This window comes from Elusimicrobiaceae bacterium, from assembly GCA_028700325.1.
In the GTDB taxonomy this organism is placed as follows: Bacteria; Elusimicrobiota; Elusimicrobia; order Elusimicrobiales; family Elusimicrobiaceae; genus JAQVSV01.
The window spans coordinates 1-54,417 of the sequence record JAQVSV010000007.1 but is presented as its reverse complement, the minus strand read 5'-3'; the positions used below and the strand labels follow the sequence as shown (position 1 = coordinate 54,417).

Genomic DNA, 54,417 nt, shown 5'->3' with positions numbered 1-54,417 from the left:
CCGTCTGCATCCATAACACGTATCTGGTCATACAGATCTCTGGTTCTGAGAAAATGAGGAAATAATTGTGCAAGAGGGGAAAAATCGTACCCGTCAGACCGTTTATGCCGTGCAAGTTCACGAAAAGAGGCCGCCCGACTCGATCAGATAAATATACAGCCCGCTCGCCACATTCTGCCCGTCGTCGTTGCGGACATCCCAGGCGATATTGTCAACGCTGCTTGATTTCCTGATCGTTTTCACCAGCTCGCCGGAAACCGTATAAATTTTTATCACCGCGTCATAGGTCAGTTTGGTGAAGGTTACGACCGTATGCCCCAGCCGCTTTTTAAAGGGATTGGGATACGCGTATGAGAAATCAAGCGTGGCCGTAGCCGGGCGCAGCGAATTGATAATGCCGGAATTAACCGAATATTTTGCACCACCGGCGGACTGCACGCCCAGTTGCCCCACGCTCAGCAAAAGAGTCAGCCGGCCGCTTGAGTCGGTATACAGCACGCCGCCCCCGCCGGCATTGGAATTCAACATGCTCACGGAGTATTTGGTACCCGCCATATCGGCATAAACCGGCTCCGCGCACAACAGCCCCGCGCACAGCCATGCCAGAGTGAAGGCATACTTAGACATAATTGCATTATATATAGATAGAATATGGAAAGTCAACTGCATTGCGCGCGTGGATATATTTGATTAGGGATATTATGCTATCATTGTATAATATGCGAAAGAATGTCCGCGCCAGATTGGCCCGCTCAGCCGCCATATTCATGGCGGCAAACCTGTTTGCCGGCCCCGCGGTGGCAGGCGGAGCAGGCACTACAGCCGGCAACTTTTTAAAAATCCCCACGGCGGCCATTCCCGCCGCGCTCGGCAGCGCATATACGGGCGCGGGCACGGTGGACAGCATTCTGTACAACCCCGCAGGCATCGGGCTGGTCAATTACAATTCCATATCTTTTTCGCACAATGAATATATCGAGGGCCTCAAACAGGAATATTTCGCCGGCGCGATGCCTTTCGAATGGGGCAGGATCGGAGCGGCTTTCAGCACGCTTTCGAGCGACGATTTTGACGCGTATGACGAACACGGCTCGCGCATAGGCCAGACCAGTTCGTCGCACATGCTGTTCGCGCTCAATTACGCCAACTCCTATCCTTATTTTCACGAGGACAAGAATACCCATGACCGGATGCTGCTGGTGCCTGACTGGAGCAAACTGCCGGATATCGAGCGTTACCGGCCCCAGACTTTCAGGATAGCTTACGGCGCCACGATCAGATACATAAAAGAACGGCTCGACGACGCGTCCTCCTCCTCCATGGCCGCAGATCTGGGCGTGATTTTCGTGCCGGCTTCGCATGTCCAGCTGGGTGCGGCTCTCCAGAATATCGGCGGCAAACAGAATTTCGACACTGAAACATACAGTCTTCCGCTCACTTACCGGTTCGGAATCGCGACGGATTTTCTGGCACGCAAACGTGTCCTGATCCTCAAGGCGCTGGGCGACGCGGTAAAAGAAAGTGACCGCGATCTGTATTTCAATTTCGGGCTTGAAAGCAATATCCGGCAGATGTTCCAGCTCCGGGCCGGCTACCGCACCGGCCAGGATACAGGCAACGGGCTGACGTTCGGCGCGGGCCTCTGCCTTGACCGCTTCACCGAGGAAGGTTATTTCTTCCGCGGCATAAGGCTTGACTACGCCTATATCCATCAGGGCGCGTTCGGAGCCTCGCACAGACTGGGGTTCCAGATACTGTTTCCTTAACGGCGGCGAAAAATGATGACGCAAACCTGCAATCTTGAGAAATACCTGTCCGGCAAAGCCTCCTATATCGAGAAACGGCTGGCGCGGCGCATCCTTTCCGTGCCGGACACCCCGGCAGCGCTGCTTGACGCCATGAACTATTCATTATCCGCCGGCGGCAAACGGCTGCGCCCCGCGCTGGTGCTGGCCGCTGCGGAAGCGTTCGGGCTCAAGGCGTCCGACGCCGAGCCGGCCGCCTGCGCCATCGAAATGGTGCATACCTATTCGCTCATACACGACGATCTGCCCGCTCTCGACAACGACACGCTCCGCCGGGGCAAACCGACCAGCCATACCGTTTTCGGAGAAGCGACCGCCATTCTGGCGGGCGACGCGCTGCTCACGCTCGCTTTTGAAACCTGCGCGGCCTGCGCCGGGAAGTCCTCCGTCGGGCCGGCGCGCACTCTCAAAGCGCTGGCGCTTCTGGCGCGAGCGGCGGGCGCGAGCGGCATGGTGGGCGGACAATCGTCGGATATTTTCGCCGAGGGCCTGCTTAACGGCGACACGCGCCGCAGTTGCGCGGTGAAAACGGGCGTGAAGAAAGGCATTTCCTATTTCACGCTTCCGCCCGGACGGAAAACTCCCGGCAAGGCGGATATTCTCCGCTACATTCACCTGCATAAAACCGGCGCGCTGCTGCGCTGCGCCGTTGAAATGGGCGCCACGCTCGGCGGCGCGGGCGCGGGCGATCTGGCCCGGATGCGCGCTTATGGCGACAGCGCGGGCCTTGCCTTCCAGATAACCGACGATATTTTAGACGTAACCGCCGACAAGAAGAAACTCGGCAAACTCGGCAGCGACGCCGCCAACGGCAAGCTGACCTATGTAACCCTTTACGGCCTTGACGCGGCACGCTCACACGCGCGCCGCCAAACCAGCAAAGCCGCCGCCGCGCTTAACGGCATACGCGGAGCTGACCGCAGGAAACTGGCTCCGCTTTACGCGCTGGCCGAGTTCATGCTCGGCCGAACGCATTAGGCGGAAAGGAAAACGACCAGATGAAAATATTACCGCGAATAAGCACACCGCAGGACGTCCGCCACCTTCGGCAGGAGTTATTGCCGGAGCTGTGCGGTGAGATCCGTGAAACGATTGTTTCCACCATAAGCCACACTGGCGGGCACCTCGGTTCCAGCCTGGGCACCGTGGAAATCATCACGGCTCTCCATTATGTATTCGACACTCCGGCCGACAAACTGGTGTTTGACACCGGCCATCAGGCCTACACGCACAAACTGCTGACCGGGCGGTACGAAAAATTCGGCACCATACGCCAGCTGGGCGGGCTGTCGGGCTTTTTAAAACGCCACGAGAGCGAATGCGACTCTTTCGGCGCGGGCCACGCCTCCACCGCGCTGTCGGCGGCACTGGGCATGGCGGCCGCGCGCGACCAGCGCGGCGGAACGAACAAGGTGGTGGCGATCGTGTCGGACGGGTGCATGACGGGCGGCATGGCTTACGAGGCCCTGCAGAACGCCGGCCAGCTCGGCAAGGACATCCTGGTTCTGGTAAACGATAACCAGATGTTCATTTCCAACCGCGTGGGCTCGCTGGGCACTTTTCTCACCAAACTGCTGACCAAGGAAAGCGTGCAGAAAGTCGAGCAGCGGATGGAGGATTTTCTCAAACGGAAATTTGAAACTTTCGGCGACGGGCTCGTGAAAGTGGCGCGGCGCGCGCGCGTCATGCTGTTTCCGGGCATGCTGTTTGAAGAAATGGGCTTCACCTATTACGGCCCGGTGGACGGCCATAACGTAAACCAGCTTATCGAAACCCTGAGAACGGTGAAAAACATAAAAGGGCCGGTAATTCTGCATGTGGTCACGCAGAAAGGCAAAGGCTACCAACCGGCCGAGGAAAAACCGATCGCCTATCACGGAGTCGGCATTTTCGACAAGGAGGCCGGGGTGCAGAATAAAAGCGAAGCCAGGAGCGCGCCCTCCTACACCAAGGTATTTTCAAACACCATGCTAAAACTTGCCGCCGCCGATGAAAAACTGACCGCGATAACCGCCGCCATGCCCGAAGGCACCGGGCTCGATGCGTTCCGCGACAGATATCCCGGCCGTTACTACGACGTGGGAATAGCCGAGGAACACGCGGTGACGTTCGCGGCCGGCCTGGCAGCCGACGGGGCGAAACCGGTGGTGGCGTTATACTCGTCGTTCATGCAGCGCGCTTACGATCAGGCGATGCACGATGTCTGCCTGCAGGATCTGCCGGTGGTGCTTGCGCTCGACCGGGCGGGCGTTGTGGGCGAGGACGGGCCGACGCATCACGGCGTATTCGACTACAGTTTTCTCCGGAACATTCCCGGCATGAGCATCATCGCGCCGAAAGACGAGAACGAGCTTCAGCATGCGCTGAAAACCGCCGTGGACTGCGGCAAACCGGTAACGGTCCGCTATCCGCGCGGCGCAGGCGAGGGCGTCGCGCTCGATTCCGACCTGAAAGATCTGCCGTTCGGGAAAGGCGAATGGCTGCGCCGGGGCAGGGACTGCACGATAATCGCCGCCGGGAACAGGGTCTGTCCGGCACTGCGCGCGGCGGAAAGCCTGGCCGGCAAAGGGCTGGACTGCGGAGTCATAAACATCCGCTTCATCAAACCGCTCGACACCGCGATAATAGAGGAAGCCCTGACGGACAGCAGCTTTGTGGTCACCGTGGAGGATAACGTGCTGGCCGGCGGGTTCGGCTCCTCCGTCGCCGAATATCTGACGGCGGCGGGCAGGGACTTCCGGCTCAAAATGCTTGGTATCGGCGATGAGTATGTGACACAGGGCAAACCCGCCCAGTTATACAGCCTGCTCGGGCTGGATGACCAGGGGATAGCCGCCGCCACGGAAAAGTTTTTGAAAAACGGGCACACCGCCCATACACGCACTTCAGCAAAGGAGAAATCGAAATGCTTTCAAAAAAAGTGAAAAACCAGCTCAGGAAAAGCCGGGTGTTTCAGCCGGAAAAACATATAGACAAGGAGAAAATGGTGGCCGCGCTGCATGCCGCTCCGTCATACCGCAAAGCGTACCACGACCAGGACTTCATGAGCATGGAAGAACTGCGCCCCATGCGTTTTCAGCTGGAACTGCTCAAGCCCGAAATGACGCTTTCGGAATACGGAGTGGATTCCACCATCGTAGTGTTCGGCAGCGCGCGCATCTGCTCGAAGGAAACCGCTCTTGCCCGGATTCGCGAACTGACAAAAGCCTGCCAGCTTCAGCCGGACAATAAAATTCTCTGCAACAAGCTGCTGGGCGCGAAAAACCTGCTGAAGATGGCGAAATATTATGAGGTTGCGCGCGAGTTCGGTCATCTGGTGGCTCAGAACACCAAAGGCAAATTCATGATAGTTACCGGCGGCGGGCCCGGCATAATGGAAGCCGCCAACCGCGGATCCTACGAAGCGGGCGTCAAGAGCATCGGGCTTAACATAACACTGCCGCACGAGCAGGGCCCGAACCCTTATGTGTCGCCGGATTTCGCGTTCCGGTTCCATTATTTCGCGATCCGCAAGATGCATTTCATGATGCGGTCAAAAGCGCTGGTGGTATTCCCCGGCGGGTTCGGCACGTTTGACGAACTGTTCGAGGCGATGACACTGGTACAGACCGAAAAGAAACGCCGGTTCCCGATCATTCTGGTCGGAAAGAAATACTGGACCGATGTGATCAATTTCAAGAAACTGGTTGACTACGGCGTTATCAACGCCGAAGACGTCAATCTGTTCCGGTTTGCGGAAACGGGCAAGGAAGCGTGGAACATAATCGCCGAACATCACGATCTGTGACTTCCGCTCCCGCGCGCGGGGCTGGCGGCGCGGCCCGGCTGGCGGCGTTCGTACCGCTAACGGCGATCATCATGCTGGCCGCGCTGTTCGCTTTTTCGCGCGCGGGGCTGCTGCGCCCGGCGAGCAGGATCGCCGTCACGGAAACCGCGCAGCGAAAAACCTGCCTTGGCGCGCAATGCCTGCGCTGCCGCTGCCGCTGCTTCCTGCCGGAAGCAGCGGCGGGTGTTTGCCGCCAGCGCATCAATAACGGCGGCAGCGTGCGGCGCGCCGCCGGCGGACGGCTGGACAGTCCGGCCGCAACAGCCCCCCGGTAAAAAACGATGCCTTTAAAACCGGCTTTAAAAATCGCCGTGCTGACCGCCGCTCTGGCACTGCCTGCATGGCAGGTTCCGGCGCGCGCCGAAGCGCGCGCATGTTATGCCTGCGGGCAATTCTATCCGGCGGACAGGCAGGAACTGCGGGACCTGATGAATCGGTTTCTTGCGCCGGAAAAAGGCGAACCCGCAGTGCACGCCGAGGCGGCGCTGGTTCCGCACGCCGGCTATACCTTTTCCGGCGAAGCGGCCGGGAAAGTTTACCGCCGCCTGGCTGACAGCTATAAAACGGTTATCATACTGGGCACGGCGCATGCGTCGGCCGGGCAGGGTGCGCTTTTGACCTCGGAAGATTTCGAAACTCCGCTCGGCACGGTTGCAGCGGACACCGAAACAATAGCCGGACTGCTAAAGAACCGGCTGTTTAAGAACCTGCCCAGGGCGCACGAAAAGGAACATTCAATAGAAGTGCAGCTGCCTTTTCTGCAGACAATACTGAAAGATTTCAGGATCATCCCGGTAGCGCTGGGCGATCTCGACACGGATGCCGCCGTAAAAACGGGCCGCGCGCTGGCGGAAGCGGTGGACACAGAAACAACGCTGTGCGTAATATCGGCGGATCTGTCGCATTACCCCGACAAGAATACGGCGGAACTGTCGGACCTGACGATCCTGAAAGCGCTGGAATTCATGGATCCCCATTATTTCGCGCTGACCGACCGGATCATCATGGCGAAAGAGCTTAAAGGCCTTTCCTGCACAACCTGCGGCAAAGCCGCGCTTGAAGCGGGGCTGGCATATGCGGCAGCCGCCGGCGCGAACCGGGCTCAGCAAGTGGCATACGCCAATTCCGCACAGTCGCAATACGGTTCGGCTTCGAGCGTTGTGGGTTACGGCGGAATGCTTTTTTTAAAAACCCCGAATGCGCCCGCCGCCGCAATCAGCCTCACAAAACAGCAAAAACGGCATCTTCTGAAACTCGCGCGCGAGGCGCTGCATTCCGGGATAACCGGCGCCCGGTTCCAGATTCCGCACACGAGCGACCCCGTCCTCAACCTGCCGGCGGCGGTATTTGTAACTCTTACAAAAAAAGGCACGCTGCGCGGCTGCCTGGGCACGGTGGAACTGCACGGCGCGCTTAACGACGCGGTGGCTTATTACGCGCGCGCGGCGGCAACGTCGGACTACCGGTTCGCGCCGCTTGCGCCGAAAGAGGAAAACGACGTCACGATCGAGATTTCAATCCTGTCAAAGCCGGCGGTTGCCGCCGGCTGGCGCGCCATCAAACCGGCAGTACACGGCGTGATTGTCGTATCCGGCGGGAAAAGCGGAGTGTTTCTGCCGCAGGTATGGGAGAAGTTAAAAACCAGGGAGGAATTTTTAAGCGAGCTCTGCACCCAGAAAGCGGGGCTTGCGGCGAACTGCTATACCGCCAAAGACACAACCCTGCTGACATTCACCGCCTCGCATTTCAGCGAAAATGATTCTTTTAATTCCGAAGGCCGGTTCCTGCACCCGGATTGAACGCAATGATCACTTTCACCCGCCCTCCGCATCCGGCGTATCCCGCGCTGCTCGTATTTTCCATACTGGTTCCGCTGGGCTGGTATACTGCTCCGCGCGGCGGCGCGGAATTTTTCTGGCCGGTCTGGTGCGCGCTTGTAGCCTGCGCGGCATATTATATTTTCAAAACCGGAAAAATGGCTTTCTGGCGCAGCGCGCTGTTCATAACGCTGGCGGCCGGCGCGTTTGTGAAACTGAAAGCGGCGGGCGGCGGTTTTCCGCCCGCGTGGCTTGCGGGCCATAACGCGGAGCGGATCCCCTGCCATATCGCGCAATCCTGCGATCTGCTGTTTATGCTGAGGACAAACATCACGGCCCTTGTAAACGGGCACGGAACCGCATGGCTGACGCTCAGCGGCGGAATGATTCTGCTTGCGCTCGCGGCTTTCCTGGGCCGGAGCTGGTGCGGCTGGATGTGCCTTTACGGCGGGCTGGATGAAGCCTCCTCAGGACTGCTGCCCGCCAGCTGGCGTATCCTGGCGCGGCGGATACCCGCAAAAACGCGATATGTATCGGCAGTGATACTGTTGATTTTCCTTTTATTGAGTTTCCTTACATTTACGCCCGCGTTCTGCGTGTGGCTGTGCCCGTTGAAAATGAACTGGAGTTTTTTAAAGCTGGACACGGGCGCGGGCATCACGGCGGCCATGCTTATGACCGCTGCGGGCCTGCTGTTCCTGTTTATACTGCCGCTGTTGAGCGGCAGGCGGATTTTTTGCGGCTGCATTTGCCCGTTTGCGGCCTGGCAGTCTTTTGCCGGACGGCTTAACCCATACCGGCTGACCATCGGTTCCGCCTGCACGGATTGCGGCAAATGCGCGGCGGTTTGCCCGGTGCTGGCCATAGACAGGACGAAAGACGGACACTTTGAAATCTCCCCGTTCTGCGTGCATTGCGGCAAATGCGCGGAGATCTGCCCGGCAGGCGCAATAACAACCACCGTCAAGGGGGCGCGCCTCATAATGACTGTCGCGGGCTATGACATCACCGCGCAGAATCTTTTCCGGCTGACCGCCCTGCTTGGGCTTGGCGTAGCCGGTCTTGCCTTTCTGCCATAGCGGCGCCCTGCCCGAACGGCCCCGCGAACAACCGAGGCCAAAGACTTTTAGACATTTGCCTTCCATAATAATATAATTTATACGGGTAGGATTCCGGCAACCAGACCGGCTTTGCAACTTCGCTCAAAGGAAACTCACCATGCTCGGCAAGAAAATACTTTCAAGTCTGCTTCTGGGGCTGTGCACCCCGGGAATTTTCACAATCAGCGGATACGGCGCGGCGCCAGCTTACCAGCCTGTTCCGCTTGTCCTTGACACTACCGACATAGCCAACTGCGACGCGGTCGTACTGTCCGTGCGCGGGCTGGACTTTACCGAATTCGGCCGGGGCGTGGAATTAAAAAACATTCTGGGCATCTACAATTTCCTGTCGGGCCACACACGCAAAGAGCTCAAGGCAAAAGTAGCCCGCCAGTATGCGCAAATGCTGGAAACAGACAGCCATTACTATGGCGACCCGCTATATATCCCCAGAACCTATTTAAATGACTTCCTTGTTAAAAGGCTGCCGGAAACCGGGAAAAAATATGCCGTGGTATCGCTCGACTGGAACGGCGACGCCGGACAAAGCGCCCGGCATTTCAAACAAGTGGCGTTCTGGATAGAACAGGCCTGCGCAGAAGCCGCAAAAACCGGGAAACCGGTTCATCTTGTGGCGCACAGCTGGGGCACGGTTTTATCACACGCCGCGCTGCACCTGCTGGAAAACAGCAAATCGCCCGTGCGGATTGATAAATTCATCACACTCGGTTCCCCGCTTTCGCCAAGCGCGCCCGTGCTGAAAACCGCTATCGGCATAGACCTGGCGATGTATGGCATTGAAGCGAAAGTCGCAAAACCGGGCAACGTCGGATACTGGATCAACCTGTGGGCACAAAAGGATCTCTTTTCAAACGCCATTGAAGCGGCCGATGTAAACATACAGGTAGACCAGTCCGCGGAACCGTACCGCCTGGCTCTGTCTGCGTATCTGCACGGCAAAGCGGCCCGATCCGGCGCCAAAGCGGTTGACTACAGCAACGATTTGAGCGATCCGGAAAAAACCGTTAAGAAGATACCGGCGGATTCAAAACAGGCCTATGCGGATTTGCGAAAGCTCAATTCGACCGTAATCTGGCACGGCTCCTATTTCACCGGAGTGGCAATAAAGCTGAAATCGCTCAACGAAGAATATCATCTCGACTCGGTGCGCCGGTATTTCCTGCCGATATTGCAGTAGCCTGAATTTATTTTTGTTTGCCTGTGGCCGGCGCTGATGGATCACAAAAACCCGGCCTGGGCCTATAGGCCCAGGCCGGACACAGGCACAAAGCACCTCCAAAACCGCTCAAAATACCCTATAATACAGATATAGTGTTGCAAAACAAGGAGAAACCGATGATCAGACTTTTTCTGGCGCTCGCTTTTTTCGCGCCGCAGGCTTATTGCGGACAAAAAGCGGCGGATTCACTGTCGTCCCTTTCGCAGCTTAATGCTGCCGCTTCCGTAAAAATTGACAAGATCGGGCTTCCGCACGCTAGGCCAGCGCTTGCCGGACCGGACAAGACCGACAGTCCTCTTAACGGCCGGTTCTGGGTAACCGTGGAGGCGCCGACGCGGGAAGACCGCGGAATGCTGGAAAAAAACGGTCTGGCATTTGAATCGTTCAACGGCAAATACGTCAGCGGAACCATAGATTCGGAAAGCCTGGCGCAGATCAGGAAACTGGGGTTCAAAATCACTTATCAGGCCACACTGGCGGATTTCAATCTGAATTTCATTAAAGATTTCCCGCCTCAGGACGCCCGCTATCACAACTACAGCGAAATGTACGGCGTGCTCAAGGAAATCAACGAAAAGCTGCCGGATCTGACTACTTTGATGTCCATCGGCAAGACATTCGAAGGCCGCGAGATCTGGGCGCTGCGGTTTAACAGCACCGAGAAAACGGGAGTCAGCAAAAAACCCGGCGTCGCCTATCTGGGTGCGCATCACGCGCGCGAACATCTGAGCGTGGAACTGCCGCTGGCTTTCGCGCAGTGGCTCGCCGACAACAGCGCAAAGCCGGAAGTTAAAAAACTCATGCAAGAACGCGACGTGTTCATCATTCCCATGGTAAACGCCGACGGCGCGGAGTACGACATTGCCAAAGGCCAGTACGCCTGGTGGCGCAAGAACAGAGCGAAACTGCCGAATTCTTCCAGCATCGGGGTTGATCTTAACCGCAATTACGGCTGGCACTGGGGCGGCGATTCCACCAACCCCGGCTCGGAAACCTATCAGGGGCCGGAAGCGTTTTCCGAACCGGAAAGCTCCGCCGTCAAGAATTTTTTTGACACCTACACCAACATGAAAATCATGATTTCATACCACACCTACGGCCAGATGGTGCTCTATCCGTGGGGCGACGTGTATGATCAGCTGGAGGATAAAAAAGATCTTCAGGCGCACATCACCATCGCCAGGAAAATAGCCGCGATAACCGGCTACAGGGCGATGCAGTCCAGCGAACTTTATCCCGCGACAGGCGACTCCTGCGACTGGTCGTACGGCGCGCATAAAGTGCTTTCCTTCACGATCGAAGCCGATCCCGGCCGCTCCGGCTACGGCGGTTTCTATCCCGGTTCAGCGATAGTGGACACCGCTTCCAAATACAACAACGAAGCCTCCTACTATGTATTGCAGAAAGCGGGTGACCCGTACTCGGACCAGTAGCAGAAACCCGATATAAAAAAAGCCGGGGCTTTTGGCCCCGGCTTTTTTTGCATGACAAACGATTCAGCGCAGGTCAAGCGCCCAGCTTTGCTCGATATGCGCGGGATGATAGGAAAGTTTGGCCTGCCGCAGGCCCTCGTCGCCCATATCGTTTTCCTTGCTGATATAGTCATAACCCTCGAAAATACGGCGCGCCGCCTCGCGGTCGAGGAACTGATAGAGTCCCTTGAAATCGCCGGCGGCCTTCTCGAAATTAAGAACGCCGGTATCGGCGGTCAGCCCTGTCCCGATCGCCAAGGCGCGAACCCTGCCGTCAATCCGCACCGCAATGCCCCGCACGCCTATAACCGAAAAATTGGCCAGCGTCTGGAAAAACGCTTTCCGCTCACACCCCATATCCTGCGGCCAGAGCGAAAATTTTTCCGACTTGGCGCGATACCATTCCCCGGCGAATTCCCGGCAGTCGCCCAGCGCGGGTTCGGTGATCGGCTCGACAGACACACGCCCGGCGGCAAGATATTCCCGCTCAAACTGCCTGATCAGATTGCGTTTTTTTGAATAACGGTGACCGGAGAGATCGGCGAGATCGGCGCGGCGGTAGATATAATCGTCGCAGTTGCGCTCGCGGGTTGCAATGAAAAATTTTTCCAGCTCGGCCGCCGGGACCCGTTCCAGATATCCGCCCGGCACGAAGCGGTACCTGCCGATCCCCGCGGAACGGGCCAGCGCGGCGAGTGCCGGCGGAGCGGGTTCCGCTCCGCCGACCGGCAATAACAGCCACCGCGCGTCCGGTTCCGTGACGCTTTGCTCCGAAATCAGCAGGCCGTGCGGGGTTTCCGCGAAAAAATTGCTGTAAGCGCAGTTGTTCCATACGGAAACCACGCCCGGCGAATACGAACTGAGCCTGTATTTCTGCCCGGCGAAATACCCGGAAAGAAGCGTTCCGTCAGAAGGAGAAAGCGGCACGAAGGAAAATGACATAAGCGTTCAGTAAACGGCGCTGCCGTGAATCATGGGAGTGCAGTCCCTCATTTTTTCAAACCCGCAGCGGCGGTACAGCGAGTCCGTGCCGCCGGACGCCACAAGCGCGATCCAGCTCAGCCCGCGCGTCTTCAGTTCAGCCACCAGCCTTCTCACCAGTTCGGCGGCAATTCCCCTGCGGCGGCAGGCCGGCGCCACAAACACATCCTGAATATAGGCGTCGTTAACGCCGTCGCCTATGGCGCGCGCCATACCGACGGTTTCCCCGCCATACCGCGCGATCAGAAAACATACCGACCCGCCGATCATGCGGCGGTAAAATTCAGCCGGCTCACCCTCGGCCCAGCCGCTTTCTTCGAAAAGCGACATTATTTCATGCAGTGTTTTATCGTCCGGCCCGGCAATGAAATCATACCGCAGCTTCATATTCCCCCTTTTTTGCTTTCAGGCCGGATAATTGAAACAAAACCGTCAAGCCCGGCCAGCATGTCCGGATAAGGCGAAGCCATCAGTCTTTTGTAGCAAAAAACGGCGCCCATTGCATAAACAGCGCCGTAGGCCAGCCCGGCCCAGGAAATTGCCGAAAACGACGAATACAACCGGTAAGCCGAGAAAAACGCGTCAAATACGGAAAGAATCACCAGCGCAATAAACAGACTGTTTATCCATTGCGCCGCCACAATAACATTTTTCAGCAGCCGTATTTTAAAAAACCGCACGGCCAGAGGCGCCGCAACCGGCTGTAAAGCCAGAAACACGCCGCCGAAAAAAACGGCCTTGCCGTAATCGCCGTTATAGATCTGCCCGGCGCCGGGCGCACAAAGCGCAAGCAGCACAACAATCACAAGTCCCATGCACACTCCAGACACGCAAATCGCTAATCCGACAGCTTTTTTTATGATATCATTTATGCATATTCGTTTGCGCATACCGTAATTTGTAACAGGAGAGGCTTTTAAATGGCGAATACCGATATCAATTTTAAAATGGACCAGAACCTTTTTTCTTTGGTAAATTCCGTTATGGCCCAGTCAAAAGGCGCCAATCCCAACGAATTAGCGACAAGGGTGTCAGGGCTGATCCTGTCTTACTGCGTTAAAGAAGGCGCCAGCGATATCCATATCGAGCCGCTGGCCAACGACGTGACGATCAGAATGCGGGTTGACGGCATGCTGCGCGATCTTATCAAATACCCGAAAACCAATCTGCCGATCACAGCCAGAATAAGGGTATTATCCGGTTTTCCCCCGCAGGCGGCGACAGCCTATTCGCCGGAAGACGGCCGCTTTCAGGCTATGGTTGACGGGCGGGCGGTTCAGTTCCGCGTGTCGTCGTTTCCCACCATGCACGGCGAGAAACTCGTTGTGCGCGTACTCGATATCGGGAAAGGCAAGGTAAGTCTGGAATCTCTGGGTTTTACCGTGCAGACGCTGAAAAAACTGCGCAGCATGATCAAGACGCCCAGCGGAATGTTCATTGTGGCGGGTCTGACCGGGTCGGGCAAAACCACCACTTTATGCAGTATTTTGCAGGAATTAAGCTCGCCGGAACTCAATATCATGACAGTTGAAGACCCCGTGGAGTATGAAATAGAACGGGTCACCCATTCCCAGATCAACGGGAAAGCCGGCTTCAGCTTTGCGGAAGCGCTGCGCTGTATTCTCCGGCAGGATCCGAACATAATCATGCTGGGCGAAATCCGCGACAAGGAAACCGCCGAAATCGCGCTGCGCGCGGCGACCAGCGGCCACATGATTTTCAGCACCGTGCACGCCGCCACCACAATAGGAGTGGTGCACCGGTTTCTGAGCATGGATATTGAACCTTATATGGTCGGCTCCACTCTTACCGGCGTACTGGCACAGCGGCTGGTTCGCAGAGTATGCTCAAAATGCGCCGAGCCGACCGCGCCGGACGCCAACTTTTTCGCCGAACTGATCAAAGAACTTGGCCCGGCTCAGACAAACGCCGTTTCCGAACTGATAAAAAGCACGGGCGGACGGTTTCTCAAAGCCAAAGGCTGCCCCGAATGCGCGTTCACGGGCTACCGCGGCCGGATAGGCATTTTCGAACTGCTGCCGGTAACTGCGAAAACCCGTGAATTGATAATGACCGGCGGAAAAACCAATTTCGCGGAAATACACGCCAATGCGCTGGCGTCCGGCATGAAACCGATGATCATTGACGCCATTGAAAAACTCTGGATGGGCGTAACCACGCAGGAAGAAATAGCCCGAACCTTAAGCGGCAAAATGTAAGTTGTCTGCGCAGCAGGATAATGCACCTCTGGGGAGGAGTGTTATGAACTCGCGTAAGCAGGTTTTCCGGGCCGGGATAGATCTCGGCGGCACCAAAATCACGGTTTCAGTTCTTGATCGCAACTACAAACCTCTGGCGACGGCGCAGGCCCGCAATGTGTCAGAGGAAGGCCGTGCCTATCTGCTGGAAACAACCACCGGCCTGCTCGACCGCGCGCTCGCCGAATGCGGGCTTGAAACTAAAGATCTGGCTTCGACAGGCATCGCCTGTCCGGGTGTGGTGAACGAAGATCTGACTACCGTGATCGGCTCGCCCACGCTGCCGTTTCTTTCCGGCTACGCGCTCGCCTCGCAGATTGGAAAACGGACCGGCGTGCCCACCATTGTCGCCAACGACGTGAACATGGGCCTGTACGGGGAACACCAGTTCGGCGCGGCGAGAGGCCTGCGCCACGCGGTCGGAATTTTTCTTGAAACAGGGATCGGCGGCGCGCTTATTCTGGACGGAAAACTTTATTGCGGCGCGTTCGGCGCGGCGGGCGAATTCGGTCATATTTTCATGAACGACATGAGCCCCAGATGCGGCTGCGGAAATTACGGGTGCCTGGAGGCTCTGGCCAGCCGCACCGCTATTTCCGCCGAAGCCGCCACTCTGGCTGCGCGCGGCGAAGCTCCCGCGCTCTTAAACCTTTCAGGCGGCGACGTGCGCCGCATAACCAGCAAGGTGCTCAAACTGGCGATTGACCAGGGTGACGCGGCTATAGCCGCGCTTATCCGCCGTAAAACCGACCTGATCGGAATCGCGCTCGGCAGCGTCATAAACATTATTGATCCGCAGGCGGTTATTGTCGGCGGCAAGATGGTTGAAGTCATGCCGGAGCTGGTGCTTGAACCCATCACCGCCAGCATTAACAGATTCACCTACTGCGCCACTTTCAAACGGAAAGTGAAACTGCTAAAAGCAAGCCTGGGCACCAGCGCGACGATGCTGGGCGCGGCAAAAATGTCCGAAGAAAAGTTCCGATAAGCCCCCCCCCCGCTCGCGAATAAAACCGCCGCCCGGCCCACAGGTTGGAGCCGGCGCGCGGTTTTCAACGTTCATTGCAGGATCCGTTTTGTTGCCTGACGATTCCTAAAATGTTAAATTAAAATATTGCATTTTCAAATCAAGGGATCACATGCTCAAACAACTGTTCCGCACAAAATCCGTAGACAGCATTCTGGCAGACTCGCACGAACGCGGCCATGAACTTAAAAAAGTGCTGGGCGCGTTTGACGTTACGATGATGGGGATCGGCGCTATTATAGGCGCGGGCATTTTCGCGATGATAGGGGAAGCTGCGCTAGGCGCGTCACGCGGCTATCCGGCCGGGCCGGCCCTGATGATCTCGTTCCTCATCACCTCTGTAGCCTGCGGGTTCACCGCGCTGTGTTACGCGGAATTCGCAGCTATGGTGCCTATCTCCGGCAGCGCCTACACCTATTCCTACGCTACAATGGGCGAGCTGGTGGCCTGGCTGATCGGCTGGGACCTGATTTTGGAATACGCGATCGGCAACGTGGCCGTGGCGATCAGCTGGGCCGGTTATTTCAACAGCCTGCTGGAAAGCACGATCGGGATGTCGGTGCCGCTGTGGCTGCGGTGCGACTACATGTCGTTTGTAAAAGCCGGCAGCGATCTTACGGCGGTTCCGCACCTTTTCGGCATACCCATAGTGTTTAACCTGCTGGCGATGCTGATAGTGCTCGCGATCACCTGGCTGCTGGTTATCGGCATAAAGGAAAGCGCCCGCTTTAACCATGCGGTGGTGATTTTCAAGCTGGCGATTCTGGCGATTTTCGTAGGCGCGGGTTTTTATTATTTCGACGTAAAAAACTGGACCCCTTTCGCGCCGGGCGGACTCAAAGGCATACAGATCGGCGCAGCCACGATTTTCTTCGCCTATATCGGGTTCGACGCGGTTTCAACGGTAGCAGAGGAAACAAAAAATCCGAAACGCGATATGCCGATCGGCATAATCGGCTCCTTGCTGGCCTGCACCGTGATTTATGTGCTGGTTACCGCCGCGCTTACCGGCATGATGCCGCTTGACGCGCTCAGAAACGGTGTTGCCGAACCGCTTGCGACCGCGCTGGAATATAACCACGCCAGCCGCTGGCTGATTTCATTAATAAGCATAGGGGCGGTGGTGGCAACTTCAGCCGTGCTGCTGGTGTTTCAGATCGGGCAGCCGCGCATACTGTTCGCGATGAGCCGAGACGGCCTGCTGCCGGGCGGGCTGTCCAAGGTGCACCCGAAATACATGACCCCCCATGTAACCACAATCTGGACTGGCGTGGTTGTCGCGGTGGGTTCCAGCGTGACCACTCTTTCGGAAATGGCCAACCTCTGCAACATCGGCACGCTGTTCGCGTTTGTGCTTGTCTGCGTCGGCATTATGATACTGAGGGTGAAAGATCCCGACCGGCCCCGTCCGTTCCGTGTACCGGGCGGGCACATTATACCGGTGCTGGGGATCGCGTTCTGTATCTATCTGATGGCCGGGCTGGACACGATGACGTGGCTGTGCGTGGATCGGGGCCGGGCTGATAATTTACACCGTGTACGGCCGGCATCACAGCCGCCTGAACGCGCTGCACAAAACGAAAGAACTCCGAACCGGCGAACCACTGGTTTGAGTCAACGCTCTAAAAACGGATCCCGGCGCGCATGCGCCGGGATCCGTTTTTAGAGCCAGCGGAACTCAACCGCCGAAAACCGAGAGCGCGGCCCGGGCAGTGGCCACTTTTGACATCCGGCACGGCAACAGCCCCGCCGAGCCCGTTATCACAGCCGCAAGCCGTTTGAAATCAGCCAGTTTACCCCCGCTAAATTCCAGTTCGATTTCTTTCATGCGCACGGCTTTCTGCGCCAGATAAATGGTTACATCATCCAGGCTCAACACAGCCGAACAGGTTTTATACTTAATCCGGTAATCGGTGCGGCGGTTGTGAATTTTAAACAGAACAGCCAGCTCGGAAGGAGCAATCCGCAAAATATTCCGGGCCGCGGCTTCGCGCAAGGCGGCGGCATCGGAACGGGCGGCTAACGGAACGCTGGTTTCCGTTCGGCGCGCCAGTCCGTTTTCAAGTCTGGTGGCGGATTTTACGGTCAATTCGTATCTGCCGGACGACCGGCGCAGGCGCATCGCCATGCCCATGCCGGCTATCTTTTGGGCGGGAGTGTCGAAATAGTAATCAAGATTTGCGATATGCCCGGCGGGTCCGGCATGGCCTGCGCAGGCAAGCGCGCGCGCCGCAAACTGGCGCATGCCTGCTTCAACCGGAACCGACCACTTGAATTCCAGCTCGGCCCGGCGCTTACAGCTCGTCGAATTTTGCATACCGGTCGCTAAAGTAATCGGCGAGCAGGCGCTTATCGGTGTCGTCCAGCTCGTTGAAACAGACAGCCACTTCATAAAACCCGTCGGAATGTTTAAGCGCGCGCACTACGGTTGCAAGCACCGAATGCACGTCTTCCGGCAAGCCTTCGTCCTCTGCGGCTTTGCCGCCGCGGAACAACTCCCAGCCGGGAAGCGTCATCTCTATATGCAGAATATCGCCCGGCTCGTACGCAGAAGGCGCCTCAAACAATATGCCCGCCGCGCTGATATCCTTCGTGATAGCGTCGACACCGCAGGTGTTTTCTTCAATTTTGCGGCAATTAAGTATATACCGCGATTCAACACGTTTAAACTGTCTCTTTTCCTTTTTTTTCACACTGGCACCGCCTTGATATCAATTAATATACCTAAATCAAAGATTCTTTTCCACTGAAAAGGCTCATCCGACATTGCGCCTTGTAAGACTCGGCCATTTTCGCTAGAATTTCTACAGTAACCCGACAGTCAGCTGGCGCGATACAGCGTCATATTCGCAGGAGTTTATGAAACTGCACAAAACGGCTCTACTGGCTATGCTATTTGCGTGCGTCCCGCTTTACGGCGCGGAAATCGTGCGTGGACCGTATATGGATTCCGTCAGGTCAGACGCGGCAGCCATAAGGTTCACTTCCGACGTTTCCACCGTGGCCTGGATAAACTACGGGCCCGCGCCTAACTGTGAAGTCTACATGACACTGTCCGAAGGGCTGCGCCATAACGTGAAGATCTACGGACTGCCCGCCGACAAAGACTACTGCTACAACGTTTATCTGACCGTTCCCGACAGCACCAACACGTACAAGGCCGCGGAGGGGTCTTTCAAAACCCTGTCCGAACCGACCAAAAACAGGATGGATTTCATAGTGTTCGGAAATTCCGGCTCCGGTTCCGGCGAACAGTTCGAACTGGCTTCGCAAATGGAAACTTTCACGCCGGATTTTCTGATCCATACCGGCAACCTGACCGCCACCGGCAACCTGCGCGAGGCGGATGATGAATTTTTCACCCCCTACAAACGCATGCTCCTGCACATGCCGCTCTACGCCGCGCTGGGCCCCAATGATTACGGCGCGCAGCAAGACAGTGTCAGAAATGCGCTCAGCAACTATTTCCAGGTTTTCGAAACCCCCAGACCGCGCTATTATTTCATTGATACCGCCAGCGCGCGGTTCATTTTTCTCGACACCTCCGGCATAGACAAAGCAAAAAACGCCCCGGCAATTTCAGCAGGCAGCACGCAGATCGAATGGCTTAACAAAGTGCTTTCAAAAACGCGGGTGCCCTGGAAATTCGTGGTCTTGAACCATCCGGTTTATTCCAGCGGCCCGGGCGGCGACAACAATGCCGCACTGCGGCGGGTTCTCGTCCCGATTTTTGAAAAATACCGCGTGCAGGCCGTTTTCCAGGGCTTTGACCATGCGTATGAGCGAACCGCTCCCATCCGCACCGACCGCAAGGTCATCACTGACGGAGTGCGGTATTTTACGTTCGGCGCGGGCGGCATACCGCCGCTAAGCGAACAGCTGGAAGAAAATGCGCTGAGTGAAAAATATATTCCCCAGTTCAGTTTCGGGCATATTATTGTGAACGGCCGGGATTTCAGCCTCACCGTTTACAACAAAGAAGGCGAGATAATAGACCAGACGGATTTCAAGCGCTAGCGCGACTTCACGGTTTCATGGCCCGTTTTACCACCGGCGGCCTTTCCCAAAACCGTGCGCCCGGTATTGCGGCCGCAATGCCGCTCAGACTTCCTTGCCATGCAAACCGCGTCCGCGACCTAATACGAACAGATGAACCGCCCCCGTCTTGCGCCGGGGGTTTTCTTCTTCCGCAACCTTCGTTTACCCAGCCAGCGGAGTTACACACTCACCCTGTCAACGCACCGTGTTTTGTAAGCGGAATTTAATAACCCCCCGGATAGAAACCGGGGGGTTCTCTCTTGCCTTGAATTCGCAAAAAACGACGCTAATGCTGACCGATCTGAATCATTTGAGATGAGTCCATATCCTTCAGTTCTTTCTCGCGCAGAGTTTTTTCTTTTGCAGCCCGGACTTCTTTCTCGGCTTCTGTTTTCGCGCGTTTCGCCTCATCGGCCCGCACGTCAAACGCCGTAGACTCCTCGTGCATTTTTTGGGCCGTTTCAAGCTCTTCCGCCGCTTCAGCCTTCAGCCGCCTGGCGGAATCAACGGCGTCGGAAGCGTTGCGGGTAAACACCCGGAACAGATCCACCCGGCCGCGCCGCCTGCTTATAAAAGACTTCCTTTCATATTCCAGCGCCTGCGCCAGATACTGTTCGGCCGTGTTTTCCTTTTCTTTTGCTTCGGCGATTTTAACCAGCGCCTCCCGGCATTTATCGGTGTCAAACTGATTGGAACAGGTATTCTTGCTGTCCTGGATTTTCTGTTCCTGAGCCAGTCTGCCCTGTTCCAGCAAATACTTTTTTTCCGCGCGCCGGTTGTCGGCCTCGGTTTCCGGATCGCTCGAAATGACAAATACCGCCGCGCGGGCCGCGCCGCCGCACAGGCAAAAAGCGCCCAGAAACAAAATCATGCCCAGCTTCTTCATAACAACCGCCCGACTCAAAAGATTTACTCCACTCATTCTACAAAAAAAACGCGCCGGAACGGGAAACTCCGTTCCGGCGCGAGAACTGTACCGCAGCGATTACATGTCGGTCATGTAAGCGATATCTTCGTACGGCGTGCGATAGAGGCCCTGCTTCAGCCGCTTCTGGTCGAAGATATGGCCGAAAAGACCTATGGACCGGCCCACCACGAACAGCGCGTTAAGACAGCCGAGCCCGATCATTTCGTCAATCTCTTCTTTCTTGAACAGACCGCTGCTGGTCAGAAAATCCACAAACGTGATGCCTATGCAGCCGTCAACGTTAAGTATGAGGTTGCCTTTCTTGGCGGTGGTCAGCTTCTCGACTTCCAGCGCATAGTCGAGCAGCGGCGTGGTTTTGAAGTTTTTCTTCACATACGCCTTGAGCATCGTCACGCGCATATCGGGGTTGGTCACGCTTTTCACCTTGTGGCCGATTCCGGGAATGGCAATGTTTTTCTTTTTCATGTCGCGCACAAACTGCTCGGGCGTGAGCCCGGCTTCGCGGGCGCGCTTGAAGTTCTGGGCCGCACCGTCAATCGCGCCGCCGAAGCGGGGACCGATCGTGAGCAGGCCCGACGCCAGCGACGAAATAATGTCTTTGCCCGCGCGCGACGCCACAATCGCGTTATGCGCGCCGGAAACCGCCGGGCCATGGTCCGCGGTAAGCATTAACACGATATCAAGGTATTTGCGCGCGTACGCCGGCAGCTTGCGCTTGAACCACAAAAGCCCGATAACGCCGCCCACGCCCATATCCTCGCCGATAACCTTGGAAATGGGCATATTGTTATACTCAAGTTCGCTCTTCTTGTCGTTGGAAATGGTGCTGATAAACGCCGTCGGCTTGCGGATCTTGCCTTCTTTAAGCGCGTCGGCGAAATCCATCGGAACGACCGGGGGAATAATCTCTTCCGCCGGCTTGATTACGCCTTTTCTGACAAGCTTTTTATAGGTGGCGTTGATTTTTTCACCGTAATCATCGAACGAGTCCGGCACCACCGCGCCCGCTTTGCGCAGGGCCTCGTTCTTGGCGTCGGCCGTTTCAAGCGACGAGTTCGCTTTCGCGCCCGCGTGCCCGAACTGCACCCCGGCGGGAAACAGTTTGGCGCAGGTGCCGGAAACCCAGATCACGAGCGGCTTTTTGATCTTGCCGGCCTTTAACGCTTCCACGATCTTGAGTTCTTCCGTGCCGCCGATTTCGCCCAGCGCGGCGATCATCTTGACTTCCGGGATCGCCTCGTAGCGCATAATGTGGGTCAGCAGGGTCGAGCCGGGATAGGCGTCCCCGCCGATCGCAATGCCCTCGTACAGACCGTCGGTGTTGCGGGCGATGATGTTATAGCATTCATTTGACAGGCCGCCCGATTTGGAAACAAACCCGACCGAACCGGGCCGGTGCAGCTTCGATTCGATGATGTTATCGAGCGTGCCGGCGGTGTTGGCGATTTTAAAGCAGCCGGCCTTGATACCGCCCACCGTAGCGGGCCCGATAACCATCTTGTCGAGCTTCTGTGCCAGCGCGGCGATTTCGCGGGCGCGCCGCTCCGGCACACCCTCGGCGATTACCGTCACCGACCTGATCGTCTTGATATTGAGAGCCTCAATCGTCGTTTCATACGAGCTGCGGAACGACGCGAAGTTGATGAACGCGTCAGCCCCGGGATGCGCTTCCGCCGCCGACCGGGTGTCCGGGTAATTGGGAATGATGATTTCCTTTTTCCCGAAAAACAGCTTCGAAAAACCTTTCTTGCCGGGGTTGACTATAGCGGCGACCGACGGGGTTTCCCGCCGGCACACATAATCGAAATCCAGCATGCGCTGAATGGCTTTCTGCTGGTTGCCGTAAACAATGGCTGTAGTGTCTCTGCTGAAAATTTCAGGCTTCATTATTTGCCTCCCTTAAGCGCCATAGACACGATTTTCGTCATATGGGTTTCGGGCCCGTAAACGTGGATCGGCACGCCGAGCGTTTCCCCCACCTTGCGCATCCGCGCCAGCCCTTCCTGATAGTTCGGGCCGCCGCGGCGGACATAAATCTCCGCCTTGTGCGCGATCAGCCTGGGCTTGAACTCCTCAAGAGCGCGGATGATGCCGGTAAAAGTTTTGGCCACGTCGGTAAAGTTTGCGATGCCGCCGCCAATGAGCAGCACCTTGCCGTCGGCGCGTTTTTTGCCGCGCGTCATGAGGTCAAGCACTGTTTTGGCGTACTGGTAGGTTTCCTCCTCGGTGGGCGCGCCGGAATACTCGCCGTAGTTGGCGAGCTCTTTGGCAAAACCGAGGTCGCCCACGGTGTCGGCATAGATCACGGACGCGCCGCCTCCGGCCACCATCGCCCAGATCCGGCCTTCGGAATTGAGCACGGTGAGCTTTAGCGACGAGCCGCTCTTTTCGTCAAGCTCGGAAATAAACTGCTCTTCAGGAGTCTTGCGCATGCCGAACGCCGGCGGAAATTCCAGCTCGCCCCAGAGCTTGCCGGTTTCGAACATGGACGTATCGTCCACCCGGGCCACAAAGTCAAGCGGAATGATATCGTCGCCGTTGAACGCGAACGGGTTGATTTCCAGATAGGTGAACCCGGCCGCCCGGTAGAACCCGAACAGGCTGCGGATGAATTTCTCGACCTGCTCCTGCCGTTTGCCCAGCGCGGGAAGGTTGAGCTTCACGTCTTCGACAGCGGCAAGCGTGGGAACCTTGATCTCGATCACCTTATCCCAGTTCTCCTCTACATAGATGCCGCCTTTGGTCGAGAAATAGATCACGTCCTCGTCCCGGAAAGTGCGCATCGCTATATAAAACTCGTCATCCTCTGCGTGCGGCGTGAACGGCTCGACAAGGAAATGGGTCAGTTCGCCGGTGGTTTCGCCCACTTTCGCGGACTTGTTCATCCGGTCGGAAACCCAGCCCCACGCCTTCTTCCAGTCGGCGTTGATGCACAGCAGGCCATGCTTGCCGCGCTTGCCGAACAACTGGTCGGGCTTGGCGACCAGCTTTTCCTTTTTGAGCCACGGATTTTGTTTCAGAACATCTTTTTCCCTGCTTTCCGGGGTAATCAGAACCAGCTTCCCGTCCCGGCCCTTGAGCTGTGGAAAATCCTTCGACAGCCACTGAAACAACACCCTCTTGCCGTCATATTCGCGAATTCCGCGTTGTGCCATTTTTATAATCTCCGTTAATTACGCTGCTTTGCATTTTTTGGTCTTTAGCTTCCTGGAAAGCCGCTGTGCCACACTGTCAATAAACTCGCCTGTGTTCTGGAAAGTTTTGGGGGCTTTCTTCATTAAAGGAATGAGGTCTTTCGTCACGATGCCTTTTTCGATGCACTCGATCACGGATTCCTCAAGTTTGTGCGCGAAAGCAACCACTTCCGGCGTGTTATCAAGCTCGCCGCGCTTGGCGATCGCGCCCGTCCACGCGAAAATCGAAGCGACCGAGTTGGTGCTCGTGGTTTCGCCGGCCAGATGCTTGTAGTAATGGCGTTTGACGGTGCCGTGGGCAGCCTCAAACTCGAACTTGCCGTCGGGCGAAACAAGCACCGACGTCATCATGCCCAGCGAGCCGAACCCCGCGGCCACCATGTCGGAAAATACGTCGCCGTCATAGTTCTTCATCGCCCACAGAATGCCGCCTTCATGTTTCATGACCTGGGCTACAGCGTCGTCTATAAGCAGGTACCGGTAATTGATGCCGGCCGCCGCAAAGTCGGCTTTCCGTTTTTCCACTTCCTCTGTGAAAATGGATTTGAACCGGGCATGGTATTTTTTGCTGATGGTGTCTTTCGCGGCGAACCACACATCCACTTTTTCGCTCAGCGCGTAGTTGATGCAGGCGCGGGCAAAGGACGCTATGGATTTGTCGGTGTTATGAATGCCCATCAGGATTCCGGGCCCCTTGAATTCATGCACCAGCACGCGGGATTCGGGCTTGCCGCTGGCGGGCGTGAAAATCATCTCGGCCCTGCCGGCTTCGGCCGCCACAATTTCAGCCGACCGGTACAGATCGCCGTAAGCGTGGCGGCCTACGGTAATAGGTTTCTTCCAGCTGCGCACCGCGGGTGTGATGTTTTTTACCATGATCGGCTTTCGGAATACCGTGCCGTCAAGAATGCTTCTGATGGTGCCGTTGGGGGATTTCCACGCCTGCTTGAGCTTGTATTCTTTCACGCGGTCGGCGTCGGGCGTGATGGTGGCGCATTTCACGCCCACGCCGTATTCCTTGATGGCGTTGGCCGCGTCAACGGTAATCTGATCGTCGGTATCGTCGCGATGCTTGACGCCAAGATCGTAATATTTCAAATCAACGTCAAGATACGGCAGAACAAGCTTTTCCTTGATCATGGCCCATATGATACGGGTCATTTCATCTCCGTCCATCTCGACTATGGGGGTATGCACCTTGATTTTTTCCATTATATTCTCTCCTGGGTTATTTGGAAGTCGTGTAATTGAGTGTGCCGCCGGCGGTCACGATCGCTTTTTCCCGCTCGGACAGCTTGTAATTGCACTCGAAAGTCTTTCCGGTGCGTTCGTTCTTGACAGTCACGGGTCTGCCCGCTTTCACCGCGTCGCACCAGCCGGCGGCGGTAAACCTGTCGCCCTGCTCGATGCCGTCGTAATCAGCCAGATCGGCGAAAGTCAGCGGCAGAATGCCGAAGTTGACCAGGTTGGCCGAATGGATCCGCTCGAAGTTCTTGGCGATAACGGTTTTCACGCCCAGATACATCGGGCACATGGCTGCGTGCTCGCGGCTGGAACCCTGCCCGTAGGACTCGCCCGCCACTATGATGTTGTGCACGCCCCTGTCGCGGTTGGCGATACAGCGTTTGTGGAACTCGGGATCTATCGCCTCGAACACATATTCCGCGTACTTCGGCACGTTGGAGCGGTATTTAAGCCGCGAACCGGCGGGCATGATATGGTCGGTGGTGATTTTGTCGCCCACTTTCAGCATCACCTCGCCCTTCAGCTCAACCGGCAGCCGGGTGTTTTTGGGCGGCGCGCCTACGTTGGGGCCGCGCAGGATTTCGGCGTTTTTGCCGTCTTTGGACGGGAAAATAAACATCGAATCGTCAATGCTGAACGCCCGGGGCTCTTTGATTGACGGATAGTCAATGCCGAAATTGCGGGGGTCGGTCAGTTTTCCGGTCAGCGCGGCGATAACCGCCACTTCCGGGCTGGCGAGATAAACCTGCCCGTCCCTGGTGCCGCTTCTGCCCTCGAAATTGCGGTTGGAGGTGCGGATCGAAACGCCCTTGCTGTTAGGCGAATAATGGTTGCCGATGCAGAACCCGCACGCGCTTTCCATGATCCGCGCGCCGGCGGCGACGAGGTTTTTGAACGCGCCCTTTTCGTTAAGCATCAGAATCACCTGCCGGGAACCGGGGGCAATGCCGACGCTGACATCCCGCGCGATCTTGCGGCCCTTGAAAACCGAAGCCACTGTCATCATATCGCGGTACGACGAGTTCGTGCACGAGCCGATGCACACCTGATCCACCTTCATGCCTTCGAGCTCGCGCACTGTTTTTACGTTGCCGGGGCTGTGCGGCGCGGCGACCAACGGTTCCACTTCGGCAAGATTGAGCTCGATGACGCGGTCATACCGCGCGCCCCGGTCGGCTTTCAGTTCAACCCAGTCCTGCGCGCGGCCCTGCCCGGCGAGGAATTTCCTTGTCACGCTGTCGGATGGAAAAATAGAGGTTGTCACTCCCATTTCGGCGCCCATATTGGTAATCGTGGCGCGCTCGGGTACGGTCAGCGTTTTCACGCCCGGCCCGCCATATTCGAGCATCACGCCCACGTTGCCCTTCGTGGTGAGAATGGAAAGCATTTTAAGCACAACATCTTTGGCGGACACCCACGGCTGAAGTCTGCCCGTAAGGTTTACCTTATACACTTTCGGGGCGGTGAGGTAGAACGAGCCGCCGCCCATGGCGACCGCCACATCGAGCCCGCCCGCGCCGATCGCGATCTGCCCGATCCCGCCGCCGGTGGGAGTATGGCTGTCGCTGCCCAGCAACGTGGTGCCGGGCTTGCCGAACCGTTCCAGATGCACCTGATGGCAGATGCCGTTGCCCGCGCGGGAATAGACGATCCCGTATTTCTCCGCCACGGACTGAAGATAGCGGTGATCATCCGCGTTTTCAAATCCTACCTGTACGGTGTTATGGTCCACATAGGAAACCGACAGATCCGTCTTGATTTCAGAAAGGCCCAGCGCCTCGAACTGCAGATACGCCATCGTGCCTGTGGCGTCCTGGGTAAGCGTCTGGTCTATTCTGATGCCGATTTCATTTCCTTTTATATATTCGCCTTCACGCAGATGCGCTGAAAGAACCTTCTCAACTATGTTTTGTCCCATTTTGTGCTTTTGCCCGATCAGCAGTTTGCTGCAATGCTGACCGGGCAACTCCTTTTTATTTTATAAATCGTCCGGCCGATTAACGGTTCTTGCCATGAAAACTGCCACGTTCCGGTCCGGCTATATAAAATTTAATGAATAATCCGCGGGCATAGCATTGATCTAAATCAATGCTTCAGGCCGGCCTGCCTCCATTCGACTCCGCTTCACCTCAAACACGGGCGGGCCGTTCATAACGGCCCGCCCGTACGGAACGCAAACTCGGAGCTAAAGGTCAAGTGCGATATGCGCCGCGGGAGTCAAAGTAGTGATATTGTACTGCTGGCGGAATATGCGGTGCACGCGGATATCCAGCCCCACCGACCACACGCCGAAATGCCGGGACGCGCCGATTCCGCCCATAAGTCCGAAATACCGCTTTGTGGAATCGTCTATATCGGGAGTGGCGGCGTCATCGTCATAATTCACAAAATAAATACCGCCGCCAAGCAACGCGTAAACATTGTGTTTTGCGTCAGGTTTCCAGATACGCTTCAGATAGGGCGTTATGTGCAGGTTCTTGAATTCGCGTTTTAGAGCCTGTCCGTCACTGTGATTGAAGAAATAACCGAGCGCGCCGCCTGTGGCGAACCGCTCTGTCCAGTAGGTTTCGATCTCTGACCCGAGATAATAACTTGTTCCGTAATGCCCGCTCCAATACCCGCCGACCGGCACGCCCGGGCCCGAGATAATGGCCATTTCAACCGGGATAGCCGCCCGCACCGGTCCGCCATAACCTGACAGAATAACGGCACCCAGTAAAACCACGCGAAAGTTGGTCCGCATACCTGCCTCCGTGAAATCACACCGATGGTTGCCCTTAGACCAAGGCTCAGTTATCAGCGGATACAGCCGAAATCGCTATCTCAAACGCGGTTCTGGCCGCGAAATACCCGGCGGTTTCCTCGCTCAGTCTATCCCGGCTTTGCTGCTGCAAAGCCATCGCCTCCAGCAGATCGGACAGCTTTTCAGTGCCGTTCTTATAGCCGTCCTCGATTTCGGATTTATTTGCGTCAGCCTCTTCCACACCCAGCCGGGCGACGGCAACACGCTGATAAGCCTGCTCATAATCTTTCAGCCGGCTTTCCATGTCAAGCACCAGATAGTCAGCCACGGATTCCAGCCTGACCTGCGCGGCATTTTCCTTAAGCCGTTTTTCCTTCACGTCATGCGAGCCGCCCCACCAGTCGCTCAAAGGAACGCTGACCACGGCAAAGCCAAGACTGTTCTGAAACGTTCCGCCGCTTGACAGCGCGTCCAGCCGGTTAATCGCCGCGCCCACGCTCACAAGCGGAAGATTCGCGCCGGTTTTCATTTTGCGCTGCAGTTTCGCGGCATCCGCGTTCGCCTGCAAAAGCCGGTATTCCGGGCGCAGGCTCAGGCGCGACGCCAGATACTGCCGGTTATAAACCGGCTCGGTTATCACGTCCGGCCCGGCGGAGGGGATTATCGGATCGCCTTCCGGCAGTCCGGCGTAAAGCCTTAAATCGCGCTGGGCCAGCGCAATCCCCTTTTCCAGTTCGGTTCTGGACGCGCCGAGCTCCGCTCTCTTCAGCCCCACCCGCAGCACATCCGTGCGCGTGACAAGACCCAGCCCCGCCGCCTGGTTCACCTGCTTGTATAACGATTCGAGCATTTCGGCGTAAGCAAGCAGGGTTTTGCGTTTTTCCTCCAGCACCAGAAGGCGCCGGTATTTTTTTTCCGACTCCAGCAGCACCTCGTCACGCTTGAGCTGAAACTGCTCGTGCGCCGCCGCCGCGCCGACCCGCGCGAGCCGGTTGCCGTTGACTATCCGTCCGCCGACAAAAACCGGCTGCTGGGCCACCAGCATGGACAAGGCGTAGCCGTCCGCCCTGCTCAACGGCGACAAAACAGACGGCATCCCCGACATCACCGCCAGCCCCGGAATGATATTGGCCGTCCCCATCGCGCCCACAGCCGACACTTTCGGGAAATAGCTGGTGAAAGCGGACCGCACGGCCTGCTGCGCCGCCTCGTCTTCCAGCGCCGACTGCTTGAGTTCGTTATTATGCGCCAGAGCCTGTTTTTTATAATCAGCGAGAGTCATGCCCGCGGATGCCTGCGCACAAAAAACCGGACACGCCAGCAGCGCCAGCATGAATAGGGATTTATTTGTTCTCATAACCGCCCCCCCCCGCGCCGTTTCTTCCTCATCGCCGCTGTACTTCCAGTACGCAACCGGCAGCACATAAAGAGTAAGTATTGTGGAACCGATAAGCCCGAAACAGATCACCGCGCCCATCGGCCCCCACAGGCTGGAACCGGAGGTCATCAGCGGTATTACGCCCACAGCCGCCGCCGCGGCGGTAAGAAAAATCGGCCGCATCCTGCGCTTGCCGGCGGCAAACGCCGCTTCTTTCAGCGGCATGCCGCCGTGTTCCAGTTCGCGGGCGTAGCTTATTAAAATAACACCGTTGCGCACTACCGTGCCGAACAGCGCGGTGAGGCCCAGCAGCGCCGTCATGCTGAAAGGCATGCCGACCAGACTCAGACCCGCCATGCCGCCGATAATGCTAAGCGGCATGGTAATCATCACAAGCAGGGCAAGTCGTATGCTCTGAAACTGGAACAACAGCACAACGAATATCACGATAATGCTGACAATCAGCGACTCGACCATGGGCACATACGTTTCACCCGACAGCTGGTGTTCCCCGCCATAGCTAACGGCTATGGATTCAGGCTTGTCAAGCGCCGCAAGCTTTTCGCTTATGCGGTTCTGAACCGGAGTGAACAGCTTGCCCGCCGCGACATCGGCGCGCAGTGTCATGGTAAGCCGGCCGTTGCGCCGGACTATCTGGCCCTCGCTAAACGACGGTTTCAGACCCGCCAGCTGGCGCAGCGGCAGGGCTTTGGGCGACAACGGCACAGTTACATACTGGTTTTCCAGTTCTTCCGGCGAAGAGGTTTTTGACTCGTCGTATTTTAGCACCACGTCTTTGGCGTAATCCCCCTCCCACACTTTGGTTATGGGAATACCGTTACGGTTGAGCGCACAAGACAGGCCCAGAATGGCACGGTTTACGCCAAGCCGGTTGGCGAGCTCGCGGTTCACGTCAAGATCCACCGCGATGCGGGGGTTGCGGTAATCGTCACGCAGCCAGGTTATATCCCCGTCCTGCGCCATGACAGCGCGCACCTTGTCGGCAAAAGCCCTGATTTCCGGGATGCTGTCTCCGGAAATGCGCACTTCAACAGGCGCCTCGGCTGACAGAAAACTTATCTGTTTGAAACGCGCATGAGCACCGGGAAATGCGTCGCGATATTTCCGGTCATACTCCCGCACAACGTCTTCGGTGGCCTTTACGGACTCGGTCATCACGATCAGCTGGGAATAGTTTTTGGCCGGCATCTGCGGCGCGTACAGGGTATGGAACCGGGGCGAACTGGTGCCGATAAAGGAAACTACTGTTTTTATTCGTTTATCCGCCTTGAGAATCTTCACCATCTGCCCGGTAATCTGCGCGTTTCTTGCCAGGCTGGTCCCTTCAGGGAAATACATTTCCACGGCGAACTGGTCACGCTCCAGCGCCGGCATCAGCTGCTGGGGCAGCAAAGTGAACATCAAGATCCCCAGCACAATGGCGGCAATTCCTATCCATACTGTCCGGACGGGATGCGCCATTGATATTTCCAGATGGCGGTTATAGAACTCCTGCAATCTGTCCAGCAGGGAAGGCTTTCCCTTTTTCTCCGGCCCCTTGCCATGTTCATGCAGACCGGTTTTTATGAAGTTACAGCTCAGCGCCGGCACCAGCAGCATGGCGATAAACATGGAAACGAAAAGCGTTACCGCTATGGTGACCGGCATCGGCCCGATGAAATCGCGCGCCATGCCGGTCATGAAGATCGGCTGCATGGCAAACACCGCCACAATGGCGAGAGTAGCCGTAAACACCGGAATCAGCAGTTCGCGCGCGCTGGACCAGGCGGCGGTTCGCACGTCAATACCGTGATCCAGCTTTTCCACATGGTTGTCAATGACGACTATGGCATTATCCACCACCATGCCCAGGACGACAACCAGCGCGGCCAGCGAAATGGTGTTAAGTTCAACCCCCAGCCCCTGCATGATGCCCAGCGACTGCAAAATGCAAATGGGAATAGTGACCGCCGCCACCATGGCTATTCTGCGCGGCAGCAGCAGAATAACCACCAGAATGACCGCGAGAATCGCCATACCGAAATCCCTGAAGAAGTGATGCAGCGAAGCGCTCACCACTTTAGGCATGTCGGCTACTTTGGCTATTTCCAGATCGGCCGGACTGTCAGCCTTGAAATCGGCTATGATCCTGTCTATATCCTTGCCGAACGAAACTATGTTATTGCCAAATCGCATTTCCATCGAAAGCACCAGCGCGCGCCGGCCTTCGCATTCCACATAGGAGTCTTCCACGTCATATTCTCGCACAACGCGGGCCACATCGCGCACGCGCACGATAGCGCCGTCGGGCGAGGAGAAAACGATCTGTTCGGCCACATCGGCTTCGGAATTATAACGGGGAGGCAGGTGGATCGGCAGTTCCAGATCACTGTCCTTGATATAGCCGCCGTAACCCAGCATTCCTTCCATCTGCAGAGCGCCCATTAAAAGCGCGGGTTTGACACCATAATGAGCCAGCCGGTTGGGATCGGCGTAGACAATTATCTTCTCTTTCTGAAGCCCGAATTTTTTTACATTCGAAACCGCCGGGTGCTGACGGATCTTATCTTCAAGTTTTGCGAGGTAATCCTCCAGCTCCCGGTAAGTGCGCTGTTTGGATGTGACGGTAAGCAGAATGGCGGAAGCGTCGCCGAATTCATTGTTCCCGACCAGCATCACCACCTGCGACGGGAGTTCCGATTTGAACTCCTGCAGCCCCAGCCGCAGTTTAGCCCAGAATATTTCCGGCTCTTTGACATTCTCTTTCACTTCAACAAAAACTATGGTCTGGTTTTCCTTGGAAACGGAATAAGTCTTTTCCCGGTCAATTTCTTTGTACCGGAACAGATAATTCTGCAAAGGCTTGGCAAGCTGTTCGTCAACCTGGTTGGAAGACGCACCCGGGAACGCCGCTATCACCAGCCCCTGCCGCACCTTGAATTCCGGGAATTCCTGCCGGGGCATTGTCATAAGCGAATAAATGCCCAGCACACATAAAATGGCGCAAACCGTCACCACCACGGTCTGGTGTTTTAGCGCCACTTCTATAAAACTCCTGCGTAGTTTTTCCATAAACGTTTACCCGATTCTACAGTTCCACCCGCATATTTTCGTCGAGTTTCTGCACCCCTTCCACGACGATGGTTTCGCCCGCGGTCAGTCCGCTGCCGATAAGCACTCCGCCCTTGCGGAAGCCCGATGACGCGACCACCCGTGCATGAACACGACGGTCCGGGTCAACAACATAAACTATCTGGTTGCCGTTGGCGTCGAGCCTGAGCGCGGCGGCGGGTATTACAATTCCGGAATGTCCCGCCGCGGCGGAACCTGCGCCGGACAGATAAACATTGCACAGCATCCCCGGCAGCACCGCGTTGGACGCATTGTCAATCAGCACCCTTGCCGTATAAGTGCGCGCCAGCGGATTGGCGGTAACCCCCACATCGGCAATTTTCCCGCGCAGATGACGTTTATTCGCGCTTAGCTCCACCACCGCGCCCGCGCCCCTGTGTATGTACGAAATCTCCTGTTCCGGAACAGATACGGTGGCGTAGACCTTATCCACGGAAACCATGCGAATCACGGTTTTGCCGGGCACGGCGTTATCGCCGGGTTCAACATCCCTCTGGCTTACGATCCCGGCTTCAGGCGCGATTATCGAACAGTCCGCTACGCTTTTTTCCGCCAGTTTTACCGCCAGTTCCGCCTGAGTCCTGCCCGTGCGGATTTCCACCATCTTTATTTCCGGCAGATTGCCGTTTTTGTACATCGGTTCGAAACGGCGGAATGCGTCTTCGGCCTGCTGGGCCTTGGCCTGGGCTATCCGCAGCGAGTTCTCGCTGGACTGGCAGTCCAGTTTCGCCAGCAGCCGCCCTTTTTCAATCCGGTCGCCCTCGCGCACGGACACGGTTTCAACCGTTCCCATGCCCAGAAAACTCAGGCCGATGTTCTGGGACGCCTCAATCGTCCCGCTGTAATAAAAACTGCCGGAACCGCCGCCAGCCGCAACTTTCACGGCTTTGACTTTAACCGGCGGTTCCGGTGTAGGAGGGCGCTGGTGGCAGCCGCACAGCGCCGCCACCACCACCATTGACAGACTAAAGTTTCCAAAAATAACGATCGGTTTCATAACTTTCCTCTCAAATTTCCCGTATATTTGACCAAAATAGTTTTTTAGTCCAAAAAAGTTAAAAAAAAGGGACCCTCCGTTACGCCAGCCCCCGTACAAAAACTTCCACGGCCGCCTCCAGCCGGATAGATTCTGGCGGCAGCTCCCCGCTTATAAGGATATTGGCATCCAGGCCGCGCGACACCATCATTGCCACCACCGCCAGAGAAGCGCACTCATCCTCTTTTATGCTTTTAAATTCACCGCACTTTATGCCGTCAAGCAGGATCTGCTTTAAAATGTCAACCTGTTCGTTGTTCGTTTCACGCTGGATCCGCTGATACAGATTGATATGCTTCGAACTGTCCTGCAACAATGCCGAATACAGAACGATTTTTGATTTTGTCGCGTGATACCGTGTGATAAGCAGCGACTTCAGCCGTTCCGTTGGCGCTTTGCAACCCGCCAGTGCCAGACGGACTGTTTCGGCTATTTTGTCCATTTCGATTTTGGCCACCGCATAAAAAACATCTTCCTTGCTCTTGAAATAGTAATACAGCGAGCTTTTACCCTTGCCTGCCGCTGTGGCGATATCATCCATTGTGGTCTTGTCCAGCCCATAGGTTTTGAACAATTTCTGCGCGGCGGCTATTATGTCCGCGCGCGTTTGTTCTTCCTTTTTTATATCTGGCATTCTCATAATTTAGCCTGGTTGAAATTTTCGCATTTCTGCCAAATCACCGGATTTCCCTGTGCAACAGCAAGTCAAATCCGTTTCTAGACTGCTCGACCAATTTGGTTTGTTAGTCTATTATAGCCCGTTAACAAATTTTTTGCAAGACCTTATTTTGCACTATTCCAATCATTAAAATGGGCGAGCCATGCTATAATATAATCAACGCGCCGCCCGGCGTGCTGACTATGAACGGCTGACATATTTTCCCATTCGCTCCTCCGCGGCTCAGACTGCGGCAGAACATGTTTGTTTGCGGGAGAAAAATATGTCTTCAAAACCAGTTTCATTTATCAGAGCCTGTGATGTTTCCTATTCTTTCGAGGATGGCAATTCCCTGTTCAACCGGCTGCGTTTCTCGATACCCGGCGGCATAACCGGCCTGGTCGGGCCGAACGGAGCTGGGAAAAGCACGCTGCTAAGGCTAATCAGTGGCGAACTCAAACCGTCTGCCGGGAAAATGGAGATAAAAGGCGGAACGGCGTTTCTGCGGCAGACGGCACCCTTTTCGGGAGCGGAACCCGTAGGAGAAGCGCTTGGCGTGGCGCAACAGCTCGCCGCATATGCCCGCATGAAAACCGGCGACAGCTCGCCCGAACTGCTTGACAGGCTCGCCGGCGCGTGGGATATAGAAAACGCCGTTTCGTCAGCCCTTGCGGCAACCGGCGCCGCGCATATCGCGCTTGACCGGAAATTCGGCACTCTAAGCGGAGGCGAAGCCATGAAAATACGGCTCGCCGGGCTGCTGCTTTCCAACGCCGATATTCTGCTGCTCGACGAACCCACCAACAATCTCGACCTCAGCGGCAGGCAAGCCGTAACCGCTTTTCTGCGCGGCCTGAACAAATGCGCGGTGGTTGCAAGCCATGACCGGCAACTGCTTGGAGCGGCGGACAGGATTCTGGAACTCTCCAGCCGCGGGCTTGCCGTTTACGGCGGGAACTACGAGTTTTACGCCGCGGCCCGCCGCACCGAAGACGAAGCATTGGACCGCCGCATCGCCGCCGCACGGGAAACCGCACGGCGCGAAAAACGGGAACTGCGCGAAAACAGGGAAAGACAGGTTCACCGCATGGCAAACGGACGCAAAAAAGCCGACCGGGGCGGCCTGCCTAAAATACTCGCCGGCAAACGCAAACGCCGCGCGCAGGAAACTCTCGGCCGCAATACCGGGCGGGACAGCGAAATTCTGGCCCGCGCCGAAGCGGAGTTAAGCGCGGTTCGCGCGCAGACGCGCGCGCGTAATGCGATCAGCGTTGACCTGCCGCTTACCGAAGTGCCGAACGGAAAACCGCTCGTCCGCGCGGAAAACCTGAATTTCCGTTACCCGCAAAGCGGCCGGTTCGTATTCGAAAAGGGCTTGACCTTTGAAATCTCCGGCCCGGCGCGGATCGCGCTTGCCGGGCCCAACGGATCGGGCAAAAGCACCCTGCTTGACCTGATAGTTGCGGCGGCGGCCGGACGGGCGTTCCCGGGCGCCGTAACGGGCGCGCTGACTGTATATACCAGCCGGATCGCCTGCCTGGACCAGAAAACCGGATTATTAAGGAATGATCTCACGCTGCTTGAAAACATAACCCGGTTCGCGCCCGGGCTGAAGGAATGCGACCGCCGGCTGAGGCTTGCCCGGTTTCTGTTTCAGAAACGCGAGATTGCGCGCAAAGCGGAAACTTTAAGCGGAGGCGAGCGCATCAGGGCGGCGCTGGCCTGCGCGTTTTCCGCGGCCGAGCCGCCGCAGCTGCTGATACTGGATGAACCGGCGAACAATCTCGATCTCGACAGCATGCAACGCCTTGAGAGCGCGCTTTCCAATTTCAAAGGCGCGCTGCTGGCGGTTTCGCATGATGAAAAATTCCTTGAAAACATCGGAGCAGACGGACGAATCGAAACACGGGAGCGGGCCTAACGCGTCAGTTAATCAACCTCCTTGACAGAACCGCCCGGCTAGTTTAAGATTTCTAATTAGATAGAAGCTGTCTTATAAATGGCCGGGCACGGTTTCAGCCGCGCCGCGATTTACAAAATGGCTTTTAACCAACACCATCCGGAGGACCATATGCCTGAAATAAGGGTTGACGAAACCCGCTGTAAGGAATGCAGACTTTGCGTGGAAACATGCCCGAAAAAGTGCATAGAAATTTCCGACACTTTCTGTGTGACCGGCTACCACCCCGCGACGCTGGCTAAAAAAGACTGCTGCATCGGCTGCGGAATGTGCGCCCAGATATGCCCCGACATGGCGATTACGGTTTATCGCTGATCCGGCGGCATCGTTCCACTTAAATTTCCAGGAGGAAATACCCCATGGGTGAAAAGACACTGATGAAAGGCAACGAAGCGCTCGCGGAAGGCGCGATACGCGCGGGCTGCCGGTTCTTCGCGGGCTATCCCATTACCCCGCAAAACGAAATACCCGAATATTTTGCCTGGCGGCAGCCCGAAGTTAACGGAGTGTTCGTGCAGGCCGAAAGCGAAACCGCCGCCATAAACATGCTCTACGGCGCGGCGGCGACAGGAGTGCGGACGATGACCTCCTCCTCCAGCCCCGGCATCAGCCTCAAGGCGGAAGGCATCTCCTACTGCGCCGGCGCGGATCTGCCGATCTTCTTCGCCAATATCGTGCGGGGAGGCCCGGGCCTGGGCAACATCGCGGGCGCGCAGGGCGATTACTTTCAGGCGGTGAAGGGCGGCGGGCACGGTGACTACCGCGTGATCACGCTTGCTCCGAACACGGTGCAGGAAATGGGAAATTTCCCGATGCTGGCCTATGAACTGGCGGAGAAATACCGGGTGCCCGCGATGATTCTGGCCGACGGCATTCTGGGGCAGATGATGGAACCGGTGTCTTTTGAAAAAGAACCGGTGGACGCGGCCAAACTGCCCGTGCCGGACTGGGCGCTCGGCAATTGCGCAGGCCGCGCGAAACGACTGGTCAACTCCTACGATCTGCGCGAAGGGGAACTGGAAAAACTGATCAACGCTCGGGCCAGACGCTACGCGGAAATAGAAAAGAACGAAGCGCGCTGGGAAGAGCGCGACACCGGCGACGCGGATATTATTTTAGTGGCTTACGGCACTTCATCGCGCGCCTGCCTCGAAGCGCTGCACTGCGCGCGCGAAAAGCGGCTGAAAGTGGGGCTGTTCCGCCCGATCACGCTGTGGCCGTTCCCGTCGGGCCAGCTGGCCAGGGCCGCCAAAAAGGCGAAAGCCGTGCTGACGGTGGAAATGAGCCTGGGACAGATGGTGGAAGATGTGCGCCTCGCCGTCAACGGCGCGGTGCCCGTGCATCTGCACGCCCGGCCGGGCGGCGGCGTGCCGACCGGTGCGGAAATCATCGAGCAGGCCGGGAAAATCCTCGCGGGCAAGCAATGCGATTGCGGCTGCGGCTGCGGAGGCGACAAATGAACCCGATCAACAGCAGGCCCAAAAGCCTTACTGAAAAACATATGCACTACTGCCCCGGCTGCGGGCACGGGATCGTGCACCGGCTGGTAGGCGAAAGCATTGACGAGCTGGCGATAAAGGACCGGTGTATCGGAGTAGCTCCGGTCGGCTGCGCGGTATTCTGCGACAGCTACTTCGACTTCGACATGATCCAGGGCCCGCACGGCAGAGGCCCCGCCATAGCGACGGGCCTTAAGCGTGCGAAACCGGAAAACATCGTGTTTTCGTATCAGGGTGACGGCGATCTGGCGTCAATAGGCATGGCGGAAACGATCCACTCCGCCGCGCGCAGCGAAAACATCACGATCATCTTCATAAACAACACGATCTACGGCATGACCGGCGGCCAGATGGCGCCCACCACGCTCATCGGGCAGAAAGCCACAACAGCCCCGTTCGGCCGCGATCCGAAAGTGAACGGCTACCCGATCCGGGTCTGCGAACTGCTGGCTACTCTTACCGGCGCGCGCTATCTCGAGCGTGTTTCCATTGACACACCCGCCAATATCATCAAGGCGAAAAAAGCGGTCAGGAAAGCCTTTGAGAACCAGGTTAACGGAAAAGGCTTTTCGCTGGTCGAGGTGCTTTCCACCTGCCCGACCAACTGGGGCATGAACGCGGTTGATTCAATGAAACGCCTGCGCGCGGACATGCTGCCGTTTTATCCGCTCGGCGTGTTCCGCGACGATAACGGAGGTGCAAACTAATGTATCACGGAATAAGAATTTCAGGTTTCGGCGGGCAGGGCGTGGTTTCGGCCGGAGTATTGCTGGCCTACGCGGGCATGATCGAAGGCAGGAACGTCAGCTGGTTCCCGGCCTACGGCGCGGAGATGCGCGGCGGCACGGCAAACTGCTCGGTGGTGATTTCCGACAAGGAAGTGTCATCCCCGGTCGTTTCGAACCCGACGGTGGCGATCGTGATGAACGAGCCGTCGCTTTCCAAATTCGAGCCGCTCGTGCGGGAAGGCGGTATTCTTATCATCAACAGCTCGCTCGTGCGCACCGCGCCCAAGCGCACGGACATAAAGATCATTTCGGTGCCGTTCAACGAGCTGGCCGAAGAAGCGGGCTCGCCCAAAGTGGGCAACCTGCTGATGCTGGGCGTGTTCGCCGCGGCGACGGGCGCGGTTTCAACCGACGCCATCGCCAAAGCCATGCCGAAAGTATTCAAGCGGGCCAAACCGGAAGCGCTGGAACTTAATAAAAAAGCGCTGGAAAAAGGGTTCTCGTTCGTAAAATCGCAAAACTGAAGCATTTGTCCTGCTCAAAAAAACCCCGCCCGCAAGGCGGGGTTTTTACTGCCCCGGCAACACCGGAACCTCCCCCCGGCTGTGCCATTGGCCTGCCGGTTGTTATTACGCTTTACCGGCAAGCCGTGGGTTTCTTTTGATCCAAAATTCGTTTACCCGGCTTGCGCAGGGTTACACGCTCCATCCCCCTGCTTGAGCTGTGCCATGCCGGCAATCATTATGCCGTGCCGGCCAGCGCGTATTTTTGTGAGCGGAATTTATAAATGCCGCGGCGGCGTACAGGGTTGTTACAACCTGCCTTAAAAAACGAAGCCCGGCGGATCAGCCCGCCGCGCCGGGAAAATCCCGGGCTAGACCAGCCTTTGTATTGCCGTGCCGGTCAGAACTTGCTATAGTACCATTATGTTTGAACAGGCTGGAAAGTTTTTTGAACTGGAAAAACACGGCTCGTCTTTCAGAACCGAAATTTCCGCGGGGATAACCATTTTTCTGGCGATGTCGTACATCCTGTTCGTCCAGCCGCAGGTACTGGGCGCGGCCGGACTTGACAAAGGCGCAGTGTTCACCTCCACCTGCATTGCAAGCGCGCTGGCCTGCCTGATGATGGGGCTGGTCGCCAGACTGCCCATCGCGCAGGCCCCGCTGATGGGCGAGAATTTCTTTTTCGCATATACAGTGGTGCTGGGCATGGGGTACAGCTGGCGGCAGGGCCTGTCAATGGTGCTGGTGTCGGGCATACTGTTTTTCGCGCTTAACCTGACGAAAATACGGCAGCGCCTCATTGCGGTGATTCCCGCTTCGCTGAAATTCGGCATCTCCGCCGGAATCGGGCTGTTCATAACCTTTATCGGGCTGAAAGAAATGGGGCTGGTGACGGCGAATCAGGCTACGCTCGTGCAGCTTGGCCCCATACATCAGCCGGAAGTGCTCGCCGGAATCTGCGGATTTTTCCTTACGGCGGGATTGTTCGGGCGGAAAGTCCCGGGCGCGATTTTATGGGGCATGACCGCTACCGCCGCCGCGCTTTGGATTATGGGCACGATCGAGTTCGGCGGGATAATAAGCATGCCGCCTTCCATAACGCCGACGCTGTTTCAGTTTGATTTTTCCGGTTTATGGCGCTGGCAGACGCTGTCAGTGGTGCTGATCCTGCTGTTTATGATGATTTTCGACACTATGGGCACGCTTATCGGCCTGGGCGTGCAGGCCGGGCTGGTGGACAGGGAAGGCACTCTCAAAAACATTCCGCGCGCGCTGATGACCGACGCGCTGGCAACCACGGCGGGCGCTATGCTCGGCAATTCAACCGTTTCCAGCTATATCGAAAGCTCCACCGGCATCGCGCAGGGCGGACGAACCGGCCTGACCGCGGTAACGGCGGGACTCTGCTTCCTGCTGGCGCTGTTCATCTCGCCGCTGCTGACAATGTTCGGCGGCACGGTAACCTTGCCGGGCAAGCTCGTCATCCAGCCGGTAACCGCGCCGGCTCTGGTTATGGTGGGCGCGCTTATGATGAGCGGAGTTCGGCATATCAACTGGGCTGAATTTTCCGAATTCGTGCCGGCCTTTCTTATCATCGCGCTGATCCCGCTCACCTATAATATCGCCGACGGCATTGCAATCGGCTTTATCAGCTATCCGGTTTTAAAACTGCTGACCGGCGGCCGCAAAGAAGTGTCCTGGGAAGCGTGGGCGCTGGCGCTGGTTTTTGTTGTGCGGTACATATTCTTTACCGAGGGGTAACGGCAATGATGATAACCGAAGAAAACAATCGGACGGCGCATCTGCTCTCTGTCGCGGATAAACTTATGACGGCTGCCCGCACCGCTCCAAAAGCGCACGGCATAGACAATCTGCTGATCGCGAAACTTGACGGCGACGATCTCGCCGCTCTGGCCGCGAAAATGCGCGAACTGGCCGCGCGGCATGGAATTCCTTTTTTCAGCCGCGACGCAGATAACGTGGCCGCCAGTTCCTGCGTGGTGCTTGTCGGTGCGTCAACCGGGCCGCGCGGCCTTAAAAAATGCGGGATGTGCGGGTTTGCCTCGTGCGCCGAGAAACCGCAGGCAGCGCCGTGCGTGTTCGGCGTCGTCAACCTCGGCATAGCGCTCGGGTCAGCCGCGGCGGCCGCCGCGGACGAGCGCGTTGACACCAGAGTAATGTATACTATAGGGCAGGCTGCGATGGAACTGGGGTTATTGGGGCCGGACGCCAAAATCGTGTTCGGATTTCCGCTTTCGGCTACCGGGAAAAACCCGTTTTTCGACAGGAAGTGACGTGGTGAGAATCAGATTGTTTTTCATAACGCTGGCTGCTCTGCCCGGCGCGGTATGCGCCCAGCCGGTGCAGGACGCCGTGCAGTCAACCGCGGCGGTAACCGTCAGTTCCGTGCCGCCTGCGGGAACGGACGCCTCCGCAGGCGCTCCGGCCGCCGCAATGCAGACTGTGTCGGGCATTAACGCCGTCAGCACCGCGCCCGCCAGCGCCGCGCCGGCGGGGCCGTCGGCACGGGCTCTGCGAAAAATACGGGCGGAGCAGGAAGCGGAATTCCGGGAAGACCGGGAGAGAACCAGTTACGAAAAACTGCTTCTGCAGGGCGATCTGGAACCTTCTGAAGAAGGGAAACTGCCGTTCTACACCCAGGCACTGGGCAGATGGCGGCCCGGATACGGCAAAAAGCTCAAAGGCCAGCTTTTTGAAAAACGCGGAGCGGTTTATGCGCACATGAAAGACTGGAACAGAGCCGCGTCGGACCTGCGCTGGGCCATCGCCGCAAACCCCAAAGCGCTTGATGCGGCAAAACTGCTTTCCCGCATTTATCAGCTGCAGGGGAAATGCGCCAAGTCAGAGCACGAAATTTCCCGCGCGCTCAAACTTTGCGGCAAAAGCGAACGCGCGGAACTGTACTACCAGCGCGCGCTTCTGTACGGATTATGTTTTCATAATAACGACAAAGCGTTCGCCGATTTTGATCAGGCCATAAAAACCGCCTACCCCGCGCGGCACGCCTCCATCATGCGAAAGAGTTTTCTAAACCGGGGCGTGCTTTACTGCCTGCGCGGCAATTCCGCCGAGGGGCTGGCCGACATTGACGAGGCTAAAATCATGGGCGGCGCGGATAACCGGGATTATATGGCGGCGCAGGGCTCGTGCCAGTTTATGCAGAAAGCGTTTACGGCCGCGCTGGCGGACTACGCCGGCTATCTTGATCCCGAAGACGCCTCCCACACCCCGCCCGCCACCAATATCACCGCCGAAGTGTACGGCCGGCGCGGGCAGATCGAATTAAATAACGGGCAAACCGACGCCGCGCTGGCGGATTTCAATAAATGCATATCAATCAGGCAGGCAAAGCCGGACATAAACCGTCCGTCCAATGAAAATCTTTTTGACCCGTCCGACTGCTATTTTTACCGCGCTATGCTTTATGAACTGCTTGATGACGCCGCAGCGGCCCTGCAGGATTACGACGACGCCTGCGATATGGGCAACCGCGCAGCCTGTGAAAAACGGAAGCTCGTCAAAACCCCTATCTAAATTAAATCTTCAAGGAGAAAAACCCATGAAAAAAGCACTTGTACTGACCGCCGCCGCGTTTTTCGCCGCCCCCTGCCAGGCGGTCGAAAAAGTGAGCGGTGTCACAGGAGCCGACGTTATCGCCAAAACGCCCGCCGCCTATCACGGCAAACAGGTCTGCGCAAGCGGCCGGCTGGGCGGCGGCATAACAACGCTCGCGGGCAAAGCGCCGGGCTACACAACCACGCTCGACAATAACGGAGCCTCGATCAATATTGTTTATTTCCGCAAACTTGCGGCGGACACAAGCCGGGAAGTGATCGCCTGCGGAATATTCAAGGAAAAACTGACACTGAATGAAACTCCGTTCACGAACGTTCTGCGCGCCTCAAGCATAACCATGACCGGCGCGGCGGAAACCGCCGCTGTCAAGGCCAGCACCACGACAACCGCCAAATAACCGCGGGAACGAACCGTCACCAGCAATCGGGGGGAGCATATAGCTATGGCCGGACTCAATACCGCCGGGCTTCATAAAACAAGAATTCTGTTTTTAGCCACGGCAATGGCTGTTTGCGTTTATTTTGTGGCGCGGTGAATATTCATACAGCTCGGTATAATACGGCCAGGCAAACTTGACCCCGGCATCACACCGCGCCGGGGTACCCGGCAGGCGAATAAGCGAAGGCGGAAACTCCCGCAAACAAACCTATGCTTGTCGCGACAATAAATCCAAATGCTGGTTTCATTTCCTTCCCCCATTCCACAACACATAGAGATTATACCTATTTCGACAGCCATTAGCCGCACTGCGCATTGTGCAGGCTGAAATCCCGCCACATGGCATATTTGACGCCCGGATCGCATCAAGGAAGGCGTTTTCATATTTTTGTATACTTTTCACAGCCGAGATAATACCGCAGCACACAACCGAGCGCGCTTTATCCGGGAAATTACACGCGGAGAGGAACCAATGAAAATTCATTCCTTCAATGTCACGCCCAAACTGCCGGACAATCTGCAGGCGCTGGGCGAACTGACCCAGAATATGTGGTTCACCTGGAACTGGGACGCGATACTCATGTTCGTAAGCATGAACGATCCGCTATGGAAACGCTCGCACCGCAATCCGAAATGGGTGCTGGGCAGTCTGGGCGAGGAACGCATCGCGGAACTCAGCCGGGATAACGAATTTTTAGCCAAACTGCAAAACATCAAACGGGTGTTTGACGACTACAAGAACCGGAAAACCTGGTTCACCGACAACCATGCTCCGCAGGAAAATGACGCGCTTGTCGCATATTTTTCCATGGAGTTCGGCATAGGGGAAGGCCTGCCGATGTATTCCGGCGGATTGGGCATGCTCGCCGGCGACCATCTTAAAAGTTCCAGCGACCTCGGCCTGCCGCTGATCGGAGTGGGGCTGTTTTATCAGAAAGGCTATATCCAGCAGGTACTCAACCGCGACGGCTGGCAGGTGGAACGCCACCCGGAGAACGACTGGGCCAACATGCCGGTAGAGCTCATCCACACCCGGGACGGTGTTCCGCTGACGGTGGAGGTGCCGCTCGGATCGGAAAATATTCGCGCGCGCATATGGCGGGTACCGGTCGGGCGCACGTCGCTTTATCTGCTCGACACCAATCTTCCTGAAAATCCGCCCTACCACCGCACTATCACCGAACAGCTCTACGGCGGTGACCGCAATACCCGCATCCGGCAGGAAATAGTGCTGGGGATCGGCGGAGTTCGCGCGCTCAGGGCTATGGGCATAACCCCCACGGTGTATCACATCAACGAAGGCCATTCCGCGTTTCTGCTGCTGGAACGTGCGGCCCAGATCATGGCGGAAAAACAGCTTTCATTTGACCAAGCGCGTGAAACGGTCTGGGCCAGCTCCGTATTCACCACCCACACCCCCGTTATCGCGGGAAACGAGCATTTCGACCCGGAGCTGGTGCGCCGCTACATGGAGATCTACACCCGGCAAATGGGCATCAACTGGGACAAGTTTCTTGACATGGGCAAAGAAAGCGCCGATTCGGCCACCTTCTGCATGACGGTGCTCGCGCTCAGGATGTGCGCTTACGCCAACGGCGTCTCCAAACTGCACGGCGATGTTTCGCGCGACATGTGGCGGCGGGTCTGGCCGGGACTGCCGTTCACGGAAATCCCGATCGGCAGCATAACCAACGGCGTGCACACCGCGTCATGGATCTCGCACGAGCATATTTCGCTTTACAGCAAGTATATGGGCGACGGGTCGGCCGAATCAATCCATAATCCCGCCGACGTCATTAAATGGGACGCGATTGACTCCATCCCGGACGAAGAATTCTGGGCCGCCCACAAAATCCGCAAGGAAAAACTCATCGCAATGGCGCGCCTGCGCTATAAACGGCAGATGCAGCGCCTCGGCGCGGACGTTACGGTGCTTGAAGCCGTAGACCGCATGCTCGACCCCAAAACCCTTACAATCGGGTTTGCGCGCCGGTTCGCCACTTATAAACGGGCCAACCTGATCTTCCGGGATCTCGACCGCCTGGCGCGGATAGTGAACAACCCGCAGCGGCCTATCCAGCTCGTTTTCGCGGGCAAAGCGCATCAGGCCGACACGCTGGGCAAGGAACTGGTCAAATTCATCGCGCGGCTGATGGAGGACGAACGGTTTAAGGGCAAACTGCTGTTTGTCGAAGACTATAACATGAACGTGGCGCGCTATCTCACACAGGGCGTTGACGTGTGGCTTAACAACCCCGTGCGGCCTATGGAAGCGTCGGGCACGAGCGGCATGAAATCCTCCATCAACGGAGTGCTCAATCTTTCGATAGTGGACGGCTGGTGGGGCGAAGCGAACACGCCCGACGTGGGCTGGTCGGTGGGCGGCTCCGAGCATTACAATGACGATGACGAACGCGACAACGTGGAATCCGAAGCCATCTGCAACCTGATTGAAAAAGAGATCGCACCGCTTTATTACGATATTGACGCAAGCGGCATTCCGGTCCGCTGGATCAGGATGATGAAACGCTCGGTGCGGAAAATCGCGCCGGTGTTCAATACGCACCGCATGGTGAGGGAATATTACAACACCATGTACATTCCGGCACACCGCTACGGCAAAACCATGCTGGCCCAGAACAACGCGCGCGAAACAGCCGCCTGGCGCAATAAAATCGCGGAAAACTGGTCAAAAGTGCATATCGTGAACAATTCCGCCTCCACCCGGCAGAAGGTTGAAATACTGGCCGGCGACGCAATACACTGCACCGCGAAAGTCTGGCTGGGCGAACTGGCCCCGCAGGACGTGTCGGTACAGCTGTATCTGGGCCAGATAGACTACCACGGCGAGATACAGGGCAAACCGTTCGAAATGCGCCACGCCGGAACCGACGGCGACGCCCAGCTCTACGAACTGACCCTGCCCGCCGAGCACAGCGGCCGGCACGACTACGCGTTACGGGTTATTCCTCGGCATGAAAATATTCCGCACCCGTTCACGCCTATGTTTATCAAATGGGAAGAATGACCGTATCCGGCTAAAAACCCGAAAAACCCGGAGCATACCGCTCCGGGTTTTTAATTTATAAAATATAACCATGCATATCGCGCTTGTCAATCCCGAAATACCTTTTAACACCGGCAACATCGGCCGTTCCTGCGTGGCGACCGCAAGCACCCTGCACCTGATCGGCAAGCTCGGCTTCGACATTAACGACAAGGCCATCCGCCGCTCCGGACTGGATTACTGGCCTAAACTGCAATATTTCCGATATGCCGATTTCGGAGAGTTTATGACGCTCCGGAAATTCCCGCGCGACCGGCTGATTTTTTTCTCGACGAAAGGCGCACGCAGTTTCTGGACCGCCGAGTACCACCCCGACAGCTGCCTCGTTTTCGGCTGCGAATCGGCCGGCCTGCCGCCGGACATCTACCTTGATTACAGCGACCGGCTGTTCAAAATCCCCGTTTCCGGCGACGTGCGTTCGCTCAATCTGTCCGCCTCCGCGGCAATCGCGCTTTTTCACGCGCTCTACCGCACCCTGCCCGACACCTCGGCCCTGAAACTCTGACGGCGTTTTGTCAACGGAAAGCCCGGCAGGCGCCCAGCAGGAGGCGAGCGCCCGGCGAGTCAAACGCCAGTCTGCATAAAACGAAACCCCCGGCTTGCGCCGGGGGTTATTCATTTTACAGGTGCAACTGCGGTCAGACTTTTTTTTCAGTATCGGCGGCGGTTTCTTTCAATCCGGTAACCCGCCCATTTTCAATCGGGCCGTCTTCTTTTGCGCTCGAAAACACATGCAGCAGCTTGCGGATATCGAGCGTTTTTACTTTAAGTCTGGGCTTGAGCGCCGGCCGCGGCCCACGAGCTTTGGGAGCGGCATCCTGCGCGGGCGAAAGCATGGCTTCCGCCGCCGATTCAGGCATACCAGCCTCTTTGGGCGCGGGCACCTCAACCCCGGCGGCGCCCGCCGGCAGCGCAGACAAACCGGCGTTATCCGCTCCTGCCGCACCCGCTTCGTCCGCGGCCTGGGAAAGCAGGTTATAAAACTCGCTGACAGAATCAAGCCGTTCCTGAGGATCAGCCGCCAACGCCTGAGCAATCAGAGTATCAACGGTTTTCGGCAGCGCGGGCACCATTTCGCTGGGAAGCCGGTAATTGCCGACAGGCAATACTCCGGTCAGCGTTTTGTACAGGCAGACACCCATCGAATAGATATCGAACTGGACTGAGAATCCCTTCGCAACCCCCTCAGGCGCCATGTAAGCCTTGTAAATGCCGCCGTCGCGCCTGATAATGGTGCCCAGGCCCACATTGACAATCCGGCAAAACCCCTCATCGCCGTCCAGAATCACATCCGACAGATGCAGCCCGCCGTTCGCGTTATTGCGCGAATGCAGAAAATCAAGCCCTTTGCTGATATTCCTAAATATCGGCAGAGCGGTTCTTAGCGGCAACCTGTCCTGTTTTTCGAGCAACGCGTGCAGCGAAGTGCCTTCAATAAGCTCGGACACGATATACAGCGAAGAATCCTCTTTTATCACACCCAGCGTCTCGGCAATATTCAAATGCCGCAGCGGCGTGAATTTGGCGAACATGGACTCCACGCGCTCCGCCGAACGAGCGGACAAACCCTCTATTTCGCGTATCACCACCGGCAAACCGTAACTAAGCGAAACCGCGTGGAACACTTTGCCGTAAAGGCCTTCCGACATCATGTTTTTGATCCGGTATTTGCCGCCGACAATAGTACCGGAGAACTCGTCCTCGTCATCCTTGTTGCGCACGGCGGACGAGCCCTGATTAAGCACCGCGGTCACGCCCGCAGCCGCCATGTCAGGCCCCGCCATGGCAAATTCCTTGTCCTGCGGCAGCATTTTGGGCAGCACGAACGACAGCAGCATCGCCGCGCCACCCAACAGGATAATCGAAAGCACCCATTTAAGCGCGTGTGACATTTTAGCCCCGCCGCCAACAGCCGCAACCGCCGGCCTGGCATGCCTGCCATCGGAATATACCAGAAATTCCGGCGCCTGCTCCGCGGCATAAATCAGAATTGCTTTCTGAAATTTTTCGTTATACCTGTCAGGGTTTAATTCAGCCAGCACTTTCAAATCACCCAGCATTTCCTTATATTTATCCAGTTTCTCGGCCGCCATGCTGCGCGCGGCAAGCGCCTGCTCGGAATTGGCATCCGCCGCGACAGCCCGATAAGCCGAATTGTAAGCTCTTCCGTACTCGTCCATACCCATATAAGCCGAAGCGGTAAGAGTAAGAGCCTGCACATTATCAGGAACCCGCTCAAGCACCGCGTTGCATTCTTTCAACACTGCGGGATACCGTTTCAGTTCCAGATTGGACATCGCTTTGTTTAAATGCACGGCAAGATTTACAGGAAGTTCGACAGCGCCCTGCTTATCGCCGGAAAAATTCATCGCATAGGCCTCGGGTTTAACCGAACCGCCCGGCATGGCCGCAGCCGGGGAATCAGCCTCCGAATCCCATACCGACTCCCACGGATCCCTGGCGGCAACAGCCGCTGCCTGATAATTACCCGCGCTTTCAAAATCGGCAAAAGGATCGGTTTGATCGTTCAGCATTGGAAATTCGCCGGACAACTTGTTAAAACCGTCGGGGCTTTCGCTCCAGGGGTCACCCGCGGCGGCCACCGCGCCAAAAGACCCGGTATTGCCAAATCCCGAAAAATCCGCTTCTCCGAACCCTCCGAAATCACCGCCGGAAAAACCACCGCCTCCGCCGCCGAAATCACCGAAATCAAAAGCCGCAAAATCATCAAACCCGTTTTTATCTTCCGGCGCCGGTGAAACCGCCGGCGTGCTTTCAGCTCTTTTAGCCATAACCGCCTTCAGCGTTTCGAACGGTGAAGGCAAAGCGGGCATTTTATGCCGTGCTGATTTCTCAGCATCATCTGCCGGACCGGCAACACTCGCGCCTGGCGCAATGGCCTGACCTGAATTTCCCAGTGAATAATCTTGCGAAATTTTCGGCTTTTTCGCTTCACGGCTTGAAGCCGGGCCGGAAGAACCGCCGCTATGCGGACCTCCGCCCATGAAAGCATTTAAATTTGCGGCCATTGCACGACTTCCGCCCACACCAGGCGCAGCAACAGATTGGGGAGAACCGCCACCACCGCCCATGCCGGACGACATGCCTCCTCCTCCGCCACCTCCGCCGCCGCCCATGCCGGACGACATACCGCCTCCGCCACCACCCATGCCGGACGACATACCGCCAGACATGCCACTCATACCATTTTTATTGCCGGACATGTTGCCAAACATGCTGCTGGAACCATAAGGATTGGTGGTATTCTGGGTGCTTCCGGAAACACCTGACGGACCATATACAGAGGAATAACCCGCCGCATATTTTTCCTGCCCTTTCTCGGAAACCGATTCACTGTCACCGTCACTCTCGCTGCCTGCGGCATCGGCAATTCTCTCGCCGGCATTCTTGCTCTTTCCGGTTTTTCCCTTGGCACGGGAAGCTGATGCGGCGGACTGCTTCGAATCTGAAGGGGTCTGCACCACAGGTGCCGCGCCTTTCACAGCTTTCTGAGCCGACGCGGAATTGCCGACCACGCTTGACACCTTATCAGGTGACAAGGAATTTGCGTTGTAATACTTGCCCAGTCTCGAAACAAACCGGCTATAATCGGTTTTATTGGCCTGGGCGTATTTGTTGGCGTCAAACTTGAAGTAGCCGGACAAAACCGGATCGGAAAACGCGCCGCTTAATATTGATTGGTAATCGCCATCTTTTGCAACAGCTTTCGCCACATGGGCGTTCATGGCCAGATCAGCTTTAAGCCTGTCGGCGTTAAGCAGCATGTTTTTTGCGGTACTGTCGGCAGCAAGCCCGCGCTTGTCAACAAACCACGCCACATCGGCATACACGGGATCACAGTTTTTTGCGGATATGTCAGAGCAGGGCGCAATATCTTTGCGAACCCGGGTAAGCAGCGAAAGCAATTCTTCCTTCGTGTAATCGCTCGTGCCGCCGTCGGCGCTGTACTGGCGCGCCACAAAAGGGGGTTCGGCATCGGCATAGGCGCGGCCGGAAGGCTTGAGGGTGTCAGCGTACATGAACAAAGCCGCCGCCGGCGTAAGAACTGTTTTATCAGACGGAGCGGCAAAACTGCCGCTTTCAAAAGCGGTGTTGGTCACACCCCGGTAAATGTTCGACATGTCATCGGCCGTCAGATACGGCGCGAATTCCAGAATACAGCTGGAAAAAGCCTTTTTGCCGGTTTTGAATGCGGCACACCGCCCAATATCCGTCGCGCTCTCACCCTGCCCCGCGCTTTTCAGCATCTGAACCATGGTGTTGCGCCAGGCTTCACGCTGCGTAGCATTTGAATATTCGCCGGTGAACGGGGTATACGCCTCATATTCAAACCCCAGAAGCGCGCCGCCGGAAGTCTGCGCGGCAAGCAAGCTCTCGCACGCGAACGCCAGACTCAGCGCTATACATGCAAGAATTGACAGCCAATGTTTGTATGTCCTCATAAAATCTGCCGTCCTCTATACAAAAAAATCTTCTTTCCCGTCCGCGCTTTCCATCCGAACCCCGGGCAAACGCTTATATCCGCGCCTGCCCCGGTGAAACCCGGCAAAGCCGAACAGGGAAATCCCTAATGTATAGTATCGGGTTAATCGGCGTGAATGTCAAGTGCCCGCAAGTCCTAATGCCACATAGGCCTTTAGGCCCATGGCGTTTCAGAACCTCCCTGCGGCATTATGATTTCCCGGATTTTTTCACCCGCAGACGCGCGTATGCCGCAGAACACAGCTTGCACCGGAACCGCATGCGAATATCAACCGGCAAAAAAACACGGCGCGACAAAGCTGCTACTGTGAATTATTAGGTCAGGCCGGGACGCAAAAACCATATTGCATACGGGAGGCGGCGAACACCATCAAAACATCATACTGCCCGGTAGACTTTTCAGGTTATTCGGCTTCATTGAACGGTTCCTGCGTAAAATCCTCTTCGCTCAGGCCCTCGTGGTCAAGCCGGTAGAAAAGGTAAGCGTAGGCCGCGGTTTTGCCGTTGCGGGTATGTTTGACGACCAGATAGCTACCGTACCTGCGCAGGTAAAACCGATCCTGCAAATTGTCTTTGCTGGCGGCATACATGGAATCGGCGCCTTCCGCCGCCAATGGCATCAGCACATTTTCGTTTTTCTTGAACCGTTCCTTGAGTTTTACGCAAGTCGCGGTTCCGAATCTTTTATACACCGCCATCACCGAAAACTGCGGGTTTCTGGGCGGGCCGTACCGGCCAAACCCGAATTTGTCGGTTATGATCATGCTGAAATAAATCTGGCGTCCGACCAGATAAAAATTCACGGCGGAATTCTGCCTGCCGGAAGGAAACGCATGTCCGCCCCAGACGGCGTTCAGCTCGTTTTTCCGTGGAAGCGAGCCCTCTTTATAAACCCGTTCTAGAATAGAAAAAGCGGTCCGTTCCCGCATACCTGCTTCACTGGCCGGCAATGCGTTCGCAAATTCCGGCGGCAACCCGAGTTTGACTACGGCATGGGTATCTCCGGCGAATGCGCAACCCGACACAAGAAACACCCCGGCAAGCAGCAATGATTTACGCATAAATTCTCCCGCGCTATTTTATATACTCGTCCAGACAGGCGTACGCCACGACCTGCCCGGCCTTGCTGTGCCGGACGATAAAACACCAGCCGTCCGGGTGATAAAAAATCCGCACGGAAAATCTGTCGTCCGGGCTGGCCCTGCTGGAAAGATTGAGCGCATTGCCCTCCGTAGTGCAGGGCAGTATGTCATTGTGGATATTGAGGAAAATTCTGCGCAGCGCCTCCGGCCCTGTTTCCCTGCCGGATTTGGAATATACCGCCGCAACCCGGAACCCGTCGCCATTGAAAACATCATCATAGCCCGGCGACTGCGCGGGCCGGTTCTGGCCCAGCAGATAGAATTTCATTTTATCGTCGGGCCGGTCCGCCGAAAACGCCCACCCGCCCACATAAGTATGCAGATAGGGCGGCTGCACAAATTTGCTTTTCGCGTAGGCGTGTTCAAGAATGTCAAAAGCCGTCATTTTTGACGGATCCGCATTTTGCGGCAGCGCGTTTTTAAAACTTTTAGGAAAACTGACTCTTGTGACTTTCAGCACATCGGTGGCGAACGCGCCATTTGACATCAGCCCGACAACCGCCGCGGCGCCGCCTGAAAACAACGCCGCAAACAACATCAATAAGATTTTCTTCATGCGTCCCCCGCGCGGCAATATGTCTTTGACGTCTGGGCTTGTGTTTATTATCCCATATGGACCGGCCTCTCCGCATCACCCATTGGACCCTGAGTCCGGAGGGCTGCAAGACCTGGCCGTCCTGCCCCCGAGTCAGCCCGCGCGCGGGGCAGGACGCGGGAACGCCCGGCTACTCGTATTTTCCGCCTGCCGAAACGATCATGTTCTTGTAGCGGTCTTCCAGCATGACTATCCGGTGCGCGTCCTCTTCATAAATCGCGCCGTAATAGTTCCGCTTGTTCTTGAGCCACATCAGTTCAAAACCGACCGCCTTTAAAATGCCGTCCGGAGCGTTTTGTCCGAGCCCCTGCGGCACGGCGAAAATCACCTTGCGGGTTTCATAATAGGAAAGAGAGCCTTTGGGCAGATTGCGGAAAAAATCCAGCGAATCCGCCGACACCCCGCCCCCGATCCCCACCCTCAGGCCCGCGCGCTGGCATTTGTCGCAGATTTCATAAACGGGCTTGAACACCGCTTCGGAATTTATCGAGTCGCGGTCCAGTCCCATGGAACCGGACAGATCCACCCGGCCTATCACCACAAAATCCAGTTCCTTTGCGGCGGGCGAAGCCAGAATATCGTCGAGATTGTTCACCGTCTGCATGGTTTCGACGTTGATGCCAAGCTCCATATTCTCGTACTCTTCAACGGGAAAAGCCAGCTTGCCCGACTGCATGAATTTCTTCAGCGCGTAAGCCGATTCAATCATCGGCGCGATTATCCGCGCCGTTCCTATAGACCGGGCGTCATACATATCCTTTATCGCTTCGCAGCCGCCTATTTTAAGGCTCAGCTCCAGCCCCGCGCGGGTAATAACCTCTTTAAGCCGCAGCGCTTCCTCCATGCGGGTGCCCTCGGCCTCAAATTCCGCCTTGATGCCCACCACGCCATGCTTTTCGCGCAAATCCCTGAGCGCGTCCACCATCTTGATTTCCAACGAGTTCATAATGCCTCCCTGATATTTGTCAAAATCCTTGTTAAAAACCGTCCGCCAGGCGGCAAAGCCCTGAAAGGACTTCATTGCGGGCCGGCACGATCTGCGTTTCAACCCTGAGTTCGCGCTCCAGCATTTCTCCCAGCGCGCGCCAGCTGCGCGCCGGCTCGCCGCCCAGCAGGCACCGTTCCAGCCCGCCGCCGGGCGCAATGCCGCGCGCGGCGACGGCGTAACTGACGGCAAGACCATTCAGCGCTTCCGCCGCCCGGTCCGCGGCAATCCCCCCGCCGGACAAACCGGCGGTTTCGCCGCTTGATACCTGCCGCCCGCCCGTTGCCTCGACCTGACGGGCCGTAACCGACGACAGCAAAACACCTGCATCCTGTTCCGGCTCGAATTCCGCCAGCAGACACCTTGCCGCGTTGCTCCCCGGCAGACCGTAAACCGCCGACAGCCGCATACAGTCAAAATACGGCAGGATATCCGCATCGGGAGCGCGCACCGCGACGGCGAATGCCGCGGCTTCCGCACCGACACCGATATAAACCGACTCCGCCGGCCTGCACCCCGCTCCCAGCACCGCGCACTGAGCCGCGCCTACGCCGGAATAAACAGGCACTCCGTCAAACTCCGCGCAGGCGGAGATATCAGTAACCGGCTGGCCGGATTCAAGGGCGCAGCCGGAAAATTTCTCCGCAAAACCGATCAGTCCGGCAGCCGGCTCCCGCTCGAAAATATCATAAAATCCCAGTCCTGCCGCAAGCGTTTCATGCACCTTGCCGTTGAACCTTCCGCAGTGAAACGCAAACCACTGCGGCAGCGTGAAAACGCGCAGTTTGCCCGACAGCCGCTTAAAAGCGGCGTAACCGGCCGCAGCCGCAAACGGCGTGGCGGGCTTTAGCTTAAATCCTGCCGCGGCGGAAAATTTCCCGCCGAGCTCCGCGCGCATTCTGTCAAGCGCGGTTTCCGGGCCGGCTATCAGCTTCAGAACCGTATTTTCACCGGTAAAAACACCGCTCACGGGCGCGCCGACAGCATCCGTCAGAACAAATTCCTCGGGCGAACCGGCGAGCAAAATGCCGTCCGTCCGGCCCGCCGCGTCCGCCGCCGCGCCGCACACCGCCCTGAACTGGGCCGCCAGCCCGAGCGGATCCGCGTTTTTTACCGGATAGACTTCCAAACCCGTAAGGCCCGGCCCGCCGGGCTCATAAATCCCGCGTGCCAGGCGCCTGGCGCCGCAGTCAATTACGATATATTTTGGCAAACTTCAGCTCTCTTTCAACGGCGGAATTATCATATTGGAAAGAAACTCGGCGCGCTCCAGAAACGGCGCCATATCCTCAAGCGGAGCGGATACCATCCGCCCGTCAGGCAGCGCTCTGGACGACAGTTTCGGCTCGAAATCCTGCTGCGGATCGGCCATAATCTCGCACACGCACGGGCTTTTGTAGGCTAGCGCGGCGGAAATCTGCCGGGCCAGCTCCGAGTTTTCGCGGATCCTGAAAAACGGCAGTCCGTACGCGGCGGAAATTTTTTCCAGATCGGGGAAATCCACGCCCGACTCGCAATC

At 56.8% G+C, this 54,417-nt stretch carries 45 protein-coding genes; 24 read left to right on the top strand and 21 right to left on the bottom strand.

Annotated elements, in window-relative coordinates; genetic code table 11:
* Positions 1-117: 117 nt before the first annotated feature.
* Positions 118-627: a T9SS type A sorting domain-containing protein gene (locus PHW69_01980; protein MDD4003959.1), complete on the bottom strand. Its 510-nt coding sequence runs from the start codon at positions 625-627 to the stop codon at positions 118-120.
* 92 nt (positions 628-719) lie between these two features.
* Between PHW69_01980 and PHW69_01975 the strand changes: the two genes are divergently transcribed.
* The 9 genes from PHW69_01975 to PHW69_01935 all read left to right on the top strand — a co-directional run bounded on the left by PHW69_01975 (position 720) and on the right by PHW69_01935 (position 11,221).
* Positions 720-1,766, top strand: coding sequence for a hypothetical protein (locus PHW69_01975; protein MDD4003958.1), 1,047 nt, complete (start codon positions 720-722; stop codon positions 1,764-1,766).
* Positions 1,767-1,778: 12 nt separating this feature from the next.
* Complete coding sequence (locus PHW69_01970; protein ID MDD4003957.1) at positions 1,779-2,783, top strand: polyprenyl synthetase family protein; 1,005 nt, start codon at positions 1,779-1,781, stop codon at positions 2,781-2,783.
* 20 nt (positions 2,784-2,803) lie between these two features.
* Positions 2,804-4,729: a 1-deoxy-D-xylulose-5-phosphate synthase gene (gene dxs / locus PHW69_01965; GenBank protein MDD4003956.1), complete on the top strand. Its 1,926-nt coding sequence runs from the start codon at positions 2,804-2,806 to the stop codon at positions 4,727-4,729.
* The gene (locus PHW69_01960; protein ID MDD4003955.1) at positions 4,711-5,592 is read left to right on the top strand and encodes a TIGR00730 family Rossman fold protein; all 882 of its coding nucleotides are present in this window, start codon (positions 4,711-4,713) and stop codon (positions 5,590-5,592) included. Before dxs ends, PHW69_01960 begins: the two co-directional genes overlap by 19 nt.
* The gene (locus PHW69_01955; GenBank protein MDD4003954.1) at positions 5,589-5,906 is read left to right on the top strand and encodes a hypothetical protein; all 318 of its coding nucleotides are present in this window, start codon (positions 5,589-5,591) and stop codon (positions 5,904-5,906) included. The genes PHW69_01960 and PHW69_01955 overlap by 4 nt, the downstream gene beginning before the upstream one ends.
* A gap of 6 nt (positions 5,907-5,912) precedes the next feature.
* Complete coding sequence (amrB, locus tag PHW69_01950; GenBank protein MDD4003953.1) at positions 5,913-7,430, top strand: AmmeMemoRadiSam system protein B; 1,518 nt, start codon at positions 5,913-5,915, stop codon at positions 7,428-7,430.
* A gap of 5 nt (positions 7,431-7,435) precedes the next feature.
* Entirely contained in the window at positions 7,436-8,527 is a 1,092-nt protein-coding gene (locus PHW69_01945; GenBank protein ID MDD4003952.1) for a 4Fe-4S binding protein, read from the top strand.
* Between the two features lie 139 nt (positions 8,528-8,666).
* A complete protein-coding gene (locus PHW69_01940) occupies positions 8,667-9,746 on the top strand; it encodes an alpha/beta hydrolase (protein ID MDD4003951.1) in 1,080 nt (359 codons plus the stop codon).
* A gap of 158 nt (positions 9,747-9,904) precedes the next feature.
* On the top strand, positions 9,905-11,221 hold the full coding sequence (locus PHW69_01935; GenBank protein MDD4003950.1) for a M14 family metallopeptidase: 1,317 nt from the start codon (positions 9,905-9,907) through the stop codon (positions 11,219-11,221).
* 63 nt (positions 11,222-11,284) lie between these two features.
* On the opposite strand, the gene PHW69_01930 is transcribed toward PHW69_01935, so the two are convergent.
* The 3 genes from PHW69_01930 to PHW69_01920 are packed head-to-tail and all read right to left on the bottom strand — an operon-like array spanning position 11,285 to position 13,056.
* Entirely contained in the window at positions 11,285-12,202 is a 918-nt protein-coding gene (locus PHW69_01930) for a phosphatidylglycerol lysyltransferase domain-containing protein (GenBank protein ID MDD4003949.1), read from the bottom strand.
* Between the two features lie 6 nt (positions 12,203-12,208).
* Entirely contained in the window at positions 12,209-12,628 is a 420-nt protein-coding gene (locus tag PHW69_01925) for a GNAT family N-acetyltransferase (GenBank protein ID MDD4003948.1), read from the bottom strand.
* Positions 12,625-13,056: a hypothetical protein gene (locus PHW69_01920; GenBank protein MDD4003947.1), complete on the bottom strand. Its 432-nt coding sequence runs from the start codon at positions 13,054-13,056 to the stop codon at positions 12,625-12,627. Before PHW69_01920 ends, PHW69_01925 begins: the two co-directional genes overlap by 4 nt.
* 105 nt (positions 13,057-13,161) lie before the next feature.
* On the opposite strand from PHW69_01920, the gene PHW69_01915 reads away from it, so the two are divergent.
* From PHW69_01915 to PHW69_01905, 3 genes are all read left to right on the top strand, one after another.
* A complete protein-coding gene (locus PHW69_01915; GenBank protein ID MDD4003946.1) occupies positions 13,162-14,460 on the top strand; it encodes a GspE/PulE family protein in 1,299 nt (432 codons plus the stop codon).
* A 43-nt stretch (positions 14,461-14,503) separates the two neighbouring features.
* Positions 14,504-15,487, top strand: a complete 984-nt coding sequence (locus PHW69_01910) for an ROK family protein (GenBank protein ID MDD4003945.1) — start codon at positions 14,504-14,506, stop codon at positions 15,485-15,487.
* A 151-nt stretch (positions 15,488-15,638) separates the two neighbouring features.
* Positions 15,639-17,192, top strand: coding sequence for an amino acid permease (locus PHW69_01905; protein ID MDD4003944.1), 1,554 nt, complete (start codon positions 15,639-15,641; stop codon positions 17,190-17,192).
* 12 nt (positions 17,193-17,204) lie between these two features.
* Here the strand turns inward: PHW69_01905 and PHW69_01900 are convergent, their stop codons facing one another.
* Complete coding sequence (locus tag PHW69_01900; GenBank protein MDD4003943.1) at positions 17,205-17,843, bottom strand: CYTH domain-containing protein; 639 nt, start codon at positions 17,841-17,843, stop codon at positions 17,205-17,207.
* Positions 17,821-18,219, bottom strand: coding sequence for a PilZ domain-containing protein (locus PHW69_01895; GenBank protein ID MDD4003942.1), 399 nt, complete (start codon positions 18,217-18,219; stop codon positions 17,821-17,823). The genes PHW69_01900 and PHW69_01895 overlap by 23 nt, the downstream gene beginning before the upstream one ends.
* Positions 18,220-18,415: 196 nt before the next feature.
* On the opposite strand from PHW69_01895, the gene PHW69_01890 reads away from it, so the two are divergent.
* Positions 18,416-19,543 (top strand): metallophosphoesterase, encoded by a 1,128-nt coding sequence (locus tag PHW69_01890; protein MDD4003941.1) that lies wholly within the window; start codon positions 18,416-18,418, stop codon positions 19,541-19,543.
* A gap of 307 nt (positions 19,544-19,850) precedes the next feature.
* On the opposite strand, the gene PHW69_01885 is transcribed toward PHW69_01890, so the two are convergent.
* The 9 genes from PHW69_01885 to PHW69_01845 all read right to left on the bottom strand — a co-directional run bounded on the left by PHW69_01885 (position 19,851) and on the right by PHW69_01845 (position 33,854).
* A complete protein-coding gene (locus PHW69_01885; GenBank protein MDD4003940.1) occupies positions 19,851-20,450 on the bottom strand; it encodes a hypothetical protein in 600 nt (199 codons plus the stop codon).
* A gap of 99 nt (positions 20,451-20,549) precedes the next feature.
* Entirely contained in the window at positions 20,550-22,379 is a 1,830-nt protein-coding gene (locus PHW69_01880; protein MDD4003939.1) for a citrate/2-methylcitrate synthase, read from the bottom strand.
* The gene (locus PHW69_01875; protein MDD4003938.1) at positions 22,379-23,647 is read right to left on the bottom strand and encodes an ATP citrate lyase citrate-binding domain-containing protein; all 1,269 of its coding nucleotides are present in this window, start codon (positions 23,645-23,647) and stop codon (positions 22,379-22,381) included. Before PHW69_01875 ends, PHW69_01880 begins: the two co-directional genes overlap by 1 nt.
* Positions 23,648-23,665: 18 nt before the next feature.
* Positions 23,666-24,898: an NADP-dependent isocitrate dehydrogenase gene (locus PHW69_01870; protein MDD4003937.1), complete on the bottom strand. Its 1,233-nt coding sequence runs from the start codon at positions 24,896-24,898 to the stop codon at positions 23,666-23,668.
* A gap of 16 nt (positions 24,899-24,914) precedes the next feature.
* Positions 24,915-26,849, bottom strand: coding sequence for an aconitate hydratase (locus tag PHW69_01865; protein MDD4003936.1), 1,935 nt, complete (start codon positions 26,847-26,849; stop codon positions 24,915-24,917).
* Between the two features lie 267 nt (positions 26,850-27,116).
* On the bottom strand, positions 27,117-27,674 hold the full coding sequence (locus PHW69_01860) for a hypothetical protein (GenBank protein ID MDD4003935.1): 558 nt from the start codon (positions 27,672-27,674) through the stop codon (positions 27,117-27,119).
* Positions 27,675-27,720: 46 nt separating this feature from the next.
* Entirely contained in the window at positions 27,721-32,124 is a 4,404-nt protein-coding gene (locus PHW69_01855) for an efflux RND transporter permease subunit (GenBank protein ID MDD4003934.1), read from the bottom strand.
* 16 nt (positions 32,125-32,140) lie between these two features.
* The gene (locus tag PHW69_01850; GenBank protein MDD4003933.1) at positions 32,141-33,181 is read right to left on the bottom strand and encodes an efflux RND transporter periplasmic adaptor subunit; all 1,041 of its coding nucleotides are present in this window, start codon (positions 33,179-33,181) and stop codon (positions 32,141-32,143) included.
* Positions 33,182-33,260: 79 nt separating this feature from the next.
* Positions 33,261-33,854 (bottom strand): TetR/AcrR family transcriptional regulator, encoded by a 594-nt coding sequence (locus PHW69_01845; GenBank protein ID MDD4003932.1) that lies wholly within the window; start codon positions 33,852-33,854, stop codon positions 33,261-33,263.
* Positions 33,855-34,161: 307 nt separating this feature from the next.
* On the opposite strand from PHW69_01845, the gene PHW69_01840 reads away from it, so the two are divergent.
* From PHW69_01840 to PHW69_01790, 11 genes are all read left to right on the top strand, one after another.
* Complete coding sequence (locus PHW69_01840; GenBank protein MDD4003931.1) at positions 34,162-35,799, top strand: ABC-F family ATP-binding cassette domain-containing protein; 1,638 nt, start codon at positions 34,162-34,164, stop codon at positions 35,797-35,799.
* A 150-nt stretch (positions 35,800-35,949) separates the two neighbouring features.
* On the top strand, positions 35,950-36,153 hold the full coding sequence (locus tag PHW69_01835) for a 4Fe-4S binding protein (GenBank protein ID MDD4003930.1): 204 nt from the start codon (positions 35,950-35,952) through the stop codon (positions 36,151-36,153).
* A 44-nt stretch (positions 36,154-36,197) separates the two neighbouring features.
* Entirely contained in the window at positions 36,198-37,298 is a 1,101-nt protein-coding gene (vorB, locus tag PHW69_01830; protein MDD4003929.1) for a 3-methyl-2-oxobutanoate dehydrogenase subunit VorB, read from the top strand.
* Positions 37,295-38,044, top strand: coding sequence for a thiamine pyrophosphate-dependent enzyme (locus tag PHW69_01825; GenBank protein MDD4003928.1), 750 nt, complete (start codon positions 37,295-37,297; stop codon positions 38,042-38,044). The genes vorB and PHW69_01825 overlap by 4 nt, the downstream gene beginning before the upstream one ends.
* Positions 38,044-38,589: a 2-oxoacid:acceptor oxidoreductase family protein gene (locus tag PHW69_01820; protein MDD4003927.1), complete on the top strand. Its 546-nt coding sequence runs from the start codon at positions 38,044-38,046 to the stop codon at positions 38,587-38,589. The genes PHW69_01825 and PHW69_01820 overlap by 1 nt, the downstream gene beginning before the upstream one ends.
* A gap of 402 nt (positions 38,590-38,991) precedes the next feature.
* Positions 38,992-40,332 carry an NCS2 family permease gene (locus tag PHW69_01815; protein ID MDD4003926.1) on the top strand — a complete coding sequence of 447 codons (1,341 nt, stop codon included), beginning with the start codon at positions 38,992-38,994 and terminating at the stop codon, positions 40,330-40,332.
* A 5-nt stretch (positions 40,333-40,337) separates the two neighbouring features.
* Positions 40,338-40,865 carry a DUF2148 domain-containing protein gene (locus tag PHW69_01810; protein MDD4003925.1) on the top strand — a complete coding sequence of 176 codons (528 nt, stop codon included), beginning with the start codon at positions 40,338-40,340 and terminating at the stop codon, positions 40,863-40,865.
* A gap of 1 nt (position 40,866) precedes the next feature.
* Complete coding sequence (locus PHW69_01805) at positions 40,867-42,126, top strand: hypothetical protein (GenBank protein MDD4003924.1); 1,260 nt, start codon at positions 40,867-40,869, stop codon at positions 42,124-42,126.
* A gap of 25 nt (positions 42,127-42,151) precedes the next feature.
* The gene (locus PHW69_01800) at positions 42,152-42,565 is read left to right on the top strand and encodes a hypothetical protein (protein MDD4003923.1); all 414 of its coding nucleotides are present in this window, start codon (positions 42,152-42,154) and stop codon (positions 42,563-42,565) included.
* 513 nt (positions 42,566-43,078) lie between these two features.
* Positions 43,079-45,634 carry an alpha-glucan family phosphorylase gene (gene glgP, locus PHW69_01795; GenBank protein MDD4003922.1) on the top strand — a complete coding sequence of 852 codons (2,556 nt, stop codon included), beginning with the start codon at positions 43,079-43,081 and terminating at the stop codon, positions 45,632-45,634.
* Positions 45,635-45,704: 70 nt separating this feature from the next.
* Complete coding sequence (locus tag PHW69_01790; GenBank protein MDD4003921.1) at positions 45,705-46,178, top strand: tRNA (cytidine(34)-2'-O)-methyltransferase; 474 nt, start codon at positions 45,705-45,707, stop codon at positions 46,176-46,178.
* A 133-nt stretch (positions 46,179-46,311) separates the two neighbouring features.
* On the opposite strand, the gene PHW69_01785 is transcribed toward PHW69_01790, so the two are convergent.
* The 6 genes from PHW69_01785 to PHW69_01760 form a co-directional block, all read right to left on the bottom strand.
* Positions 46,312-50,136 carry a protein kinase gene (locus PHW69_01785; protein ID MDD4003920.1) on the bottom strand — a complete coding sequence of 1,275 codons (3,825 nt, stop codon included), beginning with the start codon at positions 50,134-50,136 and terminating at the stop codon, positions 46,312-46,314.
* Positions 50,137-50,580: 444 nt separating this feature from the next.
* A complete protein-coding gene (locus PHW69_01780; GenBank protein MDD4003919.1) occupies positions 50,581-51,237 on the bottom strand; it encodes a hypothetical protein in 657 nt (218 codons plus the stop codon).
* A gap of 13 nt (positions 51,238-51,250) precedes the next feature.
* Positions 51,251-51,874, bottom strand: coding sequence for a hypothetical protein (locus PHW69_01775; GenBank protein ID MDD4003918.1), 624 nt, complete (start codon positions 51,872-51,874; stop codon positions 51,251-51,253).
* Between the two features lie 169 nt (positions 51,875-52,043).
* The gene (locus tag PHW69_01770) at positions 52,044-52,859 is read right to left on the bottom strand and encodes an aldolase/citrate lyase family protein (GenBank protein MDD4003917.1); all 816 of its coding nucleotides are present in this window, start codon (positions 52,857-52,859) and stop codon (positions 52,044-52,046) included.
* A 31-nt stretch (positions 52,860-52,890) separates the two neighbouring features.
* Positions 52,891-54,111 (bottom strand): hypothetical protein, encoded by a 1,221-nt coding sequence (locus PHW69_01765; protein MDD4003916.1) that lies wholly within the window; start codon positions 54,109-54,111, stop codon positions 52,891-52,893.
* A 3-nt stretch (positions 54,112-54,114) separates the two neighbouring features.
* A partial coding sequence (locus PHW69_01760) for a hypothetical protein (GenBank protein MDD4003915.1) occupies positions 54,115-54,417 on the bottom strand: 303 nt, incomplete at its 5' end.

What these genes read in the sequence shown, in the direction of transcription:
- PHW69_01980 (MDD4003959.1), bottom strand. Translation starts at nt 627, where the DNA reads ATGTCTAAGTATGCCTTCACTCTGGCATGGCTGTGCGCGGGGCTGTTG.
- PHW69_01975 (MDD4003958.1), top strand. Translation starts at nt 720, where the DNA reads ATGCGAAAGAATGTCCGCGCCAGATTGGCCCGCTCAGCCGCCATATTC.
- PHW69_01970 (MDD4003957.1), top strand. Translation starts at nt 1,779, where the DNA reads ATGATGACGCAAACCTGCAATCTTGAGAAATACCTGTCCGGCAAAGCC.
- dxs (MDD4003956.1), top strand. Translation starts at nt 2,804, where the DNA reads ATGAAAATATTACCGCGAATAAGCACACCGCAGGACGTCCGCCACCTT.
- PHW69_01960 (MDD4003955.1), top strand. Translation starts at nt 4,711, where the DNA reads ATGCTTTCAAAAAAAGTGAAAAACCAGCTCAGGAAAAGCCGGGTGTTT.
- amrB (MDD4003953.1), top strand. Translation starts at nt 5,913, where the DNA reads ATGCCTTTAAAACCGGCTTTAAAAATCGCCGTGCTGACCGCCGCTCTG.
- PHW69_01945 (MDD4003952.1), top strand. Translation starts at nt 7,436, where the DNA reads ATGATCACTTTCACCCGCCCTCCGCATCCGGCGTATCCCGCGCTGCTC.
- PHW69_01940 (MDD4003951.1), top strand. Translation starts at nt 8,667, where the DNA reads ATGCTCGGCAAGAAAATACTTTCAAGTCTGCTTCTGGGGCTGTGCACC.
- PHW69_01935 (MDD4003950.1), top strand. Translation starts at nt 9,905, where the DNA reads ATGATCAGACTTTTTCTGGCGCTCGCTTTTTTCGCGCCGCAGGCTTAT.
- PHW69_01930 (MDD4003949.1), bottom strand. Translation starts at nt 12,202, where the DNA reads ATGTCATTTTCCTTCGTGCCGCTTTCTCCTTCTGACGGAACGCTTCTT.
- PHW69_01925 (MDD4003948.1), bottom strand. Translation starts at nt 12,628, where the DNA reads ATGAAGCTGCGGTATGATTTCATTGCCGGGCCGGACGATAAAACACTG.
- PHW69_01920 (MDD4003947.1), bottom strand. Translation starts at nt 13,056, where the DNA reads ATGGGACTTGTGATTGTTGTGCTGCTTGCGCTTTGTGCGCCCGGCGCC.
- PHW69_01915 (MDD4003946.1), top strand. Translation starts at nt 13,162, where the DNA reads ATGGCGAATACCGATATCAATTTTAAAATGGACCAGAACCTTTTTTCT.
- PHW69_01910 (MDD4003945.1), top strand. Translation starts at nt 14,504, where the DNA reads ATGAACTCGCGTAAGCAGGTTTTCCGGGCCGGGATAGATCTCGGCGGC.
- PHW69_01905 (MDD4003944.1), top strand. Translation starts at nt 15,639, where the DNA reads ATGCTCAAACAACTGTTCCGCACAAAATCCGTAGACAGCATTCTGGCA.
- PHW69_01900 (MDD4003943.1), bottom strand. Translation starts at nt 17,843, where the DNA reads ATGCAAAATTCGACGAGCTGTAAGCGCCGGGCCGAGCTGGAATTCAAG.
- PHW69_01890 (MDD4003941.1), top strand. Translation starts at nt 18,416, where the DNA reads ATGCTATTTGCGTGCGTCCCGCTTTACGGCGCGGAAATCGTGCGTGGA.
- PHW69_01885 (MDD4003940.1), bottom strand. Translation starts at nt 20,450, where the DNA reads ATGAAGAAGCTGGGCATGATTTTGTTTCTGGGCGCTTTTTGCCTGTGC.
- PHW69_01880 (MDD4003939.1), bottom strand. Translation starts at nt 22,379, where the DNA reads ATGAAGCCTGAAATTTTCAGCAGAGACACTACAGCCATTGTTTACGGC.
- PHW69_01875 (MDD4003938.1), bottom strand. Translation starts at nt 23,647, where the DNA reads ATGGCACAACGCGGAATTCGCGAATATGACGGCAAGAGGGTGTTGTTT.
- PHW69_01870 (MDD4003937.1), bottom strand. Translation starts at nt 24,898, where the DNA reads ATGGAAAAAATCAAGGTGCATACCCCCATAGTCGAGATGGACGGAGAT.
- PHW69_01865 (MDD4003936.1), bottom strand. Translation starts at nt 26,849, where the DNA reads ATGGGACAAAACATAGTTGAGAAGGTTCTTTCAGCGCATCTGCGTGAA.
- PHW69_01860 (MDD4003935.1), bottom strand. Translation starts at nt 27,674, where the DNA reads ATGCGGACCAACTTTCGCGTGGTTTTACTGGGTGCCGTTATTCTGTCA.
- PHW69_01855 (MDD4003934.1), bottom strand. Translation starts at nt 32,124, where the DNA reads ATGGAAAAACTACGCAGGAGTTTTATAGAAGTGGCGCTAAAACACCAG.
- PHW69_01850 (MDD4003933.1), bottom strand. Translation starts at nt 33,181, where the DNA reads ATGAAACCGATCGTTATTTTTGGAAACTTTAGTCTGTCAATGGTGGTG.
- PHW69_01845 (MDD4003932.1), bottom strand. Translation starts at nt 33,854, where the DNA reads ATGCCAGATATAAAAAAGGAAGAACAAACGCGCGCGGACATAATAGCC.
- PHW69_01840 (MDD4003931.1), top strand. Translation starts at nt 34,162, where the DNA reads ATGTCTTCAAAACCAGTTTCATTTATCAGAGCCTGTGATGTTTCCTAT.
- PHW69_01835 (MDD4003930.1), top strand. Translation starts at nt 35,950, where the DNA reads ATGCCTGAAATAAGGGTTGACGAAACCCGCTGTAAGGAATGCAGACTT.
- vorB (MDD4003929.1), top strand. Translation starts at nt 36,198, where the DNA reads ATGGGTGAAAAGACACTGATGAAAGGCAACGAAGCGCTCGCGGAAGGC.
- PHW69_01825 (MDD4003928.1), top strand. Translation starts at nt 37,295, where the DNA reads ATGAACCCGATCAACAGCAGGCCCAAAAGCCTTACTGAAAAACATATG.
- PHW69_01820 (MDD4003927.1), top strand. Translation starts at nt 38,044, where the DNA reads ATGTATCACGGAATAAGAATTTCAGGTTTCGGCGGGCAGGGCGTGGTT.
- PHW69_01815 (MDD4003926.1), top strand. Translation starts at nt 38,992, where the DNA reads ATGTTTGAACAGGCTGGAAAGTTTTTTGAACTGGAAAAACACGGCTCG.
- PHW69_01810 (MDD4003925.1), top strand. Translation starts at nt 40,338, where the DNA reads ATGATGATAACCGAAGAAAACAATCGGACGGCGCATCTGCTCTCTGTC.
- PHW69_01800 (MDD4003923.1), top strand. Translation starts at nt 42,152, where the DNA reads ATGAAAAAAGCACTTGTACTGACCGCCGCCGCGTTTTTCGCCGCCCCC.
- glgP (MDD4003922.1), top strand. Translation starts at nt 43,079, where the DNA reads ATGAAAATTCATTCCTTCAATGTCACGCCCAAACTGCCGGACAATCTG.
- PHW69_01790 (MDD4003921.1), top strand. Translation starts at nt 45,705, where the DNA reads ATGCATATCGCGCTTGTCAATCCCGAAATACCTTTTAACACCGGCAAC.
- PHW69_01785 (MDD4003920.1), bottom strand. Translation starts at nt 50,136, where the DNA reads ATGAGGACATACAAACATTGGCTGTCAATTCTTGCATGTATAGCGCTG.
- PHW69_01780 (MDD4003919.1), bottom strand. Translation starts at nt 51,237, where the DNA reads ATGCGTAAATCATTGCTGCTTGCCGGGGTGTTTCTTGTGTCGGGTTGC.
- PHW69_01775 (MDD4003918.1), bottom strand. Translation starts at nt 51,874, where the DNA reads ATGAAGAAAATCTTATTGATGTTGTTTGCGGCGTTGTTTTCAGGCGGC.
- PHW69_01770 (MDD4003917.1), bottom strand. Translation starts at nt 52,859, where the DNA reads ATGAACTCGTTGGAAATCAAGATGGTGGACGCGCTCAGGGATTTGCGC.